Here is a 57,671-nt window from a genome sequence, read left to right on the forward strand (position 1 = left end):
CAAAAAATAATTTATGTAAATTTTCTGCTGAGGTAGAATCTAAATTTCCTGATGGTTCATCGGCAAAAATAACAGCTGGTTCGTTAATTAAGGCTCTCGCAACGGCTACTCGTTGTTGCTCTCCTCCTGAAAGTTCGTTTGGCTTATGGTTTTCTCTGTGCGATAATCCTAAGAATGATAATAATTCTTTTGCCCTTTTTTGAGTTGCTGATTTCGCTTTTCCGCTAATAAAAGCAGGGATACACACGTTTTCGAGTGCTGTAAATTCAGGTAGTAATTGATGAAATTGAAAAATAAATCCGATGTGTTTATTCCTGAAAGAAGAAATAGCTTTATCGCTTAATCCTTTGATTGAAATAGTATTTAATAATAACTCGTAGTCTTGTGTTTTTTGAGGGCTATCTAAAGTTCCTAAAATTTGAAGAAGTGTTGTTTTCCCGGCTCCAGAAGGACCAACAATCGCAACAATTTCTCCTTTTTTAATATGAAGATTTACGCCTTTTAAAATTTCAACATCACCATAGTATTTATGGATATTTTTAGCAATAATCATAGATAATCCTCGTTTTATTTTCAAGGTAACGAATGTATAAAAAAGAAATCAGATAGCCTTTTAAAGCGAGTCTGATTTCAAAAGATAAATTAAAACCGTGTTAAATTAATTTTTTGATATGATTATAATCAATAAAATAAACTAATCGAACAGAAAAAGTATGTTGATTGTCTTCTTTTAAAAGTGATTCTAAATTTTCTGAGAAATTTTGAGTAGCAATATCTGTATCATTAGAAATGGTATTTCTGTAAAAAGCAGTTAATTGACTACCTGGCGCAAATTGCCATAAATAATTGACATCAACATTCCAGCTATTAAAATTTTTATGATGATTGTCGGTATAATTACTTTCAATTAATTCGCCATTATTTTTATTTAAAGTGTAAAATTGCTCCTTATACGGAACTTTACTCCAATTGTGTCTGAAAGATAAAGATAGTGTTGATTTTGTATTAAAACTATATTTACCTGTTAAAGAATTATTGAAAGTAGTCCAGTCTCTTTGACCGAATATAATGTGGTCTAAAAAAGGAGAAAGTATTGGGTTTTTATCGATATCTTCTTGATTTATATCATTTACAAAACCCTGCCCATTGTTTGTCTGTCCGTATTTAAAGCTATAAACTAAGGAAAATTGATTGTTAAAACGATATCTTGGAGAAATTTTAAAGCCATAATTTTCTTTTGGATTGTTTTTGAAAAAAGAATATCGCCAGTTATAATCAATAGCAAATTTATTTCTGTAATCGGTAGAACCCCAATGGCTAATGCGTATTCTTTGTGGTCTCTTAAAGTAAATTCCGCTTGTTGTTCCTTGCCTTGGTTCGTTAAAATCTTTACGTTTACTGCTGTAAATTATGTTTGCCCCAAAAGCAAAACGTTTTTTAGTTTCTGCCTGAAAAGCGGTGTTTATATTGCTGCCTGTATAGGTGCCAGGATTGTGTAAAAAGTTACTATTGTAAGCGGTATTTATGCTGTAGTAATTAAAAATACCTGTAGGTTTTAGTGTGCGGTATTGTGTAAAACCATAGATTGATTGTTGATTATTACGAAATAAAATTCCCATATCATTTGGGTTAAAATCTTTATTTTTTAAATTATAACCAATTTCACCTCTCCAGTTCCCCGATTTTTTACCAATACTAGTGTCAAATGTATAACCAGTGTTTGGGTTGTTTTTATCATCAGAAATAGTACTCATTTTAACAGAACCATCTATATTGTAATTACTGTTTTTATCTTCTAAATGCCAAAGTAAACCTGTAACATTAGCATCTTTAAAATGTCCATTTCTAGTAACATTGGTGTTAATTAAAGTTACCGCTGAATTTTGATTGAATTGCTGATCTAAAACTAAAATATTATAGTTTGATAGTGGATTAATTATTTCTTCTCGAATTTCTTTTGTCGTATTATTTTTAATTACGGCTTCTGTTTTGGCAGTAACGGCATTAAAAAAACCGATGCCTAAGCCTTTTTTTGTTCTACCAGAAACTTTTATAGCGTTTAGCATTTGTACTTTTTCAGGCGATTCAATAAGGGTTTCTGTTTGCTCATTTACAGAAGCATTTTTTATTGGTTTACCTCCAATTCTACGAGAATAAAATAAATTTCCTTTGGTAAAAAGTGCGGTTCCTTCGGTAAAAAATTGTCGTTGCTCTGAAAATTGCTGTTCAAAAGGACCTAAGTTTAAGGTAACATTATCAAAAGCGGTTTGTCCAAAATCAGGAATTAAAGTGGCATCTAAAGTAAAATTTTCGGTAAGCCCATATTTTACATCCATACCAACGCTCCAATCAAAATTTGTTTTTCCTTTAAAAGAAGTTGTTGTTGCCGATGCATACGGGTAAAAATTTAAACGAGTAGGCGGTGTAATATTTTTTAAGTTTTCTAGTAAACCATCGTATTGTGTCCAATTTCCTTGTGTATTATCAATAGGATTCCATGTAAAACGAGCATTTAAATTTTTTATTTCTCGATGAAAATTAATTCCCCAAGATTGTATAGGGCTATTTGCAAAACGTAGCGCACGATACGGTATTTTCATTTCTACAGACCAACTATCTTTATTTATTTTAACAGCACTTTGCCAAACAGCATTCCAATTAAAATCTTCATTACCGCTAGCTACTTTTGAATCTGCCTGAACTCCTGCGGCACTAACAATAAACATGGTCGGGTTTTGCCCGTCATCATTTGGGTTTATCATCAGCATAAAAAAATCAGCATTTCCTATGTTGTCTCTGTTGTTAAATTCGGCAGGTATTTTAGCAGGATTTGGAGTGTACATGAAGGCACTTACATAAATAGCATCATTATCGTAGACTAATTTTACTTGGGTTTTATGAGTGCTAGGTTCGTTTTGTCCGTTAGTGGGGCGCATCATTACTAAATTATTAGCAACAGGGGCTTTTTTCCATATTGATTCGTCTATAAGTCCATCAATAATAGGAGGCGTTTGTGTGCGTGTAGCGGGTAATTTTTTTCTTTTTTTAGAGATTTCTTGTGCAATACTATTTTTACAGATAAAGAGCATTAAAACCAATAATGAGGTTGTTTTATACATAGTTAGTCAAGGGCTTAAGGTGGTTTGTAAAAATATTTAGGATTTAAGCTTTCAAATGACAATTTAATGTTAATTACATTAAATAGGTGTTAAAAAATGCGTGTTACAATGAAACGAAAAGAAAACTCAAAATAAAAGTTATAATAAAATGGTAATAATTATACTAAATAGTAATGTATTGTAAATTGAATTTGTATTTTTGTTGGACTTTAAAAATTCATATCTAATGAACTTACACGAATATCAAGGTAAAGAAATATTAAACAGTTTTGGGGTTCGTATTCAACGAGGAATTGTTGCAAATACACCAGAAGAAGCTGTTGCGGCAGCAAAGCAATTAACGGAAGAAACCGGTACAGGTTGGCACGTAATTAAGGCACAAGTACACGCAGGTGGTCGTGGAAAAGGTGGTGGAGTTAAGTTGGCTAAAAACTTAGAGGACGTAAAAAATATTTCTAATGATATTTTAGGAATGATGTTAATTACACCTCAAACTTCAGCGGAAGGTAAATTAGTAAACCAAGTGTTAATATGTGAAGACGTATATTATCCTGGAGCTAGTGAGCCAGACGAATATTACATGTCAGTTTTATTAAACCGTGCTACTGGTAAAAACATGATTATGTATTCTACCGAAGGTGGAATGGATATTGAAACTGTTGCCGAAGAAACTCCTCATTTAATTTTTACAGAAGAAATTGATCCAACTTTAGGATTAATGCCTTTTCAAGCACGTAAAATTGCTTTTAACTTAGGTTTAAGCGGTGTTGCTTTAAAAGAAATGGTAAAGTTTGCTAGTGCTTTATATACAGCATATATTAAATCTGATTCAGCAATGTTTGAAATTAACCCTGTGTTAAAAACTTCGGATGATAAAATAATGGCGGTGGATGCTAAAGTTACTTTAGATGAAAACGCTTTATATCGTCATAAAGATTATGCTGCAATGCGTGATATTCGTGAAGAAAATCCTATTGAAGTAGAAGCAAAAGCTGCTGGTTTAAACTATGTCGATTTAGATGGTAATGTTGGATGTATGGTAAACGGAGCAGGACTTGCAATGGGAACTATGGATTTAATTAAGCAAGCAGGTGGTGAGCCAGCTAACTTTTTAGACGTTGGAGGTACTGCTGATGCAGAGCGTGTTGAAAAAGCTTTTGGTATTATCTTAAAAGATAGTAATGTAAAAGCTATTTTAGTAAATATCTTTGGAGGAATCGTTCGTTGTGATCGTGTTGCTCAAGGTGTTGTAGATGCTTATAAAAGTATGGGAGACAGAATTAATGTGCCTATTATTTGTCGTTTACAAGGAACTAACGCTAAAGAAGCTAAAGAATTAATTGATAACAGTGGAATGGAAATTATTTCAGCTACTGAATTTCAAGAAGCTGCCGATAAAGTTGCAGAAGTTTTAGAAGCTTAGAAATTAATTTTTTGTTTATATATTGAAATCGCCTCATAATTTATTTATGAGGCGATTTTTTTTGTTTTTTGAATAGTGAATTATCAGTTGATAATTCTAAAAGTAGAAACTATAGGCTATCTTAAAAAACTCTCATCGCTTAATTATAGTCATTCACATCTATTTAATGGTCATTCACCGTATTTTAATGTAATTACACCTTTTTTCATATTACTTTTGGAGATTAATCCCCTAAAGTTTTATAAATGAAACAAATAATAGTGAAATTACTTTTTTTAATCGCTTTTACTTTTCAAGTAAGTGCTCAAATTACAAATTACAAGGAAGCTTCTTTAAAAGAAGGAGCAAATTTCTTTGAAATTGTACATAAAACAAGAAAAGAGTTATCGGAAAAAAAACAACGTTCAAGAGGTCTTATTTCTAAAAAACAAAACAAAGCAACCAAGCAGTTTGAACGCTGGGTTTGGATTTGGAAAGATAGAATTAACGCTGATGGTTCTTTTGTTAAGAAAGAAAATAAAAAAGAATACATCGATCTTTTATTAGCGAATTCAAACACACAAGCTCAAAGGTCAAATACCGTTACGTCGTGGGAGCAAATAGGTCCTAAAAAAAATGTGTTAGAAAATGGATATACTGCATATCCAGGTTTAGGAAGAGTTAACGTAGTAGCAACAGATACTCGTAATGCACAAATAATGTATGCCGGATCTGCCGCAGGAGGTTTGTGGAAAACAACAGATGGCGGAACAACTTGGTTGCCTAAAACAGATGATTTAGCAGGTTTAGGAGTTACCGATATTATTATTGATCCTCAAAATTCCAACATATTATATATGGCTACTGGTGATCAAGATGGAGGACATGTTAATTCAATAGGTTTGTTTAAATCTACAGATGCTGGTGAAAATTGGGCTGTAACAGGTTTAACGTTTTCATTAACGGATAATGAATATATTAGAGATTTAAGTTTTGCACCTAATTCGTCTACTACAATTTATGCACTGACCAATAATGAAATTCAAAAATCTACCGATAGCGGTGCTACTTGGGTTAATATGAATACGGTTCCAGATTATAGCGGTGATAATTTTCAAACCATAATTTTTGATCCTAATAATGCCAATAAAGTAGTGGTATCTGACGCTTATGGAGGTTTGTGGTATTCTTCTGATGGTGGAGCTAATTTTTCAGAACATTCAGTTTTACAAGGAAGTACACAAAACAAGTTAAAGCTAACAGCCTCTGCAAATGATACTGAAAATTTTTATGGAATTACCCAAGATGGTGTTTTTACAATTTTTCGTTTTGATAATACCGATACCGCTGCCGATAAAATTAGTGAAACAACTATAGCTAATTTTAATTCACAGTGGGGGTATAACCAATGTATCGCTGTATCGCCTACAAACAAAGATGATATTCTTGTAGGAGGTGTAAATGTGTATAAATCGACAGATAATGGTACTTCTTTTTCAATGTATTTAAACGCCTATGATGATCCTGTTGGAGTTGGTTTTTATGTACATCCTGATCATCATTATTTATCTTTTTTAGCCGATGGTGTTACTGTTATAAACAGTCATGATGGTGGAGTTCATAAAGGTGCTTTTACCGCTACAAAAGCCACAGGTGGTTGGACAGATTTATCAGATGGTTTGGTAATTTCTCAACCCTACAATATTGCCATTACAGAAGGGCTTAATGGTGATGATTATATGATGGCAAACCAAGATAATGATGGTTTTTCAAAGGTTTCAAAAGGTGGTCGTCAAAAATGGGTAGCTTGTTCAGCAGGTGATGGAACAGCTACAGGAATTGATATTTCAGATTCAAATATTCGCTATTTAGGCGGAACTTATGGTGCTTTATACAGGACAAATGATGGCTACTCAAGTAGTGCCTATTCAGCGGTAACAATTCTTTCGGATTCAAATGATGCTGATTTTATTTCTCCTTTAGCTTTACACCCAACAATTGCAGCAACTATTTACGCAGGGCATGGTGATGTAAAAAAATCTACAGACAGAGGTGTTAATTGGGCGGCTCTAAATACAGGTTTAGTAGAAACTTCTTTTTTAGATGTGTCTTTATATAATGGCGCTACAAGAATTTTTGCAATAGGTTATTTAGGAACAGATAAAACACTTAGAAGAAGTAATGACGATGGTGCAACTTGGGTTACAATTTCTAATCCAGCTTCAAATTTATCTATTAATAGTGTGTATGCCGTACCAAATACAGCTATTGTTTATGCAACAGTGGCATCATATAAAGCGGGTGAAAAAATTTATAAAAGTATCGATAATGGTGCTTCATGGGTAAGTATTAGTGGTAATATGCCTAATATTATTATGAAAAAGATATTGGTAGACCCTAATAAAAATAATGAAACTATTTATGTAGGAACTGAATTAGGGCTTTATTATACCAATAATACAACTACTAATTGGACAAAATTAGGTGCTGGTTTACCAAATGTTATTATTAGTGACATTAAAGTAAGTAAAAGTAACGGAAATGTTTATGTAGGTACTTTTGGTAGAGGAATGTGGGTTTATAACGATCAAAAACATTTTAAAAGTGTTACTAATAACAACTGGTCTGAAACTACAAATTGGGAGGGGAAAACCTTACCAACTTCAGCTGATGATGTTGTAATTAAACAAGAACAAGATGTGGTGTGGGTAAATGTTGCTGGAGTTACAGTAAAATCATTAGAAATTAACAATGCTAAATTAGAGATAAAAAACACCAATAGTTTAACGGTTGTTAATGATTATGTATCAACAATAAACGACAATACTTTTGTGTCAATTTTATCAGATCAAACCGATAGCGGTGTTTTTATGGTAAATGGAAACGCAACAGGTAATCTTATGTATAGTAGAGGCGGTTTATTAGCGAATAAATGGTCTTTAATTTCATCGCCTGTAATTGGTCAAAAAGTTAAGAGTTTTGCAACGAAAGTATCAAATGATATTCGAAAAAATGCTGCTTCTAAATATGCAATATCTACCTATAATGATGCCAATTTAGTAGGGGCTAAATGGGAATATTTTGACCAAAATGTTAGTGAAAATACATTGTTTGAAAACGGAACAGGTTATGCCGTTTCTAGAGAAACAGCTGGTGCGGTTTCTTTTTCAGGAATAATGTATAACAGTAATTTAAATGTAAGTGTATCTTCGGATAAATGGAATGCTATTGGAAATCCTTTTTCGGCATATTATCCTGCAAGTAAAAGAACTTCAGAAAACTTTATTGCAAATAATACGAGTAAATTAGCTAGTAATGCACAGGCAATATACTTATGGGAAAGTACTCAGAATAAATATGTTGCTTACACTAATTTAGCATCATCAACTCAAAAAGTATTAGCGCCAGGACAGGGGTTTTTTATCAAAACAAAAGCTTCAGAAACCGATCAAAAGGTAGTTTTTAAGAAAGCTAATATTGGTACAAAAACAACTTTAGCGGGAAATAATACCTTTAGTAGAGGTTCAGAAAATGGAACTCCTTATGTAAAATTATTTGTTGAAAAAAGTGACAAAGAAAAAATTAAGGTAAATACCGATATTATCTTTTCAAAAAATGCAACTCAAGGATTTGATGCAACAATGGATGTTATAAACTTTGGAGATGCTACATTTGACTTAACTTCTAAAATTATAAATGAAGCAAAAAGCAATGTAAATAATGAATATGCAATTCAATCGGTTTCTTCGGATGCTATTGAAGGTCAAATTATTCCTTTAAAACTTACCGCAAGATCAAAAGAAAAGGTAGTATTTTCATCAGCAATTCATAATTTACCTGAAAATATAAAGGTTTTTATAGAAGATAAAGAAACTGCAAAATTCCATGAAATAAGCAATACCAAAAATTATGAAGTAACTTTAAGTGAAAACTCAAATGAATTTGGACGATTTTATATACATTTTTCTAAAAGAGCTTTAAATGAGCTAGAACCGAAATTAGTTGTGTCAAATTTAAAAGTTTATACCGATCATAATTTATTACAGGTAATTGGGTATGATAGAGAATCGTTAACAATTGATATATTTGATATTATAGGTAAAAAAGTGCTAAGTAAAACACTAAAATCAGCTGGGTTTAAAGGTTTAGATTTGAGTAATTTATCAGCAGGTGTTTATATTGTTAAAGTTGTTTCGGGTAATAAAAGAGCAACAAAAAAGGTTGTTGTAAAATAATTGACATAAAAATGAAGCCTAAATAACCAAGGCATCGTAAAATTAAGACAAAATGAATTCAGATAAAATAAATAGAAAAGAAGCGTTACAAAAAATAGGGAAATACAGTAAATATGCTAGTTTAACCGCACTAGGAACCTATTTAATTTTGAATCCTCAAAAAGCACAAGCGCAAAGCCCCAATAAACCTGATATTCCAGGTACAAATTTTTAATAATTATTAATATAAAACACGGTATTACAATTGTAGTATCGTGTTTTTTTATAAAAAAATATACAAATGATGTTAAACAACAGTTCTAAAATTATAATGATGCTAATGATGCCTTTATTATTTAGTTGTAAATCGGTTTTTATAAGTGATATTAAAAAACAATATATTTCGGCAGGTTCTAGGTTTGATACCTCAAAAATGAAGTATTCTGTTATTATAGAATCGTCAAAAGAGGCGTTTAAAGTTGTATCAATAGAAATTGCCGATAAAAAATATCAAAATTTAACGATTATTGAAATTCCAAACGGAAAGCTTAAAAATCAGCAAGAAATACTATCTGCGGGGACTTATCATGTTAGTATTAATGTAGGGGAGGCTATTTTTCCTAGAGAAAGTATTGAAAATTTAAAGTTAAATGTTTTAGTAAAAAACAACCCTTTAATTTTAGAGGGAAAAGTAACTGTTGAAAAAAAACGATTAAGAAGATAAAAAATGATCTTTTTAAGTATTTAATTACCTGTAAATCATGTTTTTATTTTCAGTGTAAACTAATTGTTACGCCTTTTTTTTTGCCAATCAGTAATTTTAAAATTATAGATATTCTAAGACTTTTGGTTTTTAGTTGCAAAATAGATACTGATAATTCTGTTTTATTATCAAAATCTTTCATTAACTAATATCTTATTAATTAGAATTTTTAAGCTGTTTTTAAAAAAGCGATACATTTAGCTTTTTAACCCATTTTTAAGTAACTTTTTTATGAGTTTATGTTAAAGGTTTTCTAACATTGTAACCATTATTCTGCCGTAAGTTTGTACCGGTTTGCAAACCCAGTAACATTTTGACAATTAATTAACTATAAAGGTTAATAGGACAGAAAAAAATATAAAGAAAACAAAAATTCGGTTAAAATACCTTATTAAAAAACATTATGAAAACAATTAAATTTTTATTAGTAGCACTTTTTTTATCAGTAAACGTATTAGTTGCGAACGCTACAAATCCTTCGGATAAAAAAGAAGAATTAGTATTAATAAACAAAGAGGTTCATAAATTATTAAAGAACCCTAAATTTGAATTGAACTCTGACGTATCTGTAATCGTTAAATTAACAGTAAACAGTAAAAATGAATTGATAGTATTATCTGTAAATTCAAAAAATGATAATCAAAGAATAGAAAACTATATCAAAACCAGCTTAAATTACAAGAAAATAGCAGGAAAAGTTACAACTGATGTGTATAATTTGCCTGTTACTTTAGTAGCAGCTAGATAATTAAAAATTATTTTATTAAAAGGCTTCTATGATATTCATAGAAGCCTTTTTTTGTTTAAAAAAAACGAAATTTATGATTCCAAATTTTTTCTTAAAACAGCAATTTCGTCACGCAATTTTGCGGCTAGCATAAAATCTAAATTTTTTGCAGCAGCTTCCATCTCTTTTCGTTTATTTCGGATGCGTTTTTCTATTTCTTCTTTAGATAAAAATTGCAAATCTTGTTTTGCAACGTTATCAATCGCATTATCATAATGAAAAGAAGTAATAGTATCTTGAGAAAGTGTGTTATCTAGTTTTTTGTTGATTTGTGTTGGCGTAATACCATTTTTAGTATTGTAATCTTGCTGTTTTTTACGCCTATAATCGGTTTCATCTATAGTGCGTTTCATGCTATTGGTAATTTTATCAGCATATAAAATAGCACGTCCGTTTACATTTCTTGCGGCTCTACCAACGGTTTGGGTAATTGAGCGATGACTGCGTAAAAAACCTTCTTTATCGGCATCTAAAATAGCAACTAACGATACTTCGGGTAAATCCAAACCTTCTCGCAATAAATTGACACCAATTAAAACATCAAACAAACCTCTTCGTAAATCTTGCATTATTTGAACACGCTCTAAAGTATCTACATCCGAATGAATATAACGACAACGAACTTGAATTCTGGTTAAATATTTTGCCAATTCTTCCGCCATTCTTTTGGTTAAAGTGGTTACCAAGGTTCGCTCGTCTTTTTCTACACGAATTTGAATTTCTTCAATTAAATTATCAATTTGATTTTCGCTGGGGCGGACTTCAATTATTGGGTCTAATAACCCCGTTGGGCGGATTACTTGCTCTACAAATACGCCTTCGGTTTTTTGTAATTCATAATCGGCAGGCGTTGCCGATACATAAATTACTTGGTTTTGTAATGCTTCAAATTCCTCAAATTTTAACGGACGATTATCCATCGCCGCAGGCAAGCGAAAACCGTATTCTACTAAGTTTACTTTTCTGCTTTTATCGCCACCGTACATGGCGTGAGTTTGTGGAATGGTAACGTGGCTTTCATCGATAACCATTAAAAAATCGTCAGGAAAATAGTCTAACAAACAAAAGGGGCGGGTGCCAGGATCACGCCCGTCTAAATATCGAGAATAATTTTCAATTCCTGAACAATAGCCTAATTCACGAATCATTTCTAAATCGAATTCGGTGCGTTCTAGTAAGCGTTTTGCTTCTAAATGTTTGCCGATTTCTTTAAAATAATGGACTTGTTTTACCATATCATCTTGTATGCTGTGAATGGCATTTTGCAAAACATCAGGAGAGGTTACAAACAAATTTGCAGGGTAAATAGTGAGTTCGTTTAACTTTTCAATACGCTGGTTATTTTCAATATTAAAAGTTTCAATTTCTTCAATTTCATCGCCAAAAAAATGAATTTTATACCCGCTATCGCCATAAGATGGGTAAATAGTTACCACATCGCCTTTTACTTTAAAAGTTCCACTTTTTATTTCGGTTTCGGTGCGAGAATATAAGCTGGTAACTAGTTTGTGTAAAAATTTGGTGCGTGAAATTTGTTGATCTACTTTTATAGGAATTACATTTTTTTTAAATTCCTTCGGATTTCCAATTCCGTATAAACAAGAAACCGAGGCAATAACAATAATATCTCTACGCCCAGAAAGTAGGGATGAAGAGGTGCTAATTCGTAGGCGTTCTATTTCATCATTAATAGATAAATCTTTTTCGATAAAAGTTCCGGTAACAGGAATATAGGCTTCGGGCTGATAATAATCATAGTAAGAAACAAAATATTCAACGGCATTGTTAGGAAAAAACTGCTTGAATTCGGCATATAATTGCGCCGCCAATGTTTTATTATGTGCCAAAACCAAGGTAGGACGGTTTACCTGAGCAACAACATTTGCCACGGTAAAGGTTTTACCAGAACCGGTAACACCTAAAAGTGTTTGGTGTTTTTCGTTGGTATTTAATCCGTTTACTAATTGTTTTATAGCGGTTGGCTGATCGCCAGTTGGCTTAAAGTTGGAGTGTAATTCAAAATTCATATAACAAAAATACGGATAGTTTATGTTAAAAACTACCCGCATTTAAGTAGTATTATAGGGCTATTATCTTAATAAAGAAAAATGCCCTTGGCGTCGATGTGTTTTTCCTTTTTTATCAATAAGTATCGTTTTAAACCAATAATCGTTAGAAGGAAGTTCTTTTCCATTATGCCTGCCATCCCAACCTTTACTATCAATAGGGATAATGGCTAGGCTTTTACCAAATCTGTCAAAAATAAGAGTAGTACTTGATCGATAAAAATAAGAATTGACACCTTTAATTTTCCAGATATCGTTTATTCCGTCTCCATTAGGAGTAAAAAATTTAGGATACTGAATAACAGAAACGATAAGTGTGGCATCCGGTAAACAGCCATTTTTATTGTTTACCACAACGGTATATAAGCCCGCAGTAATATTATTAAATATAGGGCTGTTTTGAAAATTGGTTTGAACGCCTTGCTGATCAATTAATGAAAATTGATACTGATCAGTTCCTAAATATTGATTTGCTGTAATTATTTTAATCTGATAGCTGTTTTCACCATGATTATTGTTATCGTCTAAAATAAGAACACCGGCATCATTTAAGTTGGGTTTTTTAGATTCGCTAACGATAATTTGACGAGTTCGAGTACAGCCTGCATTATTTTTTGCGGTAAAAATATAAGTGCCTGCCTGTGTGGTATTGTAAAAATAATTGGTACTAAGAATTGTTGGGTTTCCTTTTAAACGCCACTGATAACTATAAATATTCATTGCTATTGTAGGTTTTAATTCGATTGGTTTTCCATAACAAATAAGGGCGGTATCATTTAATTGAAAAACAGGTAAAGTGTTTACTTTAATCAAAAAAGAACCCACACCAAAACAGTCGTTATTTGTTTTGTCGATAACTTTAATATACAAAGGTTGTGCTGTTTTCGCTGGCTTGTTTTTGTTTCGATACTTTGAAATGTTTTTTATAGGATTAATAATAGCATCTCTATCAGTACTTTTTTCAAAAATTAAAACATCTAAATTTGCCCTGTTTGAAATAGGAAATGTTTTTTTAATTTCTTCTTGAACATCGCTTAAATCAAAATAAGAAATACCGTCGGTATCGTTGTTTTGGTTGGTGTTATTTCCATTGATATCTAAAAAATCATCACAACTGGTCATGGTTTTTGAATAGGTAATATTTGGAGTAAACCCAACGGTAATGGCTATTTTTGAAATAAGATAACAATTTTTATTGGTAATTGTTCGTACCCAAATAGTAGCCCCATTATTTACAGGATGCGTTATTGGATTGGTAATTTCAGCAGTGTTATTTATAGCGTTATTTTTAGTAGCGTAGTATTTAAAAGCTTCGTTGCTATAATTTGTTGAAATATTTTTTTCGGCAAGTGTTAAATTAACCGTTGTATGTAAGTTCGACGTTGTAGCACATTGTTTTAAGTGAACTATATTTTTTACAATTGGTAATGGTTTTGTAATTAAATCAAACGATTTTAAAGAAAAACAGCCCGAAGTATTTGTTACTCTTACCCATATTTTTTCTGTTGTAAACGCTGTTTTATTGGTGTACTTAATAGGCAATGGATTGCTATTGCTTTGGGCATCATTTTCAGATGAAAAATAAGCAATTTGATCTGTAGTATCGGATGAGATAAAAGAATTATCATCCAAATTAAACTCATTAAAACCGGTGCTTGTACAGCTAATTAAATTAGTTGGAGTTCCTATATTTGTATAAGATGTTACCTTTAGATTAAAGCTTTGTGTAATAAAACACTTGGTTATTGAGCTTGTTAGTCGTACAAAAATAGTTTGAGGATTACGCGTGTTTTTATATGAATTAGTATTGCTAATCGGGTTGGATCCTAAAATGGCATCATTACTAGATTTATGATAACTAAGAAGAGTATTTGTTTGATTCCCTAGAACAATATCATTTTTAGTTAGGTTAAATGTAGTCATAGCATCATCAACTCCATCGGTATCACATTGTGATAAATTTAAAGCATCATTACTTAAAATAATAGGATTGATAATAGGCGCATCAAAAAAACTAGCCGTTCCTGTCCAGGTTAAATTAAAACTACTGTTTCCAACAGGTCTATCGATAACTAAAAAATAAGATTCACCAACTTTTACATCTAAAGCTTTAAGAAAACTATTTCCTGAAGGGCCAGGACCTTCAGAGGTGTCTGTTTCTATAAAATTCATTCCTGTTAGGTTATCGGTTTGATTAGATGCCGATGGGTTTGTAGTAGAGCATCGAATAGCGGTGCCTAAATTAGCACATGTTGCGTTTGGTCCGAAGATAAAAAAATCAAAATCTTCAGTAATGGCATTATTTTTTGGAGTTAAAGTAAAACCAAGCGTTCCTGCTGTTTTTATAGTAAGTTGAAACCAAACACTGTTGTTTTCTTCACTAGAACAACTATTGGAATTTGTTAATTCTTGAGTTCCAGCCCCTGAAACAGTAAGGTCTGAATAACCGCTATTACCACAAACTATAATGGCATCTGTACAGTCGTTTTGAGAATATAAAAAAGGGATATAAAAAAACAATAAAAACAAGGGGAGTATTTTTTTCATAAAAAATATATTAGTTAACAAATATAGAAAATCAATATGTTTTTATTAAGAATAAATAAGAATACATGATTTTCATTTTTTATTATCAACTAGCTAAAAAGTGTTAAAACAGCTGTTATGATGAAATTAAATTATAAAGGAACAAAAAACCCTCGAAATTTTCGAGGGTTTTAGTAATATAAAAGAATAAAAAAGTAGTCAATTTAATTAAAATCTACTACCAGGAACTTCAGGACCACTTTGCGCTTGTGCTTTTTGTGGGTTTAAAATTAGATAGGTTCCTAATGCTGTTAAACTTGCATATTTTCCGTATTTCCCTATTTTTTGTAGCGCTTCTTTTCTTGAAATATCGTTACTATTATTACTGTTATTTTCGGTTTGTTTTTTCATGATGTTTGTTTTTTTTATTAAAGATTATTCTAAAATAATTTTCTTAGTAATTTTTCCTGTATTTGAAATTAATTCGACAATATAAACGCCTTTTGATGTTTTCGGTAATTCAATTAGGCTAACTCCTGTTGATTTGAATGAGTTATTAAAAATTGTTTTCCCTAGTATAGAATATACTTTTAAGGAAGCATTTTGTGTTTGTAAACCTGTAATGGTAATCGTGTTTTTATCAGATTTATAAATACTTACATTTTGTACCTCTTTATTAACAATAACATCAGGTCTTTTTGAAGTTGTATGAATATAAAACTGTCCAGCTCCTTTTGTGTTATTTTCAACTACGATTTTTTTATCAGAAATATCGGTAAATGTATTGGCTATTCTATCTTCTAAATAGATTTTTACATCCGCAGGAAGATTTTTAGCATCTACAGAAATACTTACTTCTTTACCCATTTTTGTTGTTAATCCAATAGGAATTACTAGTTCTTCAATTTTAGAAGTTGGCAGGGTTTGTATGGCTAATTTATTTCCTTTATTATCAGAAATTAATTCGGTAAATACTTCGAAATTACTAGAAACTCCCCCGAATAATTTAGAATCTGAACCGTTATCAAAACCAGTGGTTTTATTGTTTGCATAAAATACTTTGGTTGATTTCTGACGAGTTCCATCTTCTACAAATAATTCAAAAGAAGTTTTTGGTGCTTCTCTTTTAAAAGTATCGGTATTTTGATGGCTTTGATTTGCTTTGGTAAAAGTAATACTACTATTTGCTGGCAATGGGTCAGTAGTTTCTATAAAGAAACCTTGTGCAGGGGCAATTTCTAAACTGTTTTGCTCATTATATACTTGATAACTTGTTCCGTTCCATATCCAAATTGTTTTTTCGCTTATAGAAGTTTCGTTATTATTTAAAAAAGTAACAGCGTTGATGTAGGTTGTAAACGGGTTTCCAACTAAATTGTAATTATTTCTAGTTCCGTTATTAATTTCGATGTTCACATCGCTCGTGTTAATTTCTCCTGTGAAAGAAATGTCGCTAGGCGTTGCTAATTTTAATGAATATCCTTTTGCTAGGTCAAAATTTCCTGTAGAATTTATTGTTTGATAATTCCAAGATTTGGTAAGATGCTCATTATTAAAAGGTGCAAAACCAATATTTCCTCGTGTTCCTGATGCAAAAGAAAGTGTTCCACCAGTAATAAAATTCTCAAGAGTTTCTCCTTTTAAAGGCGATGAAATTAAATACCAATCGGTGTTTTCAATATTTCTCTTATAAGTAACTGTTCCTGTAACGGCTGCTTTTGCCATAAAAGTAGCACCCGATTCAATAGTTAAACTGTTAAATCCAACATCATTATTTGCTGTTGGATAGGTTGATAATCCAGCAGGAATTACCACACGACTCGTTGAGGTTGGTAAAGAGTTTGTACTCCAGTTTGATGCTGTGTTCCAATCATTGTTGCTGTTTCCTGTCCAAGTAATATCGTCATTGGTAATTGTTGAGGTTACGCTGATATTATCAATCCAAATACGAGTTCCGTATCCTGAAATATTTTTAAATTTGATTAAAATGCTTGAGTTTCCTGTAAAAGCATTTAAATCGATGCTTTCTTTTCTCCAGTCAGATGCTTTTGAAGGAACAAAATCATTTGCTTCGTTATCATCAGGTGTTGCTTCTAAGTCACGAACTTGAACTGTTTCTAATTCAGTATGTGTTTTATTGTAAACTTCCGTCCAAGTTAATCCACAGTTTTTAGAAATTAACACCATTAATTTATCTGGAGAATCAGATTCTGCATCAGTACCGTATGCGTTGGTGAATTTAGTATAAGATAAATCAAAAGCCATTTTTTTATCTCCTTCCGAAGAAAAATCTAAAGGATTGATAATTAATTCATCGATTTTATCCGTAGGATTATCGGCATTATTGATAATCATACAAGAAGAGTCTCCATTACCAGCATCATCTCTTTTTTCCCATGAAATATCATCATTATCATGATTTATAATTTCCCAATTGTTAATAGGGAATGTTCCTTCAAAGTCTTGATTATATGGTAAAGCAGTAACATCTTTTACGGTAACAAAACTTGTTTTGGTAGTGGTTGTTCCTGTTCCAGTGGCATTTGTAGCGGTTAAAGTTACACTATAATTCCCTGCAGTATCGTAGGTTACTACTGGATTTTTTTCTGTAGAATTTGCAGGTGTTCCACCTTCAAAAGTCCAAGCCCAAGAAGTTGGTACGCCTGTTGAGGTATCATTAAATTGTACATTGTTTCCTAGACAAGCACTTTCCCCTTGTTTTTCAAAACTAGAAGTTGGTTTTTCTTGACTATCGAAATTAACGGTTACATTGTCAATCCAAATACGAGTTCCGTATCCTGATTTATTTACAAATTTCACCAATACATTTGCTAATCCTTGATAATCACTAAGATTTACACGCTCTTTTCTCCAGTCTGATGCTGTGGTAGGAATCCAATTGTTAGATTCATTTGCATCTGTTGCAGGATCGTCAACAACATTTACAGTTTCTAAAACGGTATGTGTTTTTTCATATAAAGTTTTCCAAGTTGTTCCACAATCGCTAGAAGCCATCACCATTAATTTATCTGGGCTATCAGCATCAAATTTGGTATAAGCAACATCGAAATAAAAATCGGTAGCGCCTACGGATAAATCTAAAGAAGGCATGATAATTTCATCCAATTCACCAATGGTTTCATTATCGGCATTGTTCATCATCATACAAAAACCATCGCCATTTCCAGCTAAATTACTTTGTTCAAATTCTAATTTCCCATCAAAATTACGAATATTCCAATTGGCAGGAGGGAAGGTTCCTGAAAAATCTTCACTAAAAGATTGTGCGGTTGGTGTTTTTAAAACGACAAAATTCTCTATGGTTTTTTCTGATGAACCATCGGTGTTTTCAACTTTTAAGCTAACGTTGTAATTTCCGTAAGTATTATAGGTAACCGTCGGGTTTTGTTCGGTAGAAGTTGCAGGTTCTCCTCCTGGAAATTCCCAATTCCATGAAGTTGCTGCTGTTCCTGTTGAGGTATCAAAAAATTGAACAACTTCACTTTCACAAACTGAGGCTCTTTTTTTAGTATAAAAATCGACTATTGGTCCTGTGCTGTTATCTAAAGAAACAGTAACGTTGTCTAACCAAACACGCGTTCCGTATCCTGATACATTTTTAAAACGAATGGCTAAATTTGCTTGTCCGTCGTAACTGCTTAAATCAACCAATTCTTTTCTCCAATGTGATTTTTGATTAGGAATCCAATCATTTGGCGATAATGCTGATAAAGCAGTTTCTAATTCGGTATGTGTTTTTGAATAAACTTCTGTCCAAGTAGCACCACAATCGGTAGAAACTTCGGCTTTTAGCATATCGGCACTCACTTCATCAAATTTAACATAAGCAACATCAAAATAAAGTTGTGCATTTTTAGCGGCTGTTAAATTATAAAAAGGCAATTGCAGGTAATCAGCTTCCCCAATTTTATCATTATCGGCGTTGTTCATAACGACACAGGATGAATCGCCATTTCCTGCTTCATCACTTTTTCCCCAAGCTAATTTTCCATCAGGATTTATAACTCTCCATCCTTGAGGCGGAAAAGTTCCTTCAAAATCTTCCGAAGTATTTGCTATTGAATGTTGGTCAACATCAATAAAATTTGCTGTTTCAGTCTTATTGTAACTTGTACCGTTAAAGCCATTCCAAACTTCTAATGTTACTTTATACTGTCCTTTAGATACGTAAGTAACTGTCGGGTTTTTTTCTGAAGATGTAGCAGGTGTTCCTCCTTCAAAAGTCCATTTCCAAGAAGTTGGATTTCCTGTTGAGTTATCTTTAAATTCGATACTTTGAGTACTACATATTGCTGTTATATCACTTTTAAAACTAGCAACAGGCGCATGAGGTAATATACCTGTAGCAATTAAATTGTCTGTTTGCCAAAGTAAGCTTCTTGAGTATTTAGCAATTGTAGTATCTTCTAGCCAACCATTCATTACATCAACCTGATCTTTGGTAAACATAATTTGACAAGAAGTATTGTAATCCATATAATTTTCTACATTTGGATATACATTACACGCATTTAATTTATCTCTTGTACAACCTTCCGAACCCATTGTTGGCGGTGTATCAGTAATTCCATCATTTTCAGCAGTCCAAGTTCCTTTATCTTTATCACTTTGATGAAAAGTGTGTCTTAATCCGAAATAATGACCAAATTCATGCGACATTACTTTTTCAAAACCAACAGCACTAGACGAAGGATTGTCAGGGCAACCAGTTGCTCTTCCTAGATATCGCCAGTTAAATACGACTCTTGGAACGGCGTCTTGTGTTGGTAAAAATGCGTGTCCAGAAGCGTAATTTCCTTCTGATATTCCGTTTGCAGCAGCTACAATAAATATCTGTAAATAGTATTTATTGTTTTTTCCCCACCACCAATTGTTTGTGGTAATTTTAGGGTCATATCCATCTTCTACAAGCCCATCTTGAACACGCCAGTTCATTCCTGGGGTTTCTAAAAGATTTCCATCAGGATCTTCGGTAGCTAATAGAAATTCGATATTATCCATTTTTTGTTTTACGCCGTCAAATCTTGGGTCAGATTCATTCCATTTAGGAAATTCTCCACGAAAATCTTTATTAACAACTTCCATTACGTCGTTAATTCGGCATGCCATGTTTTCTTTACTAACAGAACCTGCTTCACCTTGTCCGTTGTGTAAAATATGAAAAACTACTGGTATTTTGTAGTCTCTAACACCTGTTCTTTTACTGGTTCTATTAGTTCTTTGTTGTTTTTTTAATTTAGACATGGATTGTCTAAATTTAATATTGTCTTCTTTAGACAATTTTGTACCACAGCCATTTGTGGTTGCTTTTTGACTGAAAGCTGTAAAAGCAAACAATAGCAAGGTTAGGGTTGAAAGGTAATTTTTAATATTCATAAAATTAAAGGTTCTATTTGTTAAATAAATTTTTTGTTAAAAAAATACAGCAGAATGAATTGATTTTTTATTGTTTTTTAGGTATTGGTTATCGTTTTTTTTAGGTTAATTAATTTTTAAAATGATATTTTTTACTTTTTAAAATTTTTATCAAAGGAATAATCTTAGTTTTTTACAATATGATAACATTCGCTATTCTTTTTGTTAGTATTCTTTTATGTACGTTACTTATTTTTTACAGTATTATTTGAGTAATATATGAAAGGAAACAGGTAATATTAAATCAGTGTGGTTAATTATTTTTTAGTAAAAGTGTATATTTATTTCATTTATGTTGTATATCTCTCAATAAAAACACTTATTTTTTGCTAAATTAGTATTTTTAATTCGGTTATCAATAAAGTAATAAGTAGTTTATCTGTTTTAATTATTGTTAACAATTTGTAAAGTAATTTGGTATTTATATTCTTTTTTTTGATGAAAAAAAGTGGAACACAATAAATGATTTATTGCATTTTTTCAAAAAAAAACAATACATTTGCAACTAAACAAACGTTGTTTACACTAAAGTGAGCAACATATAATTAATTATTATGAATAGAGGTACCGTAAAATTCTTTAACGAGTCAAAAGGATTTGGATTTATTACAGAAGAAGGATCAAACAAAGAACATTTTGTACATGTTTCAGGATTAATCGATGAAATTCGTGAAAATGACGAAGTTGAATTCGAATTACAAGAAGGAAAAAAAGGATTAAACGCTGTTGACGTAAGAGTATTATAATATATTATTACCAGAGTAAACTTTTTAAAGAAAGCCTATCAATTTATTGATAGGCTTTTTTGCGGTTAAAATAGTGGCTTAATTCAAAATTGTAAAAAATAATTACAATAAAATTAATATTTACCATTATTTTAAATATTTGGCATTACATTTGCAGTACAATTAACGTTGCAATCAATTAAGTAAGCAACATATATTTTTTATATTATGAATAGAGGTACCGTAAAATTTTTTAACGAGTCAAAAGGATTTGGATTTATTACAGAAGAAGGATCAAACAAAGAACATTTTGTACACGTTTCAGGATTAATCGATGAAATTCGTGAGAATGACGAAGTTGAATTCGAATTACAAGAAGGAAAAAAAGGATTAAACGCTGTTGACGTAAGAGTATTATAATATATATTTTATTACCAGAGTAAACTTTTTAAAGCCTATCAATTTATTTTGATAGGCTTTTTGTTGTAAAAACCCACACTTTTATTAATGTTTTGGGCTGTAAAAAAAATATAATGCTAATAAAATCAAATATTTACCATTATTTTAAATATTTGGCATTACATTTGCAATTCAATTAACGTTGCAATCAATTAAGTAAGCAACATTTATTTTTTATATTATGAATAGAGGTACCGTAAAATTTTTTAACGAGTCAAAAGGATTTGGATTTATTACAGAAGAAGGATCAAACAAAGAACATTTTGTACACGTTTCAGGATTAATCGATGAAATTCGTGAGAATGACGAAGTTGAATTCGAATTACAAGAAGGAAAAAAAGGATTAAACGCTGTTGACGTAAGAGTATTATAATATATATTTTACCAGAGTAAACTTTTTAAAGAAGCCTATCAATTTATTTTGATAGGTTTTCTTATTTTAAAAACAAAACTAATTTTCAGAATGAAAGAAGGAACAAACAGAAAAGATATTACAATAGGCGCATCTGTTGAAATAGTACAGAAAAATCACCAAAGAACAGGAGAATTAACAGCGGGAATTGTGAGTCGATTATTAACCAATTCAGCAAATCATCCTCATGGAATAAAAGTACAATTAACTTCAGGAATTGTAGGAAGAGTACAAAAAATAACAGCAAATTAGTTTAACTAATTTGCTGTTGTATTATTATTATCTAAGTTTTTTGATTCCATCAACTAAAAATAAACTAGCAAATAATACTTTTACAAGTAAGTATATATATTTACTTTGAGTGGTAATTCCGAAAAAGACCCTATATAGTTCTTTGTCTTCTAGAAAATTATAAATTGATTCGACTAAAATTAAAACTCCGATTATAACATATATAAATGGTAATGCTTTTTTCATTTTAGTTAAGAGGTATTTTTATGGTGTATGTTTTTCTACTTTTATTATTAAGTTTTGTATCTCGCAACCAAGGGTTCATTATTTTTAAATCTTTATAAGTAACTCCATGTTTTTTAGCAAAATCAGTAATATTTGTTATAGTCGTATCCACTTGAACATTATAAGTAGTCGGAAAGGTGTATAAATCTTCTTGATCGTATATAAATCCATATTTATTAGGGTTTCCTAGCACTTCTTTTAAAGCTAAAATTCTAAAAACATACCTGCTAGTTTCACTATTTAAAAGTAAATCATAGTAATTATCAACTTGCTGTTGCTTTAAACGTTGCGAAATTCGACCGTTACCTGCATTATATGCAGCAGCAGCTAGTGTCCAAGAACCCAGTTTTTTCTTCGCCTTTTTTAAATATTCGGCAGCAACTCGTGTTGATTTTTCTAAATTATAACGTTCATCAACATTTCTATTTACCTCTAATCCATATTCACGACCAGTGGCAGGCATAAAATGCCAATATCCAGCGGCACCTTTTGATGACGGAATGTTAATTAAAGCACTTTCGGCAACACATAAATATTTAAAATCATCAGGCACGCCATATTTTTCTAGCAAAGGTTCTATGATGGGGAAAAATTTATTAGCACGTTTAATTAACAATACTCCGTTAGATTGCCAATAGGTATTTACCAATAATTCACGGTCCATATGTTCTTTAACATCTGCTTTTTCTAAAGGAACACGTTCTCCTGCGAGTTCCATGTAGCTAGGTGCTTTTACAGCTCTAATTTCATAGCTTTCAGCTACATTTTTTATTTTAGGTTCATTTTTTTTGCTTATTGTATTGGTCAATAATACCGCTACAAAAACAATAGTTATAAGTGATAAAAAACGGATGGATTTATTCATTTTCTTTAATTTTTAGGTGAATTTAAGTTCTTTTTCTGATTTTTAGCTATTTATAACAAGTTAATGAATAAAACATTCTTTTTCTAAAATTTTAGAAATAGTTTTTGCTTTATTTAAAATCATAATATGTGTTCCGTTTTCAACTTCAATATAATTTTGAAGATTTTTTGCAGGAAAAACTTCATCATCAGTTCCGTGTATATGAGTTATATTCGCCAAGGGCTTAGATTGTTGCCAATGTAACACATTATAAACCGACCATTGTAAATAAGTTTCATCTCTTTTTGATAGATATATTTTATATAATTCAGCTCTTTTTTTCAGATAATCATTAAAAAAATAGCGTTCATAGTTTTCGATATTTGCAATTATTTTGGAAGGGAAAAGTTTATAAGCTCCTGTTATATACGCTAATTTCAAGCGTTTTGGCAATTCGTTATTACTTTTGATGCTCGATATTAAAATTACTTTTTCACAATCAATAATTTTACTCATTTCCTGTACCATAATACCCCCAAAAGAAACACCTATTAAAATTGGGTTTTTATGATGAATATTTTCACACATTCTTCGGGCATATGCTTCGATGCTTTCATCAATAGAAATCGGCAATAACCATTCTAGAAAATGAAGTTCAAATTTTTCTTTTGATAGTTTTATATATTCAAATATTTGTGTATTTGCTCCTAAACCAGGTACAAAATAGAGGTGTTTTTTTTCCATTAATAGTTATATTATAGTTTATAAAATTTTAAAACACATAAATTATTTAGTTAAACTCAATACCTCACAGGCTTTTAAAATCTGTGAGGTCTGAAAAGAAAGTATTTTAGTCCTCAAAATTAAAACGGACTATACCATCTTCATCAATTTTAGTTAAAGTGACAGTGTGTAAGGTGTTTACTAATTCAGGATTCCAAGGAGTTTTAACTTTTACATAATTCTGTGTAAAACCATGAATATAGCCTTCTTTATTTTCACTTTCAAACAATGCGGTTAGCGTGTTTCCTAGTTGACTTTCATAAAAAGCTCTACGTTTTTTAACCGATAAACCACGCAACATTTTACTTCGTTTTGCACGTACATTTTTAGGCACTATTCCGTCCATACCAACAGCTTGGGTGTTTGGTCTTTCAGAATAAGTAAATACATGTAAATACGAAATATCCATATCGTTTAAATAGTTGTATGTTTCTAAAAACAACTCGTCTGTTTCACCAGGAAAACCAACAATAACATCAACACCTATACAAGCGTTAGGCATTACTTCTTTAATTTTTTGTGTTCTATTGGTATAGGTTTTTGTTAAATAACGACGCTTCATTTTTTTCAATAATTCGTCATTACCAGATTGCAGTGGAATGTGAAAATGAGGCACAAAAGTTTTCGATTTCGATACAAAATCAATAGTTTCATCTTTTAATAAATTTGGTTCAATTGATGAAATTCGTAAACGTTTAATACCTTCAACCTTGTCTAATTCTTTGACTAATTCTAAAAAAGTATGTTCGTGTTTTTTATTTCCAAATTCCCCTTTTCCGTAATCACCAATATTAACACCCGTTAAAACGATTTCTTTGATGCCTTTTTCTGATATTTCTTTGGCATTTTTCAATACATTTTCTAAAGTATCTGACCTCGAAATACCACGAGCCAACGGAATTGTACAATAGGTACATTTATAATCACAACCATCTTGCACTTTTAAAAATGCACGGGTACGATCGCCAATAGAATACGCACCAACATACGAATCTGCCTCTTCAATTTCACACGAGTGAACCTCGCCAATATCATTTTTAGTTAAATCGTTAATATAGCTGGTAACGTTAAATTTTTCGGTTGCGCCTAATACCAAATCAACGCCGTTTACATTGGCTAATTCTTCGGGTTTTAATTGGGCATAGCAACCAACACCAATTATAAAAGCATCTTCATTTTGTTTTAGCGCATTTTTTACAATTGCTTTAAAACGTTTGTCGGCATTATCGGTTACCGAACAGGTATTTATTACATATATTTGAGCTTTTTCATCGAAATCGACACGTTCAAAACCTTCATTTACAAAGTTTCGAGCAATTGTTGAGGTTTCAGAAAAATTTAATTTACATCCTAAAGTATAAAAAGCTACTTTTTTATCTGCGTTCATTCTTGTACATTTATCAACTACAAAATTACAATTTTATTCATGATTTTTGAAACGGAAAGATTACTCATTAGAAAACTTATTTTTACTGATTTAAAACCTTTTCATTGCCTAGAAAGTAACCCGTTGGTTTTGCAATATGCAACAGGTGAGGTTAAAACAATTTTAGAATGTGAAAAAGAATTAATAATGTTGATAAATAAATATGAAAAACCAGGTAATGATTTTTTTATTTATGCAGTAGAACGAAAATCGGATGGTTGTTTTATAGGTACCTTAGGTTTAATTAAAGATGTTGAAAATAAAGAAGATGATGAAATAGGCTATCGATTTATTCAGCAATACTGGGGCAAAGGCTACGCTAGTGAATTATGTGAAGGATTGATCGGTTATTGTAAAAGGGTAGGAATAAAAAAAATTATAGCCTATGTTATTGATAAAAATATTGCTTCTAGTAAAATTTTAAAACGTTTTAATTTTAAAGTAATTAAACATTTGATAAGCGATGATATTGGTTTACCTGAAACAAAATATGAGTTAATTTTATGATAGAAGATTCTTTAAATCCGCCATATTATGCGGTTATCTTTACAACAGTATTATCTGATAATTTAAACGGATACGATGCGATGTCAATTAAAATAGAATCCCTAGCAAAACAACAAAAAGGATATTTAGGCATTGAGTCTGCTCGTTCAGGAGTAGGAATTACCGTTTCATATTGGGAAGATTTGGATGCAATTGTTCAGTGGAACGTGAATATGGCTTTAATAAGTGATTTTAAGGTTTAAAATTGATTAATTTTTTAAGAAAAGAGACGCTTCAGTTATTTAGACAGAAGTTTTTAAAACGATATACATTGCAGATAAATCATATTATAAAAATAAAAGAAAGTAAGCGTAATTATTTCATTTTATTCATTCTTTTTATAGGATTGTATTCCTGTACCAAACAAAGCAGTAAATTTACAGATTCACAAGTTTTTAGATATAATGAACATTCAAATATTACTTCGTTAGATCCTGCTTTTGCTAAAGATCAGCGGAATATTTGGGCGGTAAATCAATTATTTAATGGCTTGGTTCAGTTAGATGATAGTTTGCATATTCAGCCTGATATTGCTAAAAAATGGTCGATTTCTGAAGATGGAAAAATATATCGTTTTACTTTAAGAAATGATGTGAAATTTCACAAGCATCATTTATTTGGTAAAGATTCTACACGAAGCGTAAAAGCTACGGATTTTAAATATTCATTTGATCGATTAGTATCAAAAAAAGTAGCTTCACCAGGAGGTTGGGTACTTCAAAATGTAAAAAATTTCAAAGCCCAAAATGATACTGTTTTTACCATCAATTTAAAACAAGCTTTTCCGCCTTTTTTAGGATTATTAGCTATGAAATATTGTTCGGTAGTTCCTAAAGAAGCTATCGATTACTTTGGGAATTCATTTAGAGCAAACCCTATTGGAACAGGTGCTTTTCAATTCAAATTATGGGTAGAAAACACCAAATTAGTATTGCGTAAAAACCCATTGTATTTTGAAAAAGATGCAAACGGAAATCAATTACCGTATTTAGAAGCCGTAGCAATTACTTTTTTGCCTGATAAACAAAGCGAATTCTTACAATTTATCCAAGGAAATATTGACTTTATGAAAAGTTTAGACGCCTCTTATAAAGATGATATTTTAAATACCAATGGAACTTTAAAAGAGAAATATACCGATAAAATAGTGATGCAAACAGGCGCTTATTTGAATACAGAATATTTAGGCATTTATTCAGAAGGCTTGAAAAATTACCCAACGAAATCAAAATTAATACGACAAGCAATTAATTACGGATTTGATCGTGAAAAAATGATTAAATTTTTACGTAACGGAATTGGAACTCCTGCCAAAAATGGATTTATACCCAAAGGTTTACCTTCATTTAATTATCAAAAAGGATATTCATATCAACCTGAAAAAGCAGCTGTATTAGTATTAAAATACATCGAAGAAACAGGCGATAAAAATCCTAAAATCACCATTACAACCAACGGGAATTATTTAGATTTATGTGAATTTATCCAACGAGAATTACAAAATATAGGATTGCAAGTAGCCGTATCTGTAATTCCGCCATCGACTTTACGACAAGCAAAATCAAACGGTAAATTGCCTGTTTTTAGAGCCAGTTGGATTGCCGATTATCCTGATGCTGAAAATTACTTATCGTTGTTTTACAGTAAAAATTTTACACCTAACGGACCTAATTATACCCATTTTAAAAATATAACTTTTGATGCTTTATATGAAAAATCAATACAAGAAATTGACATAAAAAAACGCTATGAATTATACCAAAAAATGGATAGTATTATTATTGAACAAGCACCAATTGTTCCGCTTTATTATGATGAAGTTATTCGTTTTAGTCAAAAAAACATACAAGGGTTAGGTATCAACCCAATTGATTTATTGAATTTAAAACGGGTTAAAAAAACGAAGAGCCTATTAAAAATTAAATAAAGATTAGATTATCGTCCTGTTGAACTAAATTTAGGTTGACGAATTCCATTTTTTAGCCATAAAATGTTTTTAAATCAAATTAAACAGGCGCTAAAAATCATCTAAAATAAACAATAAAAAAACTACCAATGCAAACGACTCATAATAGGGTAGTGGTCCGAAAATTTAATATCGCTAAATGTTTTATATTGATTTATAGTGGCGGTATTATCGGTCAGCATAAAATCAATCCGCATCGGATAGATGTATCGAAACGATTTCCCTAAGCCAATTCCAGCGGTTAAAAAGGCATCTTTTTTATCTTCAGATAACTTTTGATACACCCAAGAATATGCGGTATTATTAAAATCGCCACATATAATTTTTTTCTTCTTCCAAGAATATTCATGCTGTAAAATTAGCTCGGTTTGCGCTACTTGTTTTTCAAATCCATTTGTTAAACGCTTAAATAAATGCCCTGAATCTTTTTCGCCAAAATAGTCTTTATTCGGGTTTATTTTTAACGACTCTAAATGCACATTATAAATACGAATGGTGTCTTTATTTTTAACAATATCAACAAAAATAGTATTGTTTGCACTATTTTTAAAGTTTAAAGAACCGGAGTTTACAATAGGGTATTTAGTGTAAATAGCAAGCCCAAATTTCCTGGATTTTGACTTGGTTTTAATATATTTATAAGGCAGTTTTATGTCTAATAATTCAGATCGATAAAACTCTTGCATAGCCACAACATCGGGGTTTTGATTGTTGATAAACTCGTATATTTTTTGTTCGGTGGTAATGTCATTTATATGTTTGTAATAATTAAATAGATGCACATTGTAGCTCATTACTTTTAAGTCATCATTTAAAACTGTTTCTTTATTTGATAATTTGAGAAGTGGCGTAGAGCTCACCCATCCGATACTTAAAACAAGCAGTGATAGTACCGCTTTTTTATTAATTTTAAGCAACCAATACACGAAAAAAAAGCAATTTAAAATAATTAATAACGGCACAAATAAACTCAAAACTGCTAGGGCAGGAATTACCTGTGGTGACACATAGGGTAAAACATAACAAAGCAATAATAGCGTAGCTAAAATTGAATTAACGAAGAATAATAATTTTTGTATGATAGGGGATTTTTTCATTTAATTAGTACCTTGTTTGAATAAAAATTCTTTTTCGGTTTGGGTTAAAGTATCGTAGCCAGATGTACTTATTTTATCTAAAATAGCATCTACTTGTTGTTGATTAACTGATTTTTTAAACGAGGTGGTTACTGGTTTTTTCCCTGATTTATAAACTGTTTTTAATGGTTCTTCTTTTTTTTCAAAACAGTTAGTAACGGTTTCTTTTAGCTTGTTAAAAATGGTTATTTCTTTATTACTTGCTTTTAAAACATATAAAAAACCAAACAACGCCCCACCTATATGTGCCAAATGTCCGCCAGCATTACCAGCAGGTATTTGAAGTACATCTAAAGCGATCCAAATGGCGGCTAATTTCCATAATTTAACATAACCAATTAGCGGAAATCGCAATTCATAAGTAGGCATATAAGTTGCACTTCCTATAAAAATAGCTGAAATTCCTGCGGATGCGCCTAATAAAATATTATTGTTAGCAGCTTGTTGTAATCCTGGGAAAAAATGATAGCTCGCTATAAAAATAACACCTCCAAAAACAGTTCCTAAAAGATAAAAATTTAGCAGTTGTTTTGAGGTAAAATAGTGCTTGAAAAAATTACCTATATAAAATAATGCAAATAAGTTTGCTAGTATATGTATAAAACCGGTGTGTAAAAATCCGTAGGTAATAATGGTCCAAGGTTTTGATAAGAAATCATCAAAATTAGCAGGTAAAGCAAACCATTCTACTAAAAAATTGCTGTTGGATTGAAATAAAAAACCGAAAGTATTGCTGATAAAAACCAACAAAAATACCGCAAGGTTTATGTAGATTAATTGCTCTACAATACCCGCGTTTTTAAATCGATATTTTAAATTATCTAAATTTTTTGAAACATTAAATTGAAATCTATTCATTCATTATTTAATTTTATACGATACAATATACTAAATTAATGAGTTTTAAATTGATTTTTTTTCCAATACCAAGCAATTATAAAACCAATAATAGCTCCTCCAATATGTGCAAAATGTGCAATATTACCGATAGAATATTTGGTGACTCCAAAAAACACATCACTAGCAATCATGATCGGAATAAAATATTTTGCAGCAATCGGTATGGGAAAAAATATCAACGCCAATTTAGCGTCAGGAAATAGCAATCCGAAGGCTACTAAAATACCGTAAACAGCCCCTGAAGCTCCAACAGCGGGAGTATGATATAGGCTGTAAAATTCGCTCATTGTTTGATTGGAAAGCGTAATTAAAGTATCATTATATTGCCCTGTATTTAATAAGTTTTTGATGTCAATAGCCGATACTCCTTGCTCAATTAATTGGGTGTAAATTCCATTAAATTGATAATAATTAACAAGTGTATAAATTAATCCTGCTCCAATACCTGCTGAAAAATAAAAGAAAATAAACTTGTTTTTACCCCACATTTGCTCTAGCGGCGTACCAAAAGCCCATAAAGCATACATGTTAAAAAGTAAGTGCATCGGGCTTGCGTGCATAAAAATATGCGTAACATATTGCCAAATAGCAAAGTGTTCATTTTCAGTGTAATGTAATGCAAAAATATTTGTTATATCTAAATTTAAAAGCTGTGGTGCAAAATACATAATCACATTAATGATTATTAAATGCTTTATAGCGGCTGTTATTTTTGCCATATTTGTTTGTTATTTGTTGAAAATGGTATCAATTTCGTTTAAAGTTAATGTTTTAAACGTTGGTTTACCAAAGGGTGAAGTATTGGGTTCTCTACAAGAAAATAAATTATTTACTAAGTTTTCTTGCTCTTTAATAGATAGTACGGTTCCTGTTTTTAGTGCTAACGATTTTGCAAATGATTTAGCCATTACATCAAAATGACTAAAACTAGCGTCAGGCACTTCTAATTTAATGTCGTCTAATAATTCTTCTAAAATTAAGGTTATTTGACTCTCACTAATTGAAGTGGGTATGCCTCGAATAATAACACTTTCTTTGGTAAATTCGTCAAACATAAAACCAGCACTTTCTAAATCTGATTTTATGGTGTAAATCATTTCGATGTCCGATTTAGAAAAAGAAATAGTTACAGGAAATAATAATTGCTGACTACTTGCTTCTTTGATGGTAATGTTTTCTAGAAACTCTTCGTATAAAATACGTTGATGCGCTAAAGATTGATTGATTAAAACAACGCCTGATTTTATAGAGCTTAATAAATATTTTTTCTGAATTTGAAAGGTTTTACCCGTTTCTGTTTCTTGTTGAGATTCAAATAGTTGCTCTTGTGTTGTAGCGTCTATAGATTTATTATTGCTATATAAAGCCTCCCAGTCATCTGTATCTTTTTTGAAATTAGATTGATAACTTACCGATTTTGAGCTGTCTGTGTTGGTTTGTTTATTCGTATTATTTGGTTCGTTTAAATATTCAGCAGTAGTTGTTTTTTCTTGATAACTAGGCGATGCTGTAAACGGATTAAAAGTGTGATCTACGGTAATTGGTGGAAGTTTAGAGGGATCTGATGATTTTTTACTGTAATCATACGGTGTGTCTAAGTTGGCATCCCTGCTAAAATCTAAGGCGGGTGTTACATTGTATTGCCCCAAACTATGTTTAACGGTTGCTCGTAAAATAGCATACAGTATTTTTTCATTATCAAATTTAATTTCCGTTTTTGTTGGATGTATATTGATATCAATACTATTTGGCGGCACTTCTAAATATAAAAAATAAGAAGGATGCGATCCGTTTTCTAACAAACCTTCAAAAGCCATTACTACGGCATGGTTTAAATACGAGCTTTTTATAAAACGATTGTTTACAAAAAAGTACTGTTCGCCACGTTTTTTCTTTGCAAATTCAGATTTTGTGGTAAAACCTCTTATTGAAATAAGATCAGTTTGTTCAGAAATAGGAACAAGTCTTTCATTCATTTTATTACCAAAAACAGCTACAATTCGCTTGCGTAAATTGCTTTTTTTCAGATGATAAAGTTCGGTATTGTTGTGTTGTAATAAAAAAGAAATATCAGGATGTGCTAAGGCAACTCTTTGAAATTCATCGACAATATGACGGGTTTCAATACTGTCTGATTTTAAAAAATTACGACGCGCAGGAATGTTGTAAAATAAATTTTTAACCGCAATACTTGTTCCTTTAGGTGTTGAAATAGCTTCTTCAGAAATAATTTTACTCCCTGCTATTTTAATAAAAGAACCAAGCTCTTGATTTTCTTGTCTTGTTTTTAGCTCTACATGTGCAATTGCAGCGATAGAGGCTAAAGCTTCTCCTCGAAAACCTTTGGTATTTAAGTTAAATAAATCTTGAGCATCTTTAATTTTTGATGTAGCATGTCGTTCAAAACTCAAGCGAGCATCTGCAATACTCATTCCTTTTCCGTCGTCAATTACTTGAATTAACGTTTTACCAGCATCTTTAATTAATAGCTTTATAGTAGCAGCGCCTGCATCAATTGAATTTTCAACTAGCTCTTTAACTACAGAGGCAGGGCGTTGTACTACTTCACCAGCAGCAATTTGGTTTGCAACATGATCAGGAAGTAATTGTATAATATCAGACATTCGTTATTTTTTAGATAAAAAGATAGAAAGATCGAAATCGATAAAAAATAAAAATAAGAGTATAAAAAAAGCAACTAAAATGATAATTGTACTATTAAAACCGCCGTTTTCAGAATTTTTAAACTCATTAATAGCAACTGTAAATTTACCTTTTAAGCTTTTTGTTTTACCAACAGTGGTACGGTATTTATCAAATTTGTGTTTTACTTGATACGGGTTTCCCTCGCCTTTGTAGTAGGTGGGTTTGTAATCAAATTTTTTATTTTCTTTTTTAATAAATCCCATGGTTACTGTTTTTGAATACTGTAGTGTAACAAAAATCACACCAAATTAAGACGAAATTCAAAGTTACTGAATTATGAATTGATTGTCAAAAATTAAGACTAAATTAACGTTAAAAAAGAACCAAAAAGCATATTATTTTGGTTCTTTTTTATCTGAAAAAATAAAATATGTTAAAAAAAGGCTTTAAAACCCTAAAGAACTAGAAGGTTTGTCTAAGTTTTTAAGTGCTGCCATTTTAACAGCTGCAATGGCACATTCAATACCTTTGTTTCCTAGTTTTCCTCCTGATCTGTCTAATGATTGTTGCTTTGTATTGTCTGTTAAAACACAGAATATTACAGGAACATCATATTTAATATTCAAATCTACAATACCTTGTGTAACACCATCGCACACAAAATCAAAGTGTTTTGTTTGTCCTTGAATTACGTTTCCAATAGCGATAACTGCATCTACTTTTTGAGATTCAATCATTTTTTTGCATCCGTAAACCAATTCAAAACTTCCTGGAACATCCCAAGAAACAATATTATTTTGTTCTGCACCACAGTCTAAAAGTGCTTGAATAGCACCTTTGTGTAAGTTCCCTGTAATTTCGGGATTCCATTCTGATACAACAATCCCAAATCGAAACGATTTCGCATTTGGGATGGTTGCTTTATCATAATAAGATAAATCTGTTGTTGCCATTTAATTATTTTTTAGAAACTCTTGCTGCAACACGTCTGTTTAAAGCACGCCCTTCGCTAGTGTTGTTGTCAGCTATTGGATGTTCGATACCGTATCCTTCAGCATTTAATCTTTCTTTAGCAATACCCTTGCTAACGATTGAATTTAAAACAGCATTCGCTCTTTTTTCTGATAAACTTTTATTAAAATCAGCGTTACCGGTATTGTCAGTATAACCACCTAATTTTAAGTTTACGTTAGGGTAGGCTTTTAAAATTTTAACAACATTATCAATTTGGTTGTTAGATTTTTCGTCTAAATCAGCAGCACCTGTTTTGAATAAAACTCTACGTAAGTTAAACCAAGAATTTTTGTCGGCTTTAGCATCACTTTTAATAAAGTTTAATAATCCGCTTTCAAAACCTTTGCTTAATGCTAAAAATTCAGTTCCGTCGTTAAGTTTTAAATTTACAAATTCACCTAAAAATTCGTATCCTTTAACAGATTTCCCTAAAAATTCTGATTTCGTATTATAAAGTGCGTTAACATCATTCATAATATGAACATCGCTTGCAGTAGTTACAGCTGGCTTGGTTTGTTCAACTTTCGCTAAAGAAACTGCGCTAGATGCATCTGCATATTTTGCAGTATTGATGTATTTTTGAATATCTCTACCTTGATTAGTAGTAGGGTATTTCTCTTTAATAGTTGTATATAATTTTTCAGCAGTCGTATATTCTTTTAAAGACATAGCTGTTTGTGCCGCTTTAAATAAGAATAAAGGCGCTGTAAAGTCATTACTTTTCTTTTTAGCTGCTTTTTGGTAGTATGTTAAAGCATCTTCAGGTTGATTGATATCTGCAAAAGCATCACCAATTGCACCTAAAGCAGTAGCACCTAATAATTCATCCTCTGAATTAAAATTACTTAAATATTGAATTGCTTCTTCGTATTTTTTTGTTTTTAAGAAAGAAATACCCGCATAGTAATTTGCTAAATTTCCAGCTTTAGTTCCGCTAAATTTATCAGCAACATCTGTAAAACCATATTTACCATCACCACCATTTAACCCAATGTTATAAAGTGCATCTGCAGGTTTACCAGCTGATTTTTCTGCTTTGTCAAAAAATGTTCTTGGATATGCTAATTCATTTGAAGCCTCTTGTTCATTCGGTTCAGAAATAAATGTATTGTAGGCTAAATACCCTAAAATTACAGCAGCAACTGCTACCAATCCTAAAAATAAAGCCTTGCTATTTTTTTCAATCCATTGTTCTGATTTATTCGCTGTGTCATCTAAAGTATTAAATACTTCGGCTGTTGTACTTTGCGCCTCATCAAAGTTTTCTTCAACTTCTTGCTCAACCTTTTCTTTTTTAGGTTTGTAACCCCTTTTCTTGTATGTAGCCATAATTGCTTAAAAATTTGTGGAACAAAAATAGCTTTTTAAATTGGATTTTAAAAATGGATTATTCCTGAAAAAATGATAATTTGCGCTTTCTTTTTTGAAAAAAATCTTATTCATGTATCTGCAAAAATTATCGTTAGTAAATTTTAAAAATATTGAAACGCAATCGTTTGATTTTCAGCAGAAAATAAACTGTTTTGTAGGAAGTAATGGCGTTGGAAAAACAAATGTGTTAGATGCTATTTATTATTTATCGTTTGCTAAAAGTTATTTTAATTCGGTAGCAGGACAAAATATTCGTCATGGGCAAGATTTTTTTATGATTGAAGGTTCGTACCAATTAGCTAGTAGAAATGAGAAAATTTTGTGTTCTTTAAAAAGAGGGCAGAAAAAAATATTAAAAAGAAATGGTAAGCCTTACGAAAAGTTTTCGGAGCATATTGGGCAATTGCCATTGGTCATTATTTCACCTGCCGATAGAAATTTAATTGTAGAAGGTAGTGAAACCCGTCGCAAATTTATGGACAGCGTTATTTCTCAGCAAGATAAAAATTATTTACAAAGCTTAATTTTGTATAATAAAATTATCAGTCAGCGAAATGCCTTGTTAAAATATTTTGTAGCAAACAGAACTTTTGATGCTTTAAATTTAAAGGTCTATGATGCTCAATTAGTGGAATATGGAACTGTAATTTATCAAAAGAGAAAAGCTTTTTTGGAAGAATTTGTGCCAATTTTTAATGCAAAACACCATATAATTTCAGGCAATAAAGAAACCGTAAATTTGCGCTACAAAAGTCAGTTACACGATGCTTCTTTGACTGATTTATTTGCAGGTAGTTTAAATAAAGACAGGATGTTGCAATATACATCATCAGGAATTCATAAAGATGATTTGAATTTTGAAATTGACCAGTATCCTATTAAAAAATTTGGATCGCAAGGACAGCAAAAAACCTACTTAATTGCCCTGAAACTAGCGCAGTTTGAATTTATAAAAAAACAATCAAATGTAACGCCAATTTTGTTATTGGATGATATTTTTGATAAATTAGATGAAAATAGGGTGGCACAAATTGTTGCATTGGTAAATAATGATGCTTTTGGGCAAATTTTTATAACCGATACACATTTTGATAGAACCGAAAATGTGCTTAAAAATAGCAATCAAGAATATCAGATTTTTAAATTGTAGTAATCATAAATTTAAAAAAGTATGGCAAAACGAGAAAACGATAGTTTTTCAATAAAGGATTTATTAGGAAGTTATATTAAAGAAGGAAGTTTAAAAAAAGGTTTTCAGAAAATTCACATTTCAGAAGCTTGGACCAAATTAATGGGCGCAGGAGTAGCGTCTTATACAACCGAAGTAAGGTTGCAAAACGGAACGCTAATTGTTAGATTGTCTTCTTCTGTTTTAAGGGAAGAGTTAAATTACGGAAAAGATAAAATCATAAAAATGATGAACGAAGAAATGGGCGAAAATTTGGTCAAAAAATTAATGTTGGTGTAATTATTTAACGTCATGCTGAATTTATTTCAGCATCACATCAAAATAGGAACATGCCAATCAGGATGTGAAACTGAACTAAATTCAGTTTGACGAAATTTACATTATTAAAAAATTTAGTTCAACTTTTTAATAATTACATAAAAATTTTCATCTATTTTAATTTCTTTAATTTCTTTAATTTCTTTAATTTCTTTAATTTTAGATGAGATTTTAGACGAAATTCTTGTTGTTTGCCACTCTTTAGAAGGTTTTAATTGCTGTATTTTTTTATCAACTAAAATATTTATAGGCATATTAAAACCTTCAATAATATTATTCCAACGATATGAAATACTGTTATTTTCAACTTTATATTCAAAAACAGGAATTTTAACGGTGCGTAAATACTGATCAAAAATACAAGATAAATCTAAGCCCGACTGTGCTATCAAATAGTTTTCAACCTGCTTGGTGCTTACTGTTTTATGATAAAAAACCGAATTCAAACCACGTAAAATTTGTCGCCATTTTTCATCATTATTAAGCAAGGTTCTAATGCTGTGCAACATATTGGCACCTTTATAATACATATCGCCAGAACCTTCGCTGTTTACATCATATTGCCCAATAATAGGAATGTTGTTTAAAATACTTTTTCGAGTACCAATAACATACTCAGAAGCCGCTTTTTTACCGTAGTAATAGTCTAAAAATAAGCTTTCAGAATAGGCGGTAAAACTCTCATGAATCCACATATCGGCAATATCTTTATTGGTAATGTTATTGGCAAACCACTCATGCCCAGATTCGTGAATAATAATAAAATCAAACTTTAAACCCCAACCAGTCCCCGATAAATCACGTCCTAAATATCCGTTTTTAAAATTATTTCCGTAGGTAACCGAACTTTGATGCTCCATACCTAAATACGGTGCTTCTACGAGTTTGTATCCATCTTTATAAAAAGGATATTTCCCAAACCAATGCTCAAAAGCTTTCATCATTTTAGGGGCGTCTTTAAACTGCTTTTTTGCTTTTGATAAGTTATCTCGCAATACATAATAATCCATGTCTAAAATACCTGCTTCTCCTTTATATTTTTCAGAAAAATGCACATAATCGCCAATATTTATATTTACACCATAATTATTAATAGGATTATCAACAAACCAATGATAGGTTGTGCTAGCGTCTTCATGTTGTTCTATTTTGCGTAATTTTCCGTTAGAAATATCCATCAAATTTTTAGGAACACGCACGCTAATTGCCATGCTGTCTACCTCGTCGTACATATGGTCTTTATTTGGCCACCAAACACTAGCGCCTAATCCTTGGCAAGAAGTGGCTACAAAATGATTGCCATTTTTATCTTTTTTCCAGGTGAAACCACCGTCCCAAGGCGCATTTTTAGCAACTTTTGGGTGTCCTTGGTAGTAAACATCTAAAGAATTAACAGCGCCTGTTTTTTGATACTTTTTCAAATGAATAAAATGCGCATTTCCTTGATGAGTTACTTTTAATTCTCTGCCATTTTGAATAACTTTCGTAATTTTTAAAGGCGCTTGTAAATCAATTTGCAATACATTATGTGGTTTTAAAACCGTGTATTGTACCGTATTTTTTCCTTGGATAAATTTTTTATCAGGATGAATAGAAATATCTAAATGATAATAGGTCAAATTCCACCAAATTCTTTCAGGTGTAATTGACCCTCTCAAACTATCTTGATGTGTGAAATTTTTATGGTGTTCAAATAGCCCTGTTTGTGCTACGATATTGCTGCTGATAAGCAAGAAGAAAATACTTATAATTAATTTTTTATACATAATACGATACTGCTGTTTTCTGAAAAAATAAGAATTACAAAGATAAGTATTTTTAAACTCTTCTTAATTATAGCGAACTTTTCTGATATTTGCACAAAATCAATTTAATGTCAAAAGTCGTATTAATAACAGGCGCATCTTCTGGAATCGGAAAAGCGGTTGCTACCTATTTACACCATAAAAATTACACCGTTTACGGAACAAGCAGAAATCCATCAGATTTAAAATTACCGTATAAAATGGTCGCTTTAGATGTTACAAAACCAGCAACAATACAAAAAGCTATTCAAAGTATTCTTCAAAAAGAAGGTACAATAGATGTGTTAATAAACAATGCAGGAAAAGGAATAACAGGGTCGATTGAAGACACGCCAACCGATGAAATGCGTGCCAATTTTAATACGAATTTCTTTGGTGCTATTGATGTTATCAAGGCTGTTTTACCACAAATGCGCGAGCAAAAATCGGGTGTTATTATTAATTTAACATCTATCGCAGGCTATATGGGATTGCCTTTTAGAGGGATTTATTCGGCAAGTAAAGGCGCTTTAGAACTCGTTACAGAATCCATTAGCATGGAGGTAAAAAGCTTCGGGATTAAAGTAATAAATGTAGCTCCAGGTGATTTTGCCACCAATATTGCCGCAGGACGCTACCATACGCCAGTGTATGAAAAATCGGCTTATAAAGAAAAATATGCCGAAAATTTAGCGTTGATGGACGGGCATGTATCATCAGGAATGAACCCTGATGTAATGGCAAAGGCACTGCATGAAATTATAGAACATAAAAACCCAAAAATTCATTACAAAATAGGAGGTTTTATGGAGAAGTTTTCGATTGTTTTAAAACGAATACTACCCGATAAAATGTATCAAAAACTGTTAATGAACCATTATAAATTGTAAATTTGCAGGCAATATTCTGTAAAGTCAAAATCGCTTTTAATTAAAATTAATTTAACCACATAACATATATACAGATGAAATTTTTTATTGATACAGCAAATTTAGCGCAAATTAAAGAAGCACAAGCTTTAGGAATTTTAGACGGTGTAACAACCAATCCATCTTTAATGGCAAAAGAAGGAATTACAGGGCATGAAAATATCATAAATCATTACAAGGCTATCTGTGAAATTGTTGAAGGCGATGTTTCTGCTGAGGTTATTTCAACCGATTTCGAAGGAATGAAAAAAGAAGGGGATGCTTTGGCTGCTTTAAATCCTCAAATCGTGGTAAAATTACCAATGATAAAAGACGGAATTAAAGCCTGTAAATATTTTTCTGATAAAGGAATAAGAACCAATGTAACTTTAGTGTTTTCAGCAGGTCAGGCGTTATTAGCGGCAAAAGCAGGGGCAACCTATGTATCGCCATTTATTGGTCGTTTAGACGATATTTCAACAGATGGATTAAATTTAATCTCTGAAATTCGTTTAATTTATGATAACTATAATTTTGAAACACAAATTTTAGCGGCATCTGTACGTCATACTATGCACATTATTGACTGCGCAAAATTAGGGGCAAATGTAATGACAGGACCTTTAAGTGCTATCGAAGGATTGTTAAAACACCCTTTAACAGATATCGGTTTAGCAAAGTTTTTAGAAGACTATAAAAAAGGAAATTAAGTAATATTATTGTTTTAAAATAGGAAGTCAGAGAAGTAAAAGGATGTTTTGTCTTTAATTTTTCTGACTTTTTATTTCTTTAAAAATAAAGGAAATCTTGAGTTTCTATAATATTGAAACGTATTAATTAAAGTAAAATGTATCCTAAAAAAGAACTCGCACAATTAGTTATTTCGGCATGTCATCAATTTAATATTGATACCGTTATTATTTCGCCAGGATCAAGAAACGCACCGCTTACTATTGGGTTTTCAAATCATCCGGAAATAGAAACATTAAGTGTTGTTGATGAGCGTTGTGCTGCTTTTTTTGCCTTAGGAATCGCTCAGCAAAAGCGAAAACCTGTGGCAATGATTTGTTCTTCAGGCTCTGCATTATTAAATTATTATCCCGCCATAGCGGAGGCCTTTTATAGCAATATTCCGCTGGTGGTAATTTCTGCGGATAGACCCAAACATTTAATCGATATTGGCGATGGACAAACCATCCGTCAGGAAAATGTGTTTGAAAATCATGTATTATTTTCGGCAAATTTAACAGAATCGACCAATAAATCGGGCAATCAGTTTATTCAAAATAAAACGTTAGTAAGTAAAGCCTTGCAAATTGCAATTTCAAAAAAAGCACCGGTACATATTAATGTTCCTTTTGATGAGCCTTTGTATGAAACTGTTAATGAATTAAAAAAGGTTGATTTTTCTGAGAATTTAGATGAAAATTACAAAAATCAGGAGAATTTAGATGAAAATTATGAAAAATTACTAGAAATTTGGAATACATCTTCTAAAAAAATGATTTTAGTAGGAAGTCATTTTCCTGAGGATGAATTGCAAGCTGTTTTAAGTGATTTAGCGGATAATCAGTCTGTTTTAGTTTTTACAGAAACGACTTCAAATTTAGATCATTTAAAATTTATCAACAGCATTGATAAATTGATTATTCCTTTAAACGAAGCTGATTTTTCGGCATTGCGTCCAGCGGTTTTAATTACCTTGGGAGGAATGGTAATTTCTAAGAAAATAAAGCAATTCTTACGAAAATATACACCTAAACATCATTGGCATATTGATGAATTTAAAGCCATGGATACCTATCAATGTTTATCGGAATTTGTGCAAGAGAAACCGGTACATTTTTTGCGGAAATTAGTAAATCAGCAAGAAAATTATCAAGGAAATAAAGTAAGTGAATTAGCAGAGGTCAGCAATTTTTATCAACAAAAATGGCTGGTTAAAAAGCAAGAACGACATCAAAAACATCAACAATATTTAGCAAATTGTGAATATTCCGATTTAAAAGTATTTGAAACCATTTTAAAAGCAATTCCTAGTAATTCACAGCTTCAAATTAGCAACAGTTCTATTATCAGGTATTCGCAATTGTTTGACACCAATAAAACCTTGCAAATATTTTGTAATAGAGGAACGAGCGGGATTGACGGAAGTACAAGTACCGCAATTGGAGCGGGATTTGCTACAAAAACCATCAAAAGAACAACTTTTATTACCGGAGATTTAAGCTTTTTTTACGACAGCAACGCTTTATGGAACACCAATATTCCTTCAGATTTTAGAATTATTATAATAAACAATGCTGGTGGCGGAATTTTTAGGTTTATCCCTGGGCCATCGACTACAAATGCCACAAGTTATTTTGAAACGCCACATAATTTAACGGCGGAACATTTGGCAAAAATGTATGATTTTGAATATACAGCTATTTCAAATTTAGAAGAATTAACAGCTGGGTTGCCTGATTTTTATACAAAATCGGTTCAACCAAAAATAATGGAGATTTTTACTCCAAAAGAAATAAATGACGTAGTTTTAAAGAACTATTTTAAAAACTTATAAAATGGAATTACAAGACGGATTATACGAAGACTCACAAGATGGTTTACAGGAAGGAGATCAGGTAAATTTAAAAATAGTAGAGCAAACACCTTTAGGGTACAATGTTTTAATTGATGATGAATTTGACGGTTTATTGTTTAACAGCGAGGTATATCAAGACATTGAAGAAGGTATGGAAACCTATGGATACGTTAAAAAAATACGTGATGACGGTAAAATAGATGTATCGTTACGCCCACAAGGTTTTAGAAATGTAATTGACAGCGATGCCGATGTAATTATGCGTAAATTAGATGAAAAAGGCTATTTAATGCTTACTGATAAAAGCTCGCCTGAATCAATTAAATTTCGTTTACAGATGAGTAAAAAGGCTTTTAAAAGAGCTATTGGTGGTTTGTATAAAGATAAAAAAATTGAATTAAAGCAAGACAGAATTGAATTAATTAAATAATTAAGAACAATAATTACTGTTTTAAAATAGGTTTTTTAACAAAAAAATCCGCAACCAAAAGGCTGCGGATTTTTTGATTTTTAAGGCTTAAAATTATTCGCCGTTATCTTCATTATTCTCGTTATTATTGTCTTCGGGGTTTTCCTCTGGATTATCGTCTAAGTTTTCCTCTAAATTGTCTTCAGGTAAAGCTTCTTCTTTTGGTTGGCTTTCTTTTAAGCTGGTTACACGTTTAATATTCTCATAAAAAGCATTGGCATTTGGGTCGGAAGGGTTCATTTTTCCAAAGGCTGCTTTGTAGTAAAACTCCGCTTTATCGTAGGCTTTTCCTAGTTCGTGGTATTTTCCAACGTAAAAATCGCCAATATGTGAATTGGGGTATTTTATCATTACAAAATCACCTAAAACACGTAAATAATCTCCATCTTGTTTATCAATAACAATGTTTTCAATGGCAAAAATATCTTCTAATCGAACATTTAAATTCGATCCGTATAAATATTGAATGTCTAAATATTTTTGTTCTACATATTTAATTGCTTCTAAAGGATCTAAATCTTTAATTTTTTGGTCAAATTCACTTTTGGTTATTTTAGCGTATAAATAAAACATTTTTTCAAATGCTCGTGGTATGGTTTCGCCAATTACAGATAAATAATTAGGGGCGTTTTCAAATTTATCAAAAGTAATGTGTAGGTTTTTTGCTTCAAAAGAGGCTAAAAAAGTGCCGATTTCGCTAAAATATTCCTGCTGTTTCGGGTTGATGTATTTTTTATTATTACTAGTATATAAAAAATAGGTATTGTCTTTTTGAGCCAATCTTCCTAAAGAATAAGACTGAATGGCACTAGCACTAAATTTGGTAAACTGTGGCGTAATACAGATAAATGCGTTAAATAAAGGCTCGGCATCTTTTAAAAAATAGGTGCTAAAATTAGCTGCTTTTCCTTCGGCAGCTATTGTCATAAAAGGAGAGGTTCTGTAATTTAATTCCATATAAGGAATCAGTTCTTTTTTGATGAACTTCTGAAATTTTTTAGCACTACTTGTTAGGGCGTTATTAGATGGAATAATTGAAATATCCTTTTTATAGGTGGTTTCCATATCAATTCCAACAACAATTTGTCGGGGAGCTTTGTCGGTATTTGCATATAGTTTTGCATTACCTACATACATATCAAAAAGATATTGACTGCCTAAAACAATGGCTAAAGGGTATTTGGTGGTTTCATCTTTTTCGTAATTTTTGGGGATGTAAATTTTTACAGATCGACCCTTCTTAAAAAAGGAAGAATTAATATTGTGAGTAATCACTTTTTGTGAAAAAATGCTAGTACTTATTGCTAAAGCGACTAAAAAAAAGAGTTGTTTCATAGAGGTTTGTATTATATCGTTCAAATATAAAAAAGAAAAACAAAGTTATTATGTTATTTTTGCTGTACTTATTAACGATACTATTTTAAAATTATGATACAACCTCAATGGAAAGTTGCCAAAGAGTATGAAGATATTACTTATAAAAAGTCGCATAACGTAGCAAGAATAGCGTTTAACCGTCCTGATATACGCAATGCTTTCAGACCAAATACAACTTCTGAATTGTTAGATGCTTTTCAGGATGCACATGAAGATACTAATATAGGAGTAGTTTTATTATCGGCAGAAGGTCCTTCGTCAAAAGATGGTGTTTGGAGTTTTTGTTCGGGTGGCGATCAAAATGCCCGTGGCGATAAAGGCTATGTTGGTAAAGATGGTTACCACCGTTTAAATATTTTAGAAGTACAACGATTGATTCGTTTTATGCCAAAAGCGGTAATTTGCGTGGTTCCAGGTTGGGCAGTTGGTGGCGGACATAGTTTACATGTTGTTTGCGATTTAACTTTAGCAAGTAAAGAACACGCTATTTTTAAACAAACCGATGCCGATGTAACGTCATTTGATGCAGGATACGGATCAGCATATTTAGCAAAAATGGTTGGGCAGAAAAAAGCTCGTGAAATTTTCTTTTTAGGAAGAAATTACTCGGCGCAAGAAGCGTACGATATGGGAATGGTTAATGCGGTAATTCCTCATGATGAATTAGAGCAAACTGCTTTTGATTGGGCGCAAGAAATTTTAGAAAAATCGCCAACGTCTATTAAAATGTTAAAATTCGCTATGAATTTAACCGATGACGGCATGGTTGGGCAACAAGTTTTTGCTGGTGAAGTTACCCGTTTAGCTTATATGACCGATGAAGCAAAAGAAGGGCGTGATGCGTTTTTAGAAAAAAGAAAACCAAACTTTCCTAAAACTTGGATACCATAGTCAATTCATAAATTTTCAATGATGAATTACGAATTGTTATTTTTTAAGAATTCGTAATTTTAAATTATTAATTCGAAATTAAAATAAATGAAAATAATTTGTATCGGGCGTAATTATGCCAAACATATTGAAGAATTGGCAAACGAAAAGCCAGAGAGTCCTGTTGTTTTTCTAAAACCAGACTCGGCAATTCTTCCAAAGAAAATGCCTTTTTTTATCCCGCCTTTTTCTGATGATATTCATTATGAAGTGGAGGTTTTGGTAAAGATAAATAAGGTAGGGAAACATATTTCGTCAAAATTTGCTCATAAATATTATGATGAAATAGGTTTAGGAATCGATTTTACAGCAAGAGACGTACAAGCAAAATGTAAAGAAAAAGGTTTACCTTGGGAAAAAGCAAAAGCCTTTGACGGTAGTGCCGTTATTGGTAATTTTTATCCGAAGGAAGAATTTGATTTAGAAAGCATTTCTTTTCAATTACATAAAAATGATGAAGTTGTTCAAGATGGAAACTCTGAAACGATGCTTTGGAAAATTGATGAATTAATTAGTTATGTATCGCAATATTTTACCTTAAAAAAAGGAGATGTTATTTTTACAGGAACACCAGCAGGAGTTGGTAGGGTAGTTGAAAATGATGTTTTAACAGGTGTTATTGAGGGTAAGCAAGCTTTTAATATTAAAATAAAATAAATATACATCCCGCTTTTTGCGGGATTCTTTTTTAATAAAAATAAGATGAACGCAGAAATAATAACTATTGGTGATGAAATTTTAATCGGTCAAATTGTAGATACCAATTCGCAATGGATTGGGCAGGAATTAAATAAAATTGGGGTTTCGGTATATCAAATTTCATCTATTCAAGATGAAAAACAACATATTTTAAATGCCTTAAAAGAGGCTGAAAGTAGAGCCGATATTGTAATTATAACAGGTGGTTTAGGTCCTACAAATGATGACATCACCAAAAAAACAATAGCCGAGTATTTTAAGGATACTGAAATTATTGAATATCCGAAGGTTATTGAACATATTAAAGCTTTGTTTAAAAAAGTAAATCATCCTTATAATGAGGTTCAGAAATACCAGGCGCAATTGCCATCAAAGGCAACCTTATTAATGAATCAATTTGGTACGGCTCCAGGAATGTGGTTTTTTGAAAATAATACTGTCTTTGTGTCATTACCTGGAGTGCCTTATGAAATGAAAGGTTTAATGACAAATGAAGTATTACCTCGGATTCAGCAAAAATATGAGCTACCTTATATAATGCACACCACAATTATGACAGTTGGCGTAGGTGAAAGTGTTATTGCTCAAAGAATTGAAGATTGGGAAAATAATTTGCCATCACATATAAAGTTAGCGTATTTACCATCTTTTGGAAAAGTTCGATTGCGAATTTCGGCAAAAGGAAGTGATAAAGAAACTCTTGAAAAACAGGTTTCAGGCTATGTTTTAGCTTTAAATACTTTAATTTCTGATGTTATTGTAGGTTTTGATACAGATGCATCTATAGAAAAAAGAGTAGGAGATTTATTAATCGCCAAAAATAAAACAGTAAGTACTGCCGAAAGTTTAACAGGAGGAAAAATTGGAGCTAATTTAGTGTCAATAGCAGGTTCTTCGGCATATTTTAAAGGAGGTTTTATAACCTATACCGCCGAATTAAAAGAGCAGTTATTAGGGGTTTCAAAACAAACAATACAAGAATTTAGCGTTGTTAGTAAACAAGTTGCTAAAGAAATGGCAGTTGGTTGTTTAAAAAAATTAAAAACAGATTTTGCTATAGCGGTAACAGGAAACGCAGGACCAACTACTGATCATACCGATAAAAGCGTAGGTGTTGTTTGTATTGCTATTGCAAGTAAACAGGGGGTTGAGGTGCATGAGTTTAATTTTGGGCAACCTCGCGAAAAAGTACTAAATAGAACCGTTACCAAAGCTTTAGACTTGTTACGGGAACGTATTTTAAAAGAGTAATTAATTGTTTTTTAGCTCGCTATCATTTGTTGAAAAATAATTGCGAATAAGTTATTAAATATTTTTTTAATTAGGCGTGTATATTCAAAAAAAATTGTAAATTTGCCGTCAGTTACGCTTCCAGTAGGTTAGATGCTTAACCTCAGTTAGAATAGATCAAAAATAATAAGAATTTAAATGAGAATTTTTTGCGCAATCAATATAAATGCGTAAATTTGCCCCTCGTTTAGAAATAATACTAAAAACTGTCAAGAAGATGTCTAGAGTTTGTGAACTTACAGGAAAAAAAGCAATGGTTGGGAACAATGTTTCTCACGCATTAAATAGAACTAAAAGAAAATTTAACGCTAACTTAATGACTAAGCGTTTCTTTATACCAGAAGAAAGTAAATGGATTACTTTAAAAGTATCTGCTTCTGCATTAAAAAATATTAATAAAAAAGGAATCTCTGCTGTGATTAAAAGCGCTAGAGAGAATGGTTTTTTAACTAAATAATTCCTTACTAGATAAAATTTCACAGAGATGGCAAAAAAAGGAAACAGAGTTCAGGTTATATTAGAATGTACTGAACACAAAGCAACTGGTTTACCAGGAACTTCACGTTATATTACTACAAAGAACAAAAAAAACACTCCTGATAGAATGGAATTAAAGAAATTTAATTCAATCTTAAAGAAGATGACAGTTCATAAAGAAATTAAATAATTAAAAGTTTTTTTAAAACTTTAATAAACCATAGAACATGGCAAAGAAATCAGTAGCATCGTTACAAACAGGAGCGAAAAGATTAACTAAAGCAATCAAAATGGTAAAGTCTCCAAAAACAGGAGCTTATACATTCGTTGAAGCTATTATGGATCCTGCACAAGTAAATGATTTTATCAAGAAAAATTAATACTTGTTTACAAAATATATAAAAGCTACTTTCATAAGAGAGTAGCTTTTTTTTTGTGCTAAAAAACTGTATTTTTGGACGTTAGCTCTTTTTTGTGCTTCTAATATACTTGTTAGAATGACAAATAGCGTGACAATTTGACTATAAAATAAGTTTGGTATGGTTTTTAACCTTTATAAATGATTGTAAAATTTAACTATGAGTTTTTTTAAGAAAATTTTCTCAAGAGAGAAGAAAGAAACATTAGACAAAGGACTAGAAAAAACAAAAACAAGTTTTTTCTCTAAATTATCTAAAGCCGTTGCAGGAAAAACAAAAGTCGATGCTGCTGTTTTAGATAATTTAGAAGAAATATTAGTTTCTTCGGATGTTGGTGTAGCTACTACATTGAAAATTATTGATAGAATTGAAGCTCGAGTTGCTAGAGATAAATACGTGGGAACTGATGAATTAAACCAAATTCTTAGAGATGAGATTGCGGGTTTACTTTCTGAAACAAACACGAAAGATGCTACCGAATTTACCGTTCCTACCAATAATAAACCGCATGTAATAATGGTGGTTGGTGTAAATGGTGTTGGTAAAACAACTACGATTGGTAAGTTAGCATCGCAGTTTAAAAAGCAAGGCTTGAGTGTTGTTTTAGGAGCTGCTGATACTTTTAGAGCCGCAGCAATTGACCAATTACAGGTTTGGGCAGATAGAACTGATGTGCCAATTGTACGTCAAGAAATGGGGTCTGACCCTGCGTCTGTGGCGTTTGATACGGTTACCTCTGGTATTAATCAAAATGCCGATGTTATTATTATTGATACCGCTGGTCGTTTACATAATAAGGTTAATTTAATGAATGAATTAACGAAGATTAAACGTGTAATGCAAAAAGTAATACCCAATGCACCGCATGAAGTATTGTTAGTTTTAGACGGGTCAACAGGGCAAAATGCTTTTGAACAAGCAAAGCAATTTACCAAAGCTACAGAAGTTACTTCGTTAGCAGTTACCAAGTTAGATGGAACCGCAAAAGGTGGTGTTGTTATTGGTATTTCTGATCAGTTTCAGATTCCTGTAAAATATATTGGTGTTGGTGAAGCAATTGATGATTTACAAGTATTTAATAAACATGAATTTGTAGATTCTTTCTTTAAATAAGAAATTTTAAACATATTTTTAAAATTATAAATATAAAAAAACTCCCAATTTGGGAGTTTTTTGTGTTTTACTGAAAAAATTAATAACGAATTAAAGTCTTAAATGTATAATTTAATTTATAGATATTTAAGTTATCGTCAAAGGCATTTTTTACTTCCAATAATTTATTTTCAAGATCAATTGTTTTAGCGTCTATTTTAGTTGCATCACCAATATTTTTACTTTTTTGTAAAACTTTTTTAAGTTCAAGTTGATAAATGGTAAATGTAGAGGCGTATTCTTTACTCAAAGATTCAATTTCATCTCTAATAAATTTTGCCTGATTTAACGCATAATTTGGATAAATTAATTTATTATCGGTTAAATGAGCGCTGTAAGAAAAAGGTTTTAAATTGATTATTTGCGCTACCTTTTGCTGTACAATAGTGTTTGTATAATACCTGTTTATTAACTGTGTTAAAGACGTTTTTTTGTCTTTTTCTGATATCATATTAGGGCTTAACGTGTTTGAGCGTTCGGTGGTATATTGGGTTAATAATAATACCAATCCTTTTTTTCTGATATCTAAGGTTCTTAAATTTTGCTCAAAATTAACTTGACATTTTGCCAAACCTTGATAATGTTCTAAATATACTTTTAATGATTTTTTTAGTTCAACAATATGATTTATAGATACATTTTTATCTTTTATAGCGTTTCCGATTACTAAATCGACAATAGATTTAATCGAATTAACAATGGGCATTGCGCTACTTATTGTTTTAGTTATCGGCGATTTTATGATATTATCAACAAAAAGTAAAAACTTTGATTTTTTAATTCCATTGATTTTACTTTTTCCTTTAAAGATGTTTTTTTCGATAATTGTAGCAATTTGATTCGATAATGAAAAACCTAATTCCACATTTTCAGGATTGTTTAAACTTGATATTTTAGTCAGATAATCGCTTGTTGCATCTAATTGTTTTATGGCATTTAAACTTGCGTTTGCTGCAAAAACAAAATCAGTGGTATTGACTATTTTTTTTCTTCGTTGTTGCAGCTGTTTTTTTAAACTAAAAAGCTCGGCATCGGTTAAACTTTTAATTTTTCGATTGTTAGACTCCATCAGTTCTTCAAAATTTTCAACTTTTAAAACAATGGTATCTAATTTTTCTTTGGTGTTTAATAAATTAAAATAGTTTTTGTAAATAATATTGATCGAGTCTTTTAGGGTTTGTCCGCTTGCATTTGAAGACAAAATGATAATAAAAATAAAGAATGCTTTTTTCATGCTGTTTAATAGTTGCTGTTTCAGAATTGTGTATAAAGCCGCGAATTTACAAAAATGAAATATAAACGTCATGCTGAAATAAACTCTCGTTGACCGATGCGATTTCTTAATTTTTATGTGATAAATTTTTTCAGATGAAATTGAAACAGGTATAAACAAAGTAATCGAATAGTTTAAAATTAGTACAAATGCCTAGCCCCGATTGTAGCAATTGTTTGAGCTCTTTTTTGTTTTTTTCTTTTAAAAAAATAAAAAAAGCGAGTGCGGAAAGCGGGAAATTGCTTCAAAAAATTTTTATAGCAGAAAAACAGCAAATCGAATGCAGGTTTCTTTAATTTTTTAATAACCGCTACAATTAGTAGTGATTAAAGTTCTATTTACTTATAAAAAAACAGGCTGTAAAATCTTTTTTTAAACAGTATCTTTGCAACCTAAAATTTTTATAGCACAATGCGCACAAAATCACCAAAGCAGAATAAAATCAACGTAGTAACCTTAGGATGTTCTAAAAACATTTACGATAGTGAAATTTTAATGGGACAATTAAAAGCCAATGGTAAAAACGTAGTTCATGAAGATAAAGATGATGATGGTAATATTGTAGTTATCAATACCTGCGGTTTTATCGGAAAAGCCAAAGAAGAAAGTATTGATACCATTTTGCATTACGCACAACGTAAAGAAGCGGGTGAAATAGATAAAGTTTTTGTTTCAGGATGTTTAAGCGAGCGCTATAAACCCGATTTAGAAAACGAAATTAAAAATGTAGATCAATATTTTGGAACCCACGAATTACCTGAATTATTAAAGGTTTTAGAGGCGGATTATAAGCATGAATTAATCGGAGAGCGTTTAACAACGACGCCAAAACATTACGCATATTTAAAAATTGCCGAAGGTTGCGACCGCCCATGTTCATTTTGTGCAATTCCTTTAATGCGAGGAAAACACAAATCGACACCGATTGAAGATATTGTTATTGAAGCGACCAAATTAGCTAAAAAAGGGATCAAAGAATTGATGTTAATCGCGCAAGATTTAACCTATTATGGGTTGGATATTTATAAAAAACGTGCCTTAGCCGATTTATTAAAAGAGCTGGTAAAAGTTGATGGAATTGAATGGATTCGTTTGCATTATGCCTTTCCTTCAGGTTTTCCGATGGATGTTTTAGAGGTAATGAAAAATGAGCCAAAGGTTTGTAATTATTTAGATATTCCGCTGCAACATATTAATACGGAAATTTTAAAATCGATGAAACGTGGAACAACTCACGAAAAAACAACTGCTTTAATTCATAAGTTTAGAGAAGCGGTGCCAAAAATGGCAATTAGAACTACTTTAATTGTTGGATATCCTGGTGAAACAGAGGAACAATTTGAAGAATTAAAAGCATGGGTTGAAGAAATGCGTTTCGAAAGAATGGGAGCTTTTGAATATTCTCATGAAGAAAATACAGGTGCTTTTGTTTTAGAAGATGATGTTCCTGCGGATGTAAAATTCCGAAGAGTAAATGAAATAATGGAAGTGCAAGGGCAAATTTCTTGGGAATTAAACCAGGCAAAAATTGGTAAAACCTACCGTTGTTTATTCGACAGAAAAGATGGTGAATATTTTTACGGGCGTACTGAATACGATTCGCCAGATGTTGATAATGATGTAATTGTAGATGCGACCAAACATTATATTAAATTAGGAGAATTTATCGATATTAAAATTGATGAAGCGGGTGATTTTGACTTATACGGAACTCCGCTTGTAAAGCAAGAAAAGCCAACAAGTTTAAATCAGCGTAAGAAAATAAATCATTAAATAAATTATTTTTTGAAAGATTTATAAAGATTTTGAAATTTTTTTGAAGAGATAAAAATTATAAAAACCCTGCTTTTAGCGGGGTTTTTTTAGTTTAAAATATTGCTCTAAAAAAATGTTTATGTTTCAATTAAATGAAATTGATTTTAAAAATGATGCTTAAAAATAGTTGTAAATTATCATAAATCTTATATTTGAAGGAGTATATATTTATTAAAAAAATATATAGTTCCTTATTTATAAGAAGAATAAATCAAAAAAAAGAAAAAGAAAAAAAGTGTTATGAGTGATATAATAATTTATCCTATAAATGAAAATTTAGATGGAGATAAAAACATTTCTAATGAAAAGAAATGTTTTGGAATAGATTTAGGTACTACGACAACATTAATGTGTTATGTAGATTCAAAATATGTTGATTTAAAGAAAGATACGAACCTTCCTATTCAGTTTATAAAAGTAAAACAACAAAGTCCGTTTGAGTTTGACCAAACGATTGAAAGCGAGAAAGTCGCTTCTATTGTAGCAATTTATAATGGGAATCCCTATGTAGGACAAAATTTAGATCATTTAAAAGGTCATGCCGGTTTTGAGTACAAGAAAAATTTATTTTATCATTGGAAATTAGAATTAGGAATAGATCATCATCCTATGTATCCGAATGCGATAAGTGAGAAATTGAATATGCCTTATAAAATTGCAGGAGGTATTTTAAATTATATCCGAAAATCTCGATTTCAAAATACGCCTTTAGGCAATACAATAATTACTGTACCAGCTTCTTTTCAAGCAAATCAGCGTAAAGATGTTTTAAGAGCAGCTGAAATGGCTAAAATTGAAACTGCAAAAAATATGCTTATTGATGAGCCTAATGCAGCTTTTTTGGGGTATTTTAATAGATTACCTACGGAAGAAAAGGTTGAATGGGCTAAAAAGGTAAAGAATAAAAATGTTTTAGTTGTCGATTTTGGTGGAGGAACTTTAGATTTATCTATTTTAAATGTAGATTTTAAAAAAGAAAAAGGAATAATTATAAGTAACAGAGCAATATCTCGATATAATGATTTAGGAGGGAAAGATATTGATACTTTAATTGCAGAAGAATTTTTAGTTCCGAAATTAAAAAAAATATTAGAAAATTTTGAAGCTACCGATAGTATTGATATTAAGAATATTATACTTGCTCAGTTGGCGTTAATTGGAGAGGGATTAAAAATTGGGCTTTCAAATAAATTAAGCTTAAAATCAGTAGATAAAGACGTTAGTACTATTGATATTGAAAATGTTAGTTATACGCATGTAAATAGTGTAATAACGTATAAAAAAACGCAATATGATTTAGGAGATGTTACCATAACAGCCAATGAATTTAAAAATTTGTTCATTAAATTATTCAGAGGAAAAACATACTCTTTTAAATATTTTGATAAAACAGTAACAACAATAAGTAGTTCAATTTCTGATATCATAGAAAAATCAGAATTAGGATTAGATGAGGTAGATTATGTTTTGTATGTTGGCGGTAGTAGTTTTAATCCATTTTTACAGTCGTTTTGTAGTGAGAAATTATCAAATAGTAAAGCGCTAACGTCTCATGAGCCAGATAAATTGGTAGCTGAAGGAGCTGCAGTATATTCTTATTTTTTAAATATGCACAATATTTCTTTAATAAGCCCAATAACAAGTGATACTATTGGTGTTGTTCTTAAAGATAATAGATTTTTCCCAATTTTAGAACGTGGTCAATCTTTACCTCAAAAAATATCTATTCCTGATTTTCGACTTCAAAGTAATTTAAATCAAAAAATTGTTTTACCTGTTTGTATCAATAGTGTTGATTTTCCAATAGGAGAAATACGTTCAACTTTAAATTCTTTTTATGATATGGATAGTGTTGTAAGAATAGACGCAGAAGTAACCATTGATAAGGTTTTTAAAATGAAAGTATATGTTAATGATGATATTATTGGAAATGCAGAATTTGATAATCCTTATGGAGTAGGGAAATTAACAGAGGAAGAACGACTAGTCTATGATTTAAAAAAAGAGTTAAATCAAGCGAAATTAGCGAAGAATTTTAAAGGAGAGAAAGAGTTGTTAAAAAATCTAATTTGGAAATATAGTGATGTTAAAAACTATCATGGAGTTGTTGAAACTTCGGAAGAATATTTAAAACGTTTTGATGACCAAGATGAATCCGTTTTAAATATGCTTTATATTGGTAATAGGAAAATAGGACGAAAAGAAGCTGCTAAAAAGGCTTTAAAAAAAGGGGTAGATTTAAATCCAGAAGCTGCTTATTTACAGTATAATTATTCTATTTTTTTAAGCGATAATGATGATGACGATGAGGCATTAATTCATCTAGAAAGTTTAGATGATAATATTAAAAAGGATATGGATATAACGTGTAGAATACTTATTTTAAAAAATAATTTAGGTGAAGATGTTCAAGAAGAAGCGCTTTTATTAGTTCATAAATATAAAGAATCACCTCAAGATTTCACAGGCTTTGGTAAAAAGAATTTATTAAAAAGTATTTTTAATATTGTAGGAGAACCTTATGCCTATGTGAGTCCTAAAAAACTTAGAAAAAATGAAGATCAGAAAAATTATTTAGACACTAATAACTTACCATTTTAAAAGCTATGTTAATACCATATAATCAATTATCGAATGAACAAAAAGGAGTAATTAGAAGCGTTTCTCGTGAAACAGGTAATTTATTTGTAGAAGGTCCTCCAGGTTCTGGTAAAACTTTAATCAGTTTATATACATTAGGTGATATTGTTAAAAAGGAAAACATTAGACCTTTATTATTGATGTATAATCATAGTTTGTATGGCTATTTATCATCTGAGTTAAGTGAATTAGGAATTCGGGATAATATAACATTAGCAACGAAAGATACGTTTTTTTGGAATCTCGCTAGAGAGCATGATATTAAACCACCAAATTATGATGCACGATATGGTGAAAAGTATGAGTTTGTACTTAGGGAGTTAAGTGCTATTGCTATGGATAAGCAACATGATATTACTGTTATTGATGAAATCCAAGACTTAATGATTGAAGAGTGGGAGGTTCTTAAGAAAATATCGAAAAGAATACTAACTTTAGGTGATTTTAATCAGGGGATTTATAAAACGAATTTAACTAGGGATAAAATTAAGGATTATGGTGTGTTTGAATCGCTGTCTGTTATATATAGATTTCATAAAAATATCGCTAAATTAGCTAGTTATTTTTCAGAAAATAAAGAAGATATAGTCGGTAAAGTCGATGGAGACTCTCAAACTCAACCCGAACTTATAGATGTTAAAAGAAGTGAGGATTTTAGTAAAGTAGCTGAAATTTTAAAGCAAATTAAAAGCTATAGAAAATCGATTGGTGTTATTAGCCCAAATATTTCTCGATTAAAACAGCTAAACGAATACTTAAAAAACAATGGCATTGAAAATAACTATTATCCTTCAACAAAAGATTTAAGAACCCATGATTTTACATCAACAATACCGTTATTAATTTCTAGTCATAGTTCAAAAGGTTTAGAGTTTGAAAGTGTTATTTTATTTGGTTTTGATAAAGGAAGTGGAGCTATATATCATTTAGAACGTGAAAACAAGTTAAATAATATCATTTATGTTAGTATGACCAGAACAAATAACCATCTTTATATTGTAAGAACAGAGGATACTATTCAAGAATTAAAAAATTTAACAGTAGACAAGGAAGTTGAAAAGATAGAGATGTCAATTGATGATATTTTTTAAAGTTAAAAAAATTATGGAGGATAAAAAGAATAAAAATATTTTAATATCATTAAAAGAAGCAGAAGTATTAATTTTTAATCATTACTTATCGATTGAAAAATCAAGATTAGATATAACAAATATAAAAGGTGCTTTAGCTGTTCGTTTATTTATAGATAAAGAAAATTTAATAGATTTTGAAGGTAATTATATAATCCTTTTTACATCTGTTAATTTATTTGAAATACCAGAAAAGGACGAAACGTTGTTTAAAAATCATTATAAGATACCTAAAGGTTTACTAAAATTAAACAAAAGAAAAGTTAGAGATACTAAAGAAGGTTCTCAAATGAATATTTTACCTAAAGATGATTTTGATATAGAAAAGTATCGAAATTTAAGAAATGCTTTATTTGGTGTTTATAATTCGGGCTATTTAATGTCATCAGTAAAGTCTTATAAAGCGACATCAACCAAAGTACTTCAAGGATTTAATTCTCTTTCTGATTTTAAAAAACAATTTATAAAGGAAGTATTAAAAGAATCTAAATTTCCGTTATTAAAAGTGAAAATAGATAAATTCGTTACAAATAATTTTTACAGAGTTGTTTGGTGGGGGAAATTTATTGGAGATAATTATTTGTCAAAGATGAATTTAGAAGAAGAAGATGTTAAATCAGTTAAAGACTGGTTGCGAGGGTTTTTGAATTTTGATGATATCGAACATTTAAATAGGCAACTTTTAGATATTCCAAATGAATTATCAGAAGAAATTGATTTTTTATTAGGTTATTATTTTTCGGCAATATATTTGGAACGCTTTAAAGCCGAAGATACTTTTTTTAGGAGATTATATGATTCTTTGAAATATGAAAATAAAGAGAAGATGTTTTCATGGATTTCTTTTTTCACCTCAATATTTAATCCGAAGTTATCGAGTTTGTATTTTGTAAAATCATTACAAGAAGAAACGTTTAAACTGGAGTGTTTAGCATTTGAATTAACTCAAAATAATTTAGAATTCGTATTAAAAAATAAGTATCATATTAATGATAAAAAAATAGCGAAACAGCCTTTAATTATTGAATATTTAACATTGAAAGAAGGTGCGACTAAAGTTGAACCACAAATAATTGAGTTAGAAGAAGCGAAAGCTGTTTATGAAAATAATTTATTTAAAGATAAATGGCAAACAATAGGATTAGAAACATCAGAATTTGAAAGCTCTGATGTTATTGAAAATTCTTGTTATTTTGTTGAAAATAAATTTAATTTAGAATTAAATTCTTCAATAAAAAATAAATATATTACTTTTTATATTGATGAAAATTCTAAATCGATAGAAAAATTAAAAGAATTAAAATTTAAAGTAAAGACACCTGATAAGCTACTGGATATTTCTAAAAAAGTATTAGTAGGTTTTATTGAACTAGGGGAAACTCCTAAATTATTACATATTTATGAAACATATTTTAGAGAAAGAATTGTTAATAAATTTGAAAAAATACTATTTGTACTTCTTGTAGATTTAGCTTCGGAAGAATTACAATCGTTAGACTTTAACAAAAAGTTAAAAAGCAGGGAAGGTGATTTAAAACAACTTTTTGGAGAAAAGGTAGAGCTGGTTGTTAAAAATAAAAGAACAAAAAATGATACAGAAATTAAACGAAGTTTAAGAAACGTATTAAAAAAATATAACCCCAAGCAAATAGAAGTTATTGATGAAAATTTCGATAATGAACAAGCGTGCTGGTTAATCGATAGTAATCCAGCGTATTTTATAGAAGATAAAAATAAAAAATATTATTCTTTTTTTAATAATCACACAAAATAGCCGCCATTTTGAATCCAAATGAATTAAAAGAGTTTTTAGACGCAAAAGTACAGCAATATAATAGTTTTGACTTTATTGCCCCCGATCCAATTTCGATTCCACACAAATTTTCTGTGAAAGAAGATATTGAAATTTCGGGTTTTTTGGCAGCAACAATTGCTTGGGGAAATAGGAAAAGTATCTTAAAAAACGCCAATAAAATGATGGATTTGCTAGGAAATTCGCCCTACGATTTTGTAATGAATCATCAAGAACATCATTTAGAAAACTTAGATGGTTTTGTGCATAGAACTTTTAATGCTATCGATTTTTCACATTTTATAAAGGCGTTAAAACATATTTATACGCATCATAATGGCTTAGAAAATATTTTCAATAAACACGCT

General features: G+C 30.8%; 49 protein-coding genes (2 of these 49 running past the window's edge). 30 read left to right on the plus strand and 19 right to left on the minus strand.

What is annotated here, in order from left to right; translation table 11 throughout:
- Both DPIF8902391_RS10125 and DPIF8902391_RS10130 read right to left on the minus strand, forming a co-directional pair.
- A protein-coding gene (locus DPIF8902391_RS10125; protein ID WP_172505784.1) for an ABC transporter ATP-binding protein crosses the window boundary here: on the minus strand, positions 1 to 553 show its 5' portion. 125 nt of this gene lie to the left of the window's left edge; only the first 553 of its 678 coding nucleotides appear in the window; the start codon lies at positions 551 to 553; the stop codon falls past the left edge of the window.
- 100 nt (positions 554 to 653) lie between these two features.
- The gene (locus DPIF8902391_RS10130) at positions 654 to 3,119 is read right to left on the minus strand and encodes a DUF5916 domain-containing protein (protein ID WP_172505754.1); all 2,466 of its coding nucleotides are present in this window, start codon (positions 3,117 to 3,119) and stop codon (positions 654 to 656) included.
- A 226-nt stretch (positions 3,120 to 3,345) separates the two neighbouring features.
- Between DPIF8902391_RS10130 and sucC the strand changes: the two genes are divergently transcribed.
- From sucC to DPIF8902391_RS10155, 5 genes are all read left to right on the plus strand, one after another.
- Entirely contained in the window at positions 3,346 to 4,542 is a 1,197-nt protein-coding gene (sucC, locus tag DPIF8902391_RS10135; protein WP_058884570.1) for an ADP-forming succinate--CoA ligase subunit beta, read from the plus strand.
- A 245-nt stretch (positions 4,543 to 4,787) separates the two neighbouring features.
- Positions 4,788 to 8,756, plus strand: a complete 3,969-nt coding sequence (locus tag DPIF8902391_RS10140) for a T9SS type A sorting domain-containing protein (RefSeq protein WP_172505755.1) — start codon at positions 4,788 to 4,790, stop codon at positions 8,754 to 8,756.
- Positions 8,757 to 8,808: 52 nt separating this feature from the next.
- Positions 8,809 to 8,970, plus strand: coding sequence for a hypothetical protein (locus DPIF8902391_RS10145; RefSeq protein ID WP_172505756.1), 162 nt, complete (start codon positions 8,809 to 8,811; stop codon positions 8,968 to 8,970).
- Between the two features lie 66 nt (positions 8,971 to 9,036).
- Positions 9,037 to 9,459, plus strand: a complete 423-nt coding sequence (locus DPIF8902391_RS10150; protein WP_172505757.1) for a hypothetical protein — start codon at positions 9,037 to 9,039, stop codon at positions 9,457 to 9,459.
- A 442-nt stretch (positions 9,460 to 9,901) separates the two neighbouring features.
- Positions 9,902 to 10,246, plus strand: a complete 345-nt coding sequence (locus tag DPIF8902391_RS10155; RefSeq protein WP_058884573.1) for a hypothetical protein — start codon at positions 9,902 to 9,904, stop codon at positions 10,244 to 10,246.
- 71 nt (positions 10,247 to 10,317) lie between these two features.
- Here the strand turns inward: DPIF8902391_RS10155 and uvrB are convergent, their stop codons facing one another.
- From uvrB to DPIF8902391_RS10175, 4 genes are all read right to left on the minus strand, one after another.
- A complete protein-coding gene (uvrB, locus tag DPIF8902391_RS10160; protein ID WP_172505758.1) occupies positions 10,318 to 12,312 on the minus strand; it encodes an excinuclease ABC subunit UvrB in 1,995 nt (664 codons plus the stop codon).
- 63 nt (positions 12,313 to 12,375) lie between these two features.
- Positions 12,376 to 14,898, minus strand: a complete 2,523-nt coding sequence (locus tag DPIF8902391_RS10165) for a T9SS type B sorting domain-containing protein (protein WP_172505759.1) — start codon at positions 14,896 to 14,898, stop codon at positions 12,376 to 12,378.
- Between the two features lie 207 nt (positions 14,899 to 15,105).
- Complete coding sequence (locus tag DPIF8902391_RS10170; RefSeq protein WP_058884576.1) at positions 15,106 to 15,288, minus strand: hypothetical protein; 183 nt, start codon at positions 15,286 to 15,288, stop codon at positions 15,106 to 15,108.
- A 24-nt stretch (positions 15,289 to 15,312) separates the two neighbouring features.
- Entirely contained in the window at positions 15,313 to 20,274 is a 4,962-nt protein-coding gene (locus DPIF8902391_RS10175; protein ID WP_198912942.1) for a PKD domain-containing protein, read from the minus strand.
- 593 nt (positions 20,275 to 20,867) lie between these two features.
- Between DPIF8902391_RS10175 and DPIF8902391_RS10180 the strand changes: the two genes are divergently transcribed.
- From DPIF8902391_RS10180 to DPIF8902391_RS10195, 4 genes are all read left to right on the plus strand, one after another.
- Complete coding sequence (locus DPIF8902391_RS10180) at positions 20,868 to 21,059, plus strand: cold-shock protein (protein WP_058884578.1); 192 nt, start codon at positions 20,868 to 20,870, stop codon at positions 21,057 to 21,059.
- Between the two features lie 207 nt (positions 21,060 to 21,266).
- Positions 21,267 to 21,458, plus strand: a complete 192-nt coding sequence (locus DPIF8902391_RS10185) for a cold-shock protein (RefSeq protein WP_058884578.1) — start codon at positions 21,267 to 21,269, stop codon at positions 21,456 to 21,458.
- Positions 21,459 to 21,678: 220 nt separating this feature from the next.
- On the plus strand, positions 21,679 to 21,870 hold the full coding sequence (locus DPIF8902391_RS10190; protein ID WP_058884578.1) for a cold-shock protein: 192 nt from the start codon (positions 21,679 to 21,681) through the stop codon (positions 21,868 to 21,870).
- A 90-nt stretch (positions 21,871 to 21,960) separates the two neighbouring features.
- Positions 21,961 to 22,161: a YwbE family protein gene (locus DPIF8902391_RS10195; protein WP_172505760.1), complete on the plus strand. Its 201-nt coding sequence runs from the start codon at positions 21,961 to 21,963 to the stop codon at positions 22,159 to 22,161.
- A gap of 226 nt (positions 22,162 to 22,387) precedes the next feature.
- Here the strand turns inward: DPIF8902391_RS10195 and DPIF8902391_RS10200 are convergent, their stop codons facing one another.
- The 3 genes from DPIF8902391_RS10200 to mtaB all read right to left on the minus strand — a co-directional run bounded on the left by DPIF8902391_RS10200 (position 22,388) and on the right by mtaB (position 25,439).
- Complete coding sequence (locus tag DPIF8902391_RS10200) at positions 22,388 to 23,290, minus strand: lytic transglycosylase domain-containing protein (protein WP_172505761.1); 903 nt, start codon at positions 23,288 to 23,290, stop codon at positions 22,388 to 22,390.
- A gap of 60 nt (positions 23,291 to 23,350) precedes the next feature.
- Entirely contained in the window at positions 23,351 to 24,013 is a 663-nt protein-coding gene (locus DPIF8902391_RS10205; RefSeq protein WP_172505762.1) for an alpha/beta fold hydrolase, read from the minus strand.
- Positions 24,014 to 24,119: 106 nt separating this feature from the next.
- Positions 24,120 to 25,439, minus strand: coding sequence for a tRNA (N(6)-L-threonylcarbamoyladenosine(37)-C(2))-methylthiotransferase MtaB (gene mtaB / locus DPIF8902391_RS10210; RefSeq protein ID WP_172505763.1), 1,320 nt, complete (start codon positions 25,437 to 25,439; stop codon positions 24,120 to 24,122).
- 39 nt (positions 25,440 to 25,478) lie between these two features.
- Here mtaB and DPIF8902391_RS10215 point away from each other — a divergent pair, with 39 nt between their 5' ends.
- The 3 genes from DPIF8902391_RS10215 to DPIF8902391_RS10225 all read left to right on the plus strand — a co-directional run bounded on the left by DPIF8902391_RS10215 (position 25,479) and on the right by DPIF8902391_RS10225 (position 27,951).
- Positions 25,479 to 25,985, plus strand: a complete 507-nt coding sequence (locus DPIF8902391_RS10215) for a GNAT family N-acetyltransferase (protein ID WP_172505764.1) — start codon at positions 25,479 to 25,481, stop codon at positions 25,983 to 25,985.
- Positions 25,982 to 26,227 carry an antibiotic biosynthesis monooxygenase family protein gene (locus DPIF8902391_RS10220; protein WP_172505765.1) on the plus strand — a complete coding sequence of 82 codons (246 nt, stop codon included), beginning with the start codon at positions 25,982 to 25,984 and terminating at the stop codon, positions 26,225 to 26,227. The genes DPIF8902391_RS10215 and DPIF8902391_RS10220 overlap by 4 nt, the downstream gene beginning before the upstream one ends.
- A 68-nt stretch (positions 26,228 to 26,295) precedes the next feature.
- Positions 26,296 to 27,951 (plus strand): ABC transporter substrate-binding protein, encoded by a 1,656-nt coding sequence (locus DPIF8902391_RS10225; protein ID WP_198912943.1) that lies wholly within the window; start codon positions 26,296 to 26,298, stop codon positions 27,949 to 27,951.
- A 122-nt stretch (positions 27,952 to 28,073) separates the two neighbouring features.
- Here the strand turns inward: DPIF8902391_RS10225 and DPIF8902391_RS10230 are convergent, their stop codons facing one another.
- The 7 genes from DPIF8902391_RS10230 to DPIF8902391_RS12575 form a co-directional block, all read right to left on the minus strand.
- Positions 28,074 to 29,087 carry an endonuclease/exonuclease/phosphatase family protein gene (locus tag DPIF8902391_RS10230; RefSeq protein WP_058884586.1) on the minus strand — a complete coding sequence of 338 codons (1,014 nt, stop codon included), beginning with the start codon at positions 29,085 to 29,087 and terminating at the stop codon, positions 28,074 to 28,076.
- Entirely contained in the window at positions 29,088 to 29,984 is an 897-nt protein-coding gene (locus DPIF8902391_RS10235) for a rhomboid family intramembrane serine protease (protein WP_058884587.1), read from the minus strand. It lies immediately after the preceding gene.
- Between the two features lie 35 nt (positions 29,985 to 30,019).
- Positions 30,020 to 30,745 carry a rhomboid family intramembrane serine protease gene (locus DPIF8902391_RS10240; protein ID WP_172505766.1) on the minus strand — a complete coding sequence of 242 codons (726 nt, stop codon included), beginning with the start codon at positions 30,743 to 30,745 and terminating at the stop codon, positions 30,020 to 30,022.
- A gap of 9 nt (positions 30,746 to 30,754) precedes the next feature.
- Positions 30,755 to 32,650 carry a DNA mismatch repair endonuclease MutL gene (gene mutL, locus DPIF8902391_RS10245; protein ID WP_172505767.1) on the minus strand — a complete coding sequence of 632 codons (1,896 nt, stop codon included), beginning with the start codon at positions 32,648 to 32,650 and terminating at the stop codon, positions 30,755 to 30,757.
- A 3-nt stretch (positions 32,651 to 32,653) separates the two neighbouring features.
- Positions 32,654 to 32,935, minus strand: coding sequence for a hypothetical protein (locus DPIF8902391_RS10250; protein WP_058884590.1), 282 nt, complete (start codon positions 32,933 to 32,935; stop codon positions 32,654 to 32,656).
- A 183-nt stretch (positions 32,936 to 33,118) separates the two neighbouring features.
- Positions 33,119 to 33,625, minus strand: a complete 507-nt coding sequence (gene ribH, locus DPIF8902391_RS10255) for a 6,7-dimethyl-8-ribityllumazine synthase (protein ID WP_172505768.1) — start codon at positions 33,623 to 33,625, stop codon at positions 33,119 to 33,121.
- A gap of 4 nt (positions 33,626 to 33,629) precedes the next feature.
- Entirely contained in the window at positions 33,630 to 35,015 is a 1,386-nt protein-coding gene (locus tag DPIF8902391_RS12575; protein WP_083501046.1) for an OmpA family protein, read from the minus strand.
- A gap of 112 nt (positions 35,016 to 35,127) precedes the next feature.
- Here DPIF8902391_RS12575 and recF point away from each other — a divergent pair, with 112 nt between their 5' ends.
- A complete protein-coding gene (gene recF / locus DPIF8902391_RS10265; RefSeq protein WP_172505769.1) occupies positions 35,128 to 36,207 on the plus strand; it encodes a DNA replication/repair protein RecF in 1,080 nt (359 codons plus the stop codon).
- A gap of 21 nt (positions 36,208 to 36,228) precedes the next feature.
- Positions 36,229 to 36,525, plus strand: a complete 297-nt coding sequence (locus DPIF8902391_RS10270) for a DUF721 domain-containing protein (RefSeq protein ID WP_101915832.1) — start codon at positions 36,229 to 36,231, stop codon at positions 36,523 to 36,525.
- Positions 36,526 to 36,638: 113 nt separating this feature from the next.
- Here the strand turns inward: DPIF8902391_RS10270 and DPIF8902391_RS10275 are convergent, their stop codons facing one another.
- The gene (locus DPIF8902391_RS10275; protein WP_172505770.1) at positions 36,639 to 38,330 is read right to left on the minus strand and encodes a M1 family metallopeptidase; all 1,692 of its coding nucleotides are present in this window, start codon (positions 38,328 to 38,330) and stop codon (positions 36,639 to 36,641) included.
- Positions 38,331 to 38,437: 107 nt separating this feature from the next.
- Here DPIF8902391_RS10275 and DPIF8902391_RS10280 point away from each other — a divergent pair, with 107 nt between their 5' ends.
- The 4 genes from DPIF8902391_RS10280 (at position 38,438) to DPIF8902391_RS10295 (ending at position 42,270) form a co-directional block, all read left to right on the plus strand.
- Complete coding sequence (locus DPIF8902391_RS10280) at positions 38,438 to 39,238, plus strand: SDR family oxidoreductase (protein WP_058884595.1); 801 nt, start codon at positions 38,438 to 38,440, stop codon at positions 39,236 to 39,238.
- Positions 39,239 to 39,312: 74 nt separating this feature from the next.
- A complete protein-coding gene (fsa, locus tag DPIF8902391_RS10285; protein WP_058884596.1) occupies positions 39,313 to 39,966 on the plus strand; it encodes a fructose-6-phosphate aldolase in 654 nt (217 codons plus the stop codon).
- Between the two features lie 137 nt (positions 39,967 to 40,103).
- Positions 40,104 to 41,819 carry a 2-succinyl-5-enolpyruvyl-6-hydroxy-3-cyclohexene-1-carboxylic-acid synthase gene (menD, locus tag DPIF8902391_RS10290; RefSeq protein WP_172505771.1) on the plus strand — a complete coding sequence of 572 codons (1,716 nt, stop codon included), beginning with the start codon at positions 40,104 to 40,106 and terminating at the stop codon, positions 41,817 to 41,819.
- Position 41,820: 1 nt separating this feature from the next.
- A complete protein-coding gene (locus tag DPIF8902391_RS10295; protein ID WP_058884598.1) occupies positions 41,821 to 42,270 on the plus strand; it encodes a S1 RNA-binding domain-containing protein in 450 nt (149 codons plus the stop codon).
- A gap of 93 nt (positions 42,271 to 42,363) precedes the next feature.
- Here DPIF8902391_RS10295 and DPIF8902391_RS10300 read toward each other — a convergent pair whose 3' ends face one another.
- Entirely contained in the window at positions 42,364 to 43,644 is a 1,281-nt protein-coding gene (locus DPIF8902391_RS10300) for an alpha/beta hydrolase-fold protein (RefSeq protein WP_172505772.1), read from the minus strand.
- A 93-nt stretch (positions 43,645 to 43,737) separates the two neighbouring features.
- Here DPIF8902391_RS10300 and DPIF8902391_RS10305 point away from each other — a divergent pair, with 93 nt between their 5' ends.
- The 7 genes from DPIF8902391_RS10305 (at position 43,738) to ftsY (ending at position 48,614) form a co-directional block, all read left to right on the plus strand.
- Complete coding sequence (locus DPIF8902391_RS10305) at positions 43,738 to 44,577, plus strand: 1,4-dihydroxy-2-naphthoyl-CoA synthase (RefSeq protein WP_058884600.1); 840 nt, start codon at positions 43,738 to 43,740, stop codon at positions 44,575 to 44,577.
- 87 nt (positions 44,578 to 44,664) lie between these two features.
- The gene (locus DPIF8902391_RS10310; protein WP_172505773.1) at positions 44,665 to 45,273 is read left to right on the plus strand and encodes a fumarylacetoacetate hydrolase family protein; all 609 of its coding nucleotides are present in this window, start codon (positions 44,665 to 44,667) and stop codon (positions 45,271 to 45,273) included.
- 45 nt (positions 45,274 to 45,318) lie between these two features.
- Complete coding sequence (locus DPIF8902391_RS10315; RefSeq protein ID WP_172505774.1) at positions 45,319 to 46,566, plus strand: competence/damage-inducible protein A; 1,248 nt, start codon at positions 45,319 to 45,321, stop codon at positions 46,564 to 46,566.
- 256 nt (positions 46,567 to 46,822) lie between these two features.
- Positions 46,823 to 47,062 (plus strand): 50S ribosomal protein L28, encoded by a 240-nt coding sequence (gene rpmB / locus DPIF8902391_RS10320; RefSeq protein ID WP_058886229.1) that lies wholly within the window; start codon positions 46,823 to 46,825, stop codon positions 47,060 to 47,062.
- A 27-nt stretch (positions 47,063 to 47,089) separates the two neighbouring features.
- Positions 47,090 to 47,272, plus strand: a complete 183-nt coding sequence (gene rpmG / locus DPIF8902391_RS10325) for a 50S ribosomal protein L33 (protein ID WP_058884603.1) — start codon at positions 47,090 to 47,092, stop codon at positions 47,270 to 47,272.
- 37 nt (positions 47,273 to 47,309) lie between these two features.
- Positions 47,310 to 47,462 carry a DUF4295 domain-containing protein gene (locus DPIF8902391_RS10330; protein ID WP_083501047.1) on the plus strand — a complete coding sequence of 51 codons (153 nt, stop codon included), beginning with the start codon at positions 47,310 to 47,312 and terminating at the stop codon, positions 47,460 to 47,462.
- A gap of 198 nt (positions 47,463 to 47,660) precedes the next feature.
- Positions 47,661 to 48,614 carry a signal recognition particle-docking protein FtsY gene (gene ftsY / locus DPIF8902391_RS10335; RefSeq protein ID WP_058884604.1) on the plus strand — a complete coding sequence of 318 codons (954 nt, stop codon included), beginning with the start codon at positions 47,661 to 47,663 and terminating at the stop codon, positions 48,612 to 48,614.
- Between the two features lie 79 nt (positions 48,615 to 48,693).
- Here the strand turns inward: ftsY and DPIF8902391_RS10340 are convergent, their stop codons facing one another.
- Positions 48,694 to 49,887: a hypothetical protein gene (locus tag DPIF8902391_RS10340; RefSeq protein ID WP_058884605.1), complete on the minus strand. Its 1,194-nt coding sequence runs from the start codon at positions 49,885 to 49,887 to the stop codon at positions 48,694 to 48,696.
- Positions 49,888 to 50,337: 450 nt separating this feature from the next.
- Between DPIF8902391_RS10340 and rimO the strand changes: the two genes are divergently transcribed.
- From rimO to DPIF8902391_RS10365, 5 genes are all read left to right on the plus strand, one after another.
- The gene (rimO, locus tag DPIF8902391_RS10345) at positions 50,338 to 51,699 is read left to right on the plus strand and encodes a 30S ribosomal protein S12 methylthiotransferase RimO (protein WP_058884606.1); all 1,362 of its coding nucleotides are present in this window, start codon (positions 50,338 to 50,340) and stop codon (positions 51,697 to 51,699) included.
- Between the two features lie 282 nt (positions 51,700 to 51,981).
- Positions 51,982 to 54,342, plus strand: coding sequence for an Hsp70 family protein (locus tag DPIF8902391_RS10350; protein ID WP_058884607.1), 2,361 nt, complete (start codon positions 51,982 to 51,984; stop codon positions 54,340 to 54,342).
- A gap of 5 nt (positions 54,343 to 54,347) precedes the next feature.
- Positions 54,348 to 55,472 carry a 3'-5' exonuclease gene (locus tag DPIF8902391_RS10355; protein ID WP_058884608.1) on the plus strand — a complete coding sequence of 375 codons (1,125 nt, stop codon included), beginning with the start codon at positions 54,348 to 54,350 and terminating at the stop codon, positions 55,470 to 55,472.
- A 13-nt stretch (positions 55,473 to 55,485) separates the two neighbouring features.
- The gene (locus DPIF8902391_RS10360; protein WP_144430026.1) at positions 55,486 to 57,285 is read left to right on the plus strand and encodes a hypothetical protein; all 1,800 of its coding nucleotides are present in this window, start codon (positions 55,486 to 55,488) and stop codon (positions 57,283 to 57,285) included.
- 8 nt (positions 57,286 to 57,293) lie between these two features.
- Positions 57,294 to 57,671 carry the 5' portion of a TIGR02757 family protein gene (locus DPIF8902391_RS10365; protein WP_058884610.1) on the plus strand. Its footprint extends 387 nt past the window's final position, so the window shows 378 of its 765 coding nt (coding positions 1–378); it begins with the start codon at positions 57,294 to 57,296; its stop codon lies beyond the right edge, outside the window.

The sequence above is a fragment of the Tenacibaculum finnmarkense genomovar ulcerans genome, assembly GCF_900239495.1.
GTDB lineage: Bacteria > Bacteroidota > Bacteroidia > Flavobacteriales > Flavobacteriaceae > Polaribacter > Polaribacter ulcerans.

What these genes read in the sequence shown, in the direction of transcription:
- DPIF8902391_RS10130 (WP_172505754.1), bottom strand. Translation starts at nt 3,119, where the DNA reads ATGTATAAAACAACCTCATTATTGGTTTTAATGCTCTTTATCTGTAAA.
- sucC (WP_058884570.1), top strand. Translation starts at nt 3,346, where the DNA reads ATGAACTTACACGAATATCAAGGTAAAGAAATATTAAACAGTTTTGGG.
- DPIF8902391_RS10140 (WP_172505755.1), top strand. Translation starts at nt 4,788, where the DNA reads ATGAAACAAATAATAGTGAAATTACTTTTTTTAATCGCTTTTACTTTT.
- DPIF8902391_RS10145 (WP_172505756.1), top strand. Translation starts at nt 8,809, where the DNA reads ATGAATTCAGATAAAATAAATAGAAAAGAAGCGTTACAAAAAATAGGG.
- DPIF8902391_RS10150 (WP_172505757.1), top strand. Translation starts at nt 9,037, where the DNA reads ATGATGTTAAACAACAGTTCTAAAATTATAATGATGCTAATGATGCCT.
- DPIF8902391_RS10155 (WP_058884573.1), top strand. Translation starts at nt 9,902, where the DNA reads ATGAAAACAATTAAATTTTTATTAGTAGCACTTTTTTTATCAGTAAAC.
- uvrB (WP_172505758.1), bottom strand. Translation starts at nt 12,312, where the DNA reads ATGAATTTTGAATTACACTCCAACTTTAAGCCAACTGGCGATCAGCCA.
- DPIF8902391_RS10165 (WP_172505759.1), bottom strand. Translation starts at nt 14,898, where the DNA reads ATGAAAAAAATACTCCCCTTGTTTTTATTGTTTTTTTATATCCCTTTT.
- DPIF8902391_RS10170 (WP_058884576.1), bottom strand. Translation starts at nt 15,288, where the DNA reads ATGAAAAAACAAACCGAAAATAACAGTAATAATAGTAACGATATTTCA.
- DPIF8902391_RS10175 (WP_198912942.1), bottom strand. Translation starts at nt 20,274, where the DNA reads ATGAATATTAAAAATTACCTTTCAACCCTAACCTTGCTATTGTTTGCT.
- DPIF8902391_RS10180 (WP_058884578.1), top strand. Translation starts at nt 20,868, where the DNA reads ATGAATAGAGGTACCGTAAAATTCTTTAACGAGTCAAAAGGATTTGGA.
- DPIF8902391_RS10185 (WP_058884578.1), top strand. Translation starts at nt 21,267, where the DNA reads ATGAATAGAGGTACCGTAAAATTTTTTAACGAGTCAAAAGGATTTGGA.
- DPIF8902391_RS10190 (WP_058884578.1), top strand. Translation starts at nt 21,679, where the DNA reads ATGAATAGAGGTACCGTAAAATTTTTTAACGAGTCAAAAGGATTTGGA.
- DPIF8902391_RS10195 (WP_172505760.1), top strand. Translation starts at nt 21,961, where the DNA reads ATGAAAGAAGGAACAAACAGAAAAGATATTACAATAGGCGCATCTGTT.
- DPIF8902391_RS10200 (WP_172505761.1), bottom strand. Translation starts at nt 23,290, where the DNA reads ATGAATAAATCCATCCGTTTTTTATCACTTATAACTATTGTTTTTGTA.
- DPIF8902391_RS10205 (WP_172505762.1), bottom strand. Translation starts at nt 24,013, where the DNA reads ATGGAAAAAAAACACCTCTATTTTGTACCTGGTTTAGGAGCAAATACA.
- mtaB (WP_172505763.1), bottom strand. Translation starts at nt 25,439, where the DNA reads ATGAACGCAGATAAAAAAGTAGCTTTTTATACTTTAGGATGTAAATTA.
- DPIF8902391_RS10215 (WP_172505764.1), top strand. Translation starts at nt 25,479, where the DNA reads ATGATTTTTGAAACGGAAAGATTACTCATTAGAAAACTTATTTTTACT.
- DPIF8902391_RS10220 (WP_172505765.1), top strand. Translation starts at nt 25,982, where the DNA reads ATGATAGAAGATTCTTTAAATCCGCCATATTATGCGGTTATCTTTACA.
- DPIF8902391_RS10230 (WP_058884586.1), bottom strand. Translation starts at nt 29,087, where the DNA reads ATGAAAAAATCCCCTATCATACAAAAATTATTATTCTTCGTTAATTCA.
- DPIF8902391_RS10235 (WP_058884587.1), bottom strand. Translation starts at nt 29,984, where the DNA reads ATGAATAGATTTCAATTTAATGTTTCAAAAAATTTAGATAATTTAAAA.
- DPIF8902391_RS10240 (WP_172505766.1), bottom strand. Translation starts at nt 30,745, where the DNA reads ATGGCAAAAATAACAGCCGCTATAAAGCATTTAATAATCATTAATGTG.
- mutL (WP_172505767.1), bottom strand. Translation starts at nt 32,650, where the DNA reads ATGTCTGATATTATACAATTACTTCCTGATCATGTTGCAAACCAAATT.
- DPIF8902391_RS10250 (WP_058884590.1), bottom strand. Translation starts at nt 32,935, where the DNA reads ATGGGATTTATTAAAAAAGAAAATAAAAAATTTGATTACAAACCCACC.
- ribH (WP_172505768.1), bottom strand. Translation starts at nt 33,625, where the DNA reads ATGGCAACAACAGATTTATCTTATTATGATAAAGCAACCATCCCAAAT.
- DPIF8902391_RS12575 (WP_083501046.1), bottom strand. Translation starts at nt 35,015, where the DNA reads ATGGCTACATACAAGAAAAGGGGTTACAAACCTAAAAAAGAAAAGGTT.
- recF (WP_172505769.1), top strand. Translation starts at nt 35,128, where the DNA reads ATGTATCTGCAAAAATTATCGTTAGTAAATTTTAAAAATATTGAAACG.
- DPIF8902391_RS10270 (WP_101915832.1), top strand. Translation starts at nt 36,229, where the DNA reads ATGGCAAAACGAGAAAACGATAGTTTTTCAATAAAGGATTTATTAGGA.
- DPIF8902391_RS10275 (WP_172505770.1), bottom strand. Translation starts at nt 38,330, where the DNA reads ATGTATAAAAAATTAATTATAAGTATTTTCTTCTTGCTTATCAGCAGC.
- DPIF8902391_RS10280 (WP_058884595.1), top strand. Translation starts at nt 38,438, where the DNA reads ATGTCAAAAGTCGTATTAATAACAGGCGCATCTTCTGGAATCGGAAAA.
- fsa (WP_058884596.1), top strand. Translation starts at nt 39,313, where the DNA reads ATGAAATTTTTTATTGATACAGCAAATTTAGCGCAAATTAAAGAAGCA.
- menD (WP_172505771.1), top strand. Translation starts at nt 40,104, where the DNA reads ATGTATCCTAAAAAAGAACTCGCACAATTAGTTATTTCGGCATGTCAT.
- DPIF8902391_RS10295 (WP_058884598.1), top strand. Translation starts at nt 41,821, where the DNA reads ATGGAATTACAAGACGGATTATACGAAGACTCACAAGATGGTTTACAG.
- DPIF8902391_RS10300 (WP_172505772.1), bottom strand. Translation starts at nt 43,644, where the DNA reads ATGAAACAACTCTTTTTTTTAGTCGCTTTAGCAATAAGTACTAGCATT.
- DPIF8902391_RS10305 (WP_058884600.1), top strand. Translation starts at nt 43,738, where the DNA reads ATGATACAACCTCAATGGAAAGTTGCCAAAGAGTATGAAGATATTACT.
- DPIF8902391_RS10310 (WP_172505773.1), top strand. Translation starts at nt 44,665, where the DNA reads ATGAAAATAATTTGTATCGGGCGTAATTATGCCAAACATATTGAAGAA.
- DPIF8902391_RS10315 (WP_172505774.1), top strand. Translation starts at nt 45,319, where the DNA reads ATGAACGCAGAAATAATAACTATTGGTGATGAAATTTTAATCGGTCAA.
- rpmB (WP_058886229.1), top strand. Translation starts at nt 46,823, where the DNA reads ATGTCTAGAGTTTGTGAACTTACAGGAAAAAAAGCAATGGTTGGGAAC.
- rpmG (WP_058884603.1), top strand. Translation starts at nt 47,090, where the DNA reads ATGGCAAAAAAAGGAAACAGAGTTCAGGTTATATTAGAATGTACTGAA.
- DPIF8902391_RS10330 (WP_083501047.1), top strand. Translation starts at nt 47,310, where the DNA reads ATGGCAAAGAAATCAGTAGCATCGTTACAAACAGGAGCGAAAAGATTA.
- ftsY (WP_058884604.1), top strand. Translation starts at nt 47,661, where the DNA reads ATGAGTTTTTTTAAGAAAATTTTCTCAAGAGAGAAGAAAGAAACATTA.
- DPIF8902391_RS10340 (WP_058884605.1), bottom strand. Translation starts at nt 49,887, where the DNA reads ATGAAAAAAGCATTCTTTATTTTTATTATCATTTTGTCTTCAAATGCA.
- rimO (WP_058884606.1), top strand. Translation starts at nt 50,338, where the DNA reads ATGCGCACAAAATCACCAAAGCAGAATAAAATCAACGTAGTAACCTTA.
- DPIF8902391_RS10350 (WP_058884607.1), top strand. Translation starts at nt 51,982, where the DNA reads ATGAGTGATATAATAATTTATCCTATAAATGAAAATTTAGATGGAGAT.
- DPIF8902391_RS10355 (WP_058884608.1), top strand. Translation starts at nt 54,348, where the DNA reads ATGTTAATACCATATAATCAATTATCGAATGAACAAAAAGGAGTAATT.
- DPIF8902391_RS10360 (WP_144430026.1), top strand. Translation starts at nt 55,486, where the DNA reads ATGGAGGATAAAAAGAATAAAAATATTTTAATATCATTAAAAGAAGCA.